The 57,671-nt window shown below is 52.5% G+C and carries 46 protein-coding genes, 1 tRNA gene and 1 pseudogene (1 of these 48 running past the window's edge); 19 read left to right on the forward strand and 29 right to left on the reverse strand.

Going from position 1 to position 57,671, the window contains the following annotated elements:
* Positions 1 to 128: 128 nt before the first annotated feature.
* Positions 129 to 1,079: an ABC transporter substrate-binding protein gene (locus tag AC6I77_RS02345; protein WP_003850981.1), complete on the forward strand. Its 951-nt coding sequence runs from the start codon at positions 129 to 131 to the stop codon at positions 1,077 to 1,079.
* Here AC6I77_RS02345 and AC6I77_RS02350 read toward each other — a convergent pair.
* Complete coding sequence (locus tag AC6I77_RS02350; RefSeq protein ID WP_078804815.1) at positions 1,072 to 1,953, reverse strand: PfkB family carbohydrate kinase; 882 nt, start codon at positions 1,951 to 1,953, stop codon at positions 1,072 to 1,074. The two genes, AC6I77_RS02345 and AC6I77_RS02350, sit on opposite strands and share 8 nt — an antisense overlap.
* Before the next feature lie 29 nt (positions 1,954 to 1,982).
* Between AC6I77_RS02350 and AC6I77_RS02355 the strand changes: the two genes are divergently transcribed.
* Positions 1,983 to 2,828 carry a BtpA/SgcQ family protein gene (locus AC6I77_RS02355; RefSeq protein WP_003850977.1) on the forward strand — a complete coding sequence of 282 codons (846 nt, stop codon included), beginning with the start codon at positions 1,983 to 1,985 and terminating at the stop codon, positions 2,826 to 2,828.
* 315 nt (positions 2,829 to 3,143) lie between these two features.
* On the opposite strand, the gene AC6I77_RS02360 is transcribed toward AC6I77_RS02355, so the two are convergent.
* Positions 3,144 to 3,773 carry an NADPH-dependent F420 reductase gene (locus tag AC6I77_RS02360; RefSeq protein WP_003850975.1) on the reverse strand — a complete coding sequence of 210 codons (630 nt, stop codon included), beginning with the start codon at positions 3,771 to 3,773 and terminating at the stop codon, positions 3,144 to 3,146.
* A gap of 102 nt (positions 3,774 to 3,875) precedes the next feature.
* Between AC6I77_RS02360 and AC6I77_RS02365 the strand changes: the two genes are divergently transcribed.
* Complete coding sequence (locus tag AC6I77_RS02365) at positions 3,876 to 4,784, forward strand: LysR family transcriptional regulator (RefSeq protein WP_140033751.1); 909 nt, start codon at positions 3,876 to 3,878, stop codon at positions 4,782 to 4,784.
* A 9-nt stretch (positions 4,785 to 4,793) separates the two neighbouring features.
* Here the strand turns inward: AC6I77_RS02365 and AC6I77_RS02370 are convergent, their stop codons facing one another.
* The 3 genes from AC6I77_RS02370 to AC6I77_RS02380 all read right to left on the reverse strand — a co-directional run bounded on the left by AC6I77_RS02370 (position 4,794) and on the right by AC6I77_RS02380 (position 9,294).
* Positions 4,794 to 6,074, reverse strand: coding sequence for a DUF445 domain-containing protein (locus AC6I77_RS02370; protein WP_140033752.1), 1,281 nt, complete (start codon positions 6,072 to 6,074; stop codon positions 4,794 to 4,796).
* 26 nt (positions 6,075 to 6,100) lie between these two features.
* Positions 6,101 to 7,603: a helicase HerA-like C-terminal domain-containing protein gene (locus tag AC6I77_RS02375; RefSeq protein ID WP_003850968.1), complete on the reverse strand. Its 1,503-nt coding sequence runs from the start codon at positions 7,601 to 7,603 to the stop codon at positions 6,101 to 6,103.
* Between the two features lie 119 nt (positions 7,604 to 7,722).
* A complete protein-coding gene (locus AC6I77_RS02380; RefSeq protein WP_140033754.1) occupies positions 7,723 to 9,294 on the reverse strand; it encodes an ABC transporter substrate-binding protein in 1,572 nt (523 codons plus the stop codon).
* 689 nt (positions 9,295 to 9,983) lie between these two features.
* Here AC6I77_RS02380 and AC6I77_RS02385 point away from each other — a divergent pair.
* Genes AC6I77_RS02385 through AC6I77_RS02395 form a run of 3 tightly spaced genes read left to right on the forward strand, consistent with a single transcriptional unit; the run spans position 9,984 to position 13,785 of the window.
* The gene (locus AC6I77_RS02385) at positions 9,984 to 10,712 is read left to right on the forward strand and encodes a gluconate 2-dehydrogenase subunit 3 family protein (RefSeq protein ID WP_008925470.1); all 729 of its coding nucleotides are present in this window, start codon (positions 9,984 to 9,986) and stop codon (positions 10,710 to 10,712) included.
* 36 nt (positions 10,713 to 10,748) lie between these two features.
* Positions 10,749 to 12,518 (forward strand): GMC family oxidoreductase, encoded by a 1,770-nt coding sequence (locus tag AC6I77_RS02390; RefSeq protein ID WP_140033755.1) that lies wholly within the window; start codon positions 10,749 to 10,751, stop codon positions 12,516 to 12,518.
* A 4-nt stretch (positions 12,519 to 12,522) separates the two neighbouring features.
* Positions 12,523 to 13,785, forward strand: coding sequence for a c-type cytochrome (locus tag AC6I77_RS02395; RefSeq protein ID WP_140033756.1), 1,263 nt, complete (start codon positions 12,523 to 12,525; stop codon positions 13,783 to 13,785).
* 43 nt (positions 13,786 to 13,828) lie between these two features.
* On the opposite strand, the gene AC6I77_RS02400 is transcribed toward AC6I77_RS02395, so the two are convergent.
* From AC6I77_RS02400 to AC6I77_RS02420, 5 genes are all read right to left on the reverse strand, one after another.
* Positions 13,829 to 14,497 carry a MarC family NAAT transporter gene (locus AC6I77_RS02400; protein ID WP_003850965.1) on the reverse strand — a complete coding sequence of 223 codons (669 nt, stop codon included), beginning with the start codon at positions 14,495 to 14,497 and terminating at the stop codon, positions 13,829 to 13,831.
* A 15-nt stretch (positions 14,498 to 14,512) separates the two neighbouring features.
* On the reverse strand, positions 14,513 to 15,148 hold the full coding sequence (locus AC6I77_RS02405) for a hypothetical protein (protein ID WP_003850964.1): 636 nt from the start codon (positions 15,146 to 15,148) through the stop codon (positions 14,513 to 14,515).
* Between the two features lie 130 nt (positions 15,149 to 15,278).
* Positions 15,279 to 15,788 carry a YjjA family protein gene (locus AC6I77_RS02410; protein WP_105099515.1) on the reverse strand — a complete coding sequence of 170 codons (510 nt, stop codon included), beginning with the start codon at positions 15,786 to 15,788 and terminating at the stop codon, positions 15,279 to 15,281.
* Between the two features lie 549 nt (positions 15,789 to 16,337).
* Entirely contained in the window at positions 16,338 to 16,481 is a 144-nt protein-coding gene (locus AC6I77_RS02415; protein WP_497816689.1) for a hypothetical protein, read from the reverse strand.
* 46 nt (positions 16,482 to 16,527) lie between these two features.
* Positions 16,528 to 17,169, reverse strand: a complete 642-nt coding sequence (locus AC6I77_RS02420; protein WP_497816690.1) for an Ssp6 family T6SS pore-forming effector — start codon at positions 17,167 to 17,169, stop codon at positions 16,528 to 16,530.
* 442 nt (positions 17,170 to 17,611) lie between these two features.
* On the opposite strand from AC6I77_RS02420, the gene AC6I77_RS02425 reads away from it, so the two are divergent.
* The 7 genes and pseudogenes from AC6I77_RS02425 (at position 17,612) to dptH (ending at position 29,032) form a co-directional block, all read left to right on the forward strand.
* Positions 17,612 to 18,073: a hypothetical protein gene (locus tag AC6I77_RS02425; protein WP_497816691.1), complete on the forward strand. Its 462-nt coding sequence runs from the start codon at positions 17,612 to 17,614 to the stop codon at positions 18,071 to 18,073.
* A 109-nt stretch (positions 18,074 to 18,182) separates the two neighbouring features.
* Positions 18,183 to 19,214 carry a DUF1176 domain-containing protein gene (locus AC6I77_RS02430; protein ID WP_485523455.1) on the forward strand — a complete coding sequence of 344 codons (1,032 nt, stop codon included), beginning with the start codon at positions 18,183 to 18,185 and terminating at the stop codon, positions 19,212 to 19,214.
* 134 nt (positions 19,215 to 19,348) lie between these two features.
* Positions 19,349 to 19,433 (forward strand) — tRNA-Leu (locus AC6I77_RS02435).
* Positions 19,434 to 19,619: 186 nt separating this feature from the next.
* Positions 19,620 to 20,923: pseudogene (locus AC6I77_RS02440) on the forward strand (tyrosine-type recombinase/integrase).
* Between the two features lie 126 nt (positions 20,924 to 21,049).
* On the forward strand, positions 21,050 to 22,648 hold the full coding sequence (gene dptF / locus AC6I77_RS02445; RefSeq protein WP_485523406.1) for a DNA phosphorothioation-dependent restriction protein DptF: 1,599 nt from the start codon (positions 21,050 to 21,052) through the stop codon (positions 22,646 to 22,648).
* A complete protein-coding gene (gene dptG / locus AC6I77_RS02450; RefSeq protein WP_485523407.1) occupies positions 22,648 to 24,003 on the forward strand; it encodes a DNA phosphorothioation-dependent restriction protein DptG in 1,356 nt (451 codons plus the stop codon). Before dptF ends, dptG begins: the two co-directional genes overlap by 1 nt.
* A complete protein-coding gene (gene dptH / locus AC6I77_RS02455; RefSeq protein ID WP_485523408.1) occupies positions 23,984 to 29,032 on the forward strand; it encodes a DNA phosphorothioation-dependent restriction protein DptH in 5,049 nt (1,682 codons plus the stop codon). The genes dptG and dptH overlap by 20 nt, the downstream gene beginning before the upstream one ends.
* Before the next feature lie 283 nt (positions 29,033 to 29,315).
* Here dptH and dndE read toward each other — a convergent pair whose 3' ends face one another.
* Genes dndE through dndB form a run of 4 tightly spaced genes read right to left on the reverse strand, consistent with a single transcriptional unit; the run spans position 29,316 to position 34,381 of the window.
* Positions 29,316 to 29,675 (reverse strand): DNA sulfur modification protein DndE, encoded by a 360-nt coding sequence (gene dndE / locus AC6I77_RS02460; protein ID WP_485523409.1) that lies wholly within the window; start codon positions 29,673 to 29,675, stop codon positions 29,316 to 29,318.
* A complete protein-coding gene (dndD, locus tag AC6I77_RS02465; RefSeq protein WP_485523410.1) occupies positions 29,675 to 31,675 on the reverse strand; it encodes a DNA sulfur modification protein DndD in 2,001 nt (666 codons plus the stop codon). The genes dndE and dndD overlap by 1 nt, the downstream gene beginning before the upstream one ends.
* A complete protein-coding gene (gene dndC / locus AC6I77_RS02470) occupies positions 31,665 to 33,299 on the reverse strand; it encodes a DNA phosphorothioation system sulfurtransferase DndC (protein WP_485523411.1) in 1,635 nt (544 codons plus the stop codon). The genes dndD and dndC overlap by 11 nt, the downstream gene beginning before the upstream one ends.
* The gene (gene dndB, locus AC6I77_RS02475) at positions 33,296 to 34,381 is read right to left on the reverse strand and encodes a DNA sulfur modification protein DndB (RefSeq protein WP_312041437.1); all 1,086 of its coding nucleotides are present in this window, start codon (positions 34,379 to 34,381) and stop codon (positions 33,296 to 33,298) included. The genes dndC and dndB overlap by 4 nt, the downstream gene beginning before the upstream one ends.
* Before the next feature lie 514 nt (positions 34,382 to 34,895).
* Between dndB and AC6I77_RS02480 the strand changes: the two genes are divergently transcribed.
* Both AC6I77_RS02480 and AC6I77_RS02485 read left to right on the forward strand, forming a co-directional pair.
* Complete coding sequence (locus AC6I77_RS02480) at positions 34,896 to 35,687, forward strand: CDP-diacylglycerol diphosphatase (protein ID WP_485523456.1); 792 nt, start codon at positions 34,896 to 34,898, stop codon at positions 35,685 to 35,687.
* A gap of 282 nt (positions 35,688 to 35,969) precedes the next feature.
* Complete coding sequence (locus tag AC6I77_RS02485) at positions 35,970 to 36,554, forward strand: DJ-1/PfpI family protein (RefSeq protein ID WP_497816692.1); 585 nt, start codon at positions 35,970 to 35,972, stop codon at positions 36,552 to 36,554.
* Positions 36,555 to 36,676: 122 nt separating this feature from the next.
* On the opposite strand, the gene AC6I77_RS02490 is transcribed toward AC6I77_RS02485, so the two are convergent.
* The 9 genes from AC6I77_RS02490 to AC6I77_RS02530 form a co-directional block, all read right to left on the reverse strand.
* Positions 36,677 to 37,537 carry a ketose-bisphosphate aldolase gene (locus tag AC6I77_RS02490; protein ID WP_078804788.1) on the reverse strand — a complete coding sequence of 287 codons (861 nt, stop codon included), beginning with the start codon at positions 37,535 to 37,537 and terminating at the stop codon, positions 36,677 to 36,679.
* A 5-nt stretch (positions 37,538 to 37,542) separates the two neighbouring features.
* Positions 37,543 to 38,967, reverse strand: coding sequence for a PTS fructose transporter subunit IIC (locus AC6I77_RS02495; protein ID WP_497816693.1), 1,425 nt, complete (start codon positions 38,965 to 38,967; stop codon positions 37,543 to 37,545).
* Positions 38,968 to 39,075: 108 nt separating this feature from the next.
* Entirely contained in the window at positions 39,076 to 39,549 is a 474-nt protein-coding gene (locus AC6I77_RS02500) for a PTS sugar transporter subunit IIA (RefSeq protein ID WP_078804786.1), read from the reverse strand.
* A 15-nt stretch (positions 39,550 to 39,564) separates the two neighbouring features.
* The gene (locus tag AC6I77_RS02505; protein WP_497816694.1) at positions 39,565 to 41,082 is read right to left on the reverse strand and encodes a BglG family transcription antiterminator; all 1,518 of its coding nucleotides are present in this window, start codon (positions 41,080 to 41,082) and stop codon (positions 39,565 to 39,567) included.
* Positions 41,083 to 41,335: 253 nt separating this feature from the next.
* Positions 41,336 to 42,727 (reverse strand): hexose-6-phosphate:phosphate antiporter UhpT, encoded by a 1,392-nt coding sequence (uhpT, locus tag AC6I77_RS02510; protein ID WP_140033768.1) that lies wholly within the window; start codon positions 42,725 to 42,727, stop codon positions 41,336 to 41,338.
* Positions 42,728 to 42,879: 152 nt separating this feature from the next.
* Positions 42,880 to 44,208 (reverse strand): MFS transporter, encoded by a 1,329-nt coding sequence (locus AC6I77_RS02515; RefSeq protein ID WP_003850910.1) that lies wholly within the window; start codon positions 44,206 to 44,208, stop codon positions 42,880 to 42,882.
* A gap of 9 nt (positions 44,209 to 44,217) precedes the next feature.
* The gene (gene uhpB, locus AC6I77_RS02520; RefSeq protein ID WP_286865924.1) at positions 44,218 to 45,717 is read right to left on the reverse strand and encodes a signal transduction histidine-protein kinase/phosphatase UhpB; all 1,500 of its coding nucleotides are present in this window, start codon (positions 45,715 to 45,717) and stop codon (positions 44,218 to 44,220) included.
* Positions 45,714 to 46,307, reverse strand: coding sequence for a response regulator transcription factor UhpA (gene uhpA, locus AC6I77_RS02525; RefSeq protein ID WP_078804775.1), 594 nt, complete (start codon positions 46,305 to 46,307; stop codon positions 45,714 to 45,716). Before uhpA ends, uhpB begins: the two co-directional genes overlap by 4 nt.
* Positions 46,308 to 46,488: 181 nt before the next feature.
* Positions 46,489 to 47,157 carry a YecA/YgfB family protein gene (locus tag AC6I77_RS02530; RefSeq protein WP_003850904.1) on the reverse strand — a complete coding sequence of 223 codons (669 nt, stop codon included), beginning with the start codon at positions 47,155 to 47,157 and terminating at the stop codon, positions 46,489 to 46,491.
* Between the two features lie 241 nt (positions 47,158 to 47,398).
* Here AC6I77_RS02530 and AC6I77_RS02535 point away from each other — a divergent pair, with 241 nt between their 5' ends.
* Both AC6I77_RS02535 and AC6I77_RS02540 read left to right on the forward strand, forming a co-directional pair.
* Entirely contained in the window at positions 47,399 to 48,652 is a 1,254-nt protein-coding gene (locus tag AC6I77_RS02535; RefSeq protein WP_140033770.1) for a serine hydrolase domain-containing protein, read from the forward strand.
* A 126-nt stretch (positions 48,653 to 48,778) separates the two neighbouring features.
* Positions 48,779 to 49,294: an RcnB family protein gene (locus AC6I77_RS02540; RefSeq protein ID WP_078804773.1), complete on the forward strand. Its 516-nt coding sequence runs from the start codon at positions 48,779 to 48,781 to the stop codon at positions 49,292 to 49,294.
* A gap of 33 nt (positions 49,295 to 49,327) precedes the next feature.
* Here AC6I77_RS02540 and AC6I77_RS02545 read toward each other — a convergent pair whose 3' ends face one another.
* The 4 genes from AC6I77_RS02545 to AC6I77_RS02560 form a co-directional block, all read right to left on the reverse strand.
* Positions 49,328 to 50,440 carry an NAD(P)/FAD-dependent oxidoreductase gene (locus AC6I77_RS02545; protein WP_039658850.1) on the reverse strand — a complete coding sequence of 371 codons (1,113 nt, stop codon included), beginning with the start codon at positions 50,438 to 50,440 and terminating at the stop codon, positions 49,328 to 49,330.
* Positions 50,441 to 50,459: 19 nt separating this feature from the next.
* Positions 50,460 to 51,221: an amino acid ABC transporter ATP-binding protein gene (locus AC6I77_RS02550; protein ID WP_105099530.1), complete on the reverse strand. Its 762-nt coding sequence runs from the start codon at positions 51,219 to 51,221 to the stop codon at positions 50,460 to 50,462.
* Positions 51,214 to 52,020: an amino acid ABC transporter permease gene (locus tag AC6I77_RS02555; protein ID WP_497816695.1), complete on the reverse strand. Its 807-nt coding sequence runs from the start codon at positions 52,018 to 52,020 to the stop codon at positions 51,214 to 51,216. The genes AC6I77_RS02550 and AC6I77_RS02555 overlap by 8 nt, the downstream gene beginning before the upstream one ends.
* Positions 52,021 to 52,081: 61 nt before the next feature.
* Positions 52,082 to 52,894 (reverse strand): ABC transporter substrate-binding protein, encoded by an 813-nt coding sequence (locus AC6I77_RS02560; RefSeq protein WP_497816696.1) that lies wholly within the window; start codon positions 52,892 to 52,894, stop codon positions 52,082 to 52,084.
* A gap of 193 nt (positions 52,895 to 53,087) precedes the next feature.
* Here AC6I77_RS02560 and AC6I77_RS02565 point away from each other — a divergent pair, with 193 nt between their 5' ends.
* On the forward strand, positions 53,088 to 54,173 hold the full coding sequence (locus AC6I77_RS02565; RefSeq protein ID WP_039658844.1) for a LacI family DNA-binding transcriptional regulator: 1,086 nt from the start codon (positions 53,088 to 53,090) through the stop codon (positions 54,171 to 54,173).
* A 5-nt stretch (positions 54,174 to 54,178) separates the two neighbouring features.
* On the opposite strand, the gene pdxR is transcribed toward AC6I77_RS02565, so the two are convergent.
* Entirely contained in the window at positions 54,179 to 55,627 is a 1,449-nt protein-coding gene (pdxR, locus tag AC6I77_RS02570; protein WP_497817211.1) for a MocR-like pyridoxine biosynthesis transcription factor PdxR, read from the reverse strand.
* Positions 55,628 to 55,727: 100 nt separating this feature from the next.
* Between pdxR and AC6I77_RS02575 the strand changes: the two genes are divergently transcribed.
* On the forward strand, positions 55,728 to 56,429 hold the full coding sequence (locus AC6I77_RS02575) for a GNAT family N-acetyltransferase (protein WP_497816697.1): 702 nt from the start codon (positions 55,728 to 55,730) through the stop codon (positions 56,427 to 56,429).
* Between the two features lie 88 nt (positions 56,430 to 56,517).
* Here AC6I77_RS02575 and opgB read toward each other — a convergent pair whose 3' ends face one another.
* Positions 56,518 to 57,671, reverse strand: partial view of a phosphatidylglycerol--membrane-oligosaccharide glycerophosphotransferase gene (gene opgB, locus AC6I77_RS02580; protein WP_497816698.1) — the 3' portion only. Its footprint extends 1,138 nt past the window's final position; 1,154 of the gene's 2,292 nt are visible here — the last part of the coding sequence; the start codon falls outside the window, past its right edge — the gene reads right to left on this strand; its stop codon occupies positions 56,518 to 56,520.

The raw sequence follows: 57,671 nt of genomic DNA on the forward strand, positions 1-57,671 counted from the left end.
GAAAGTCGATTATTCAGGTCCTGGCTGAAGCAGCCATTCAGACGATATTTGCCCGCCAACAATAATCCCTCTGCATTTCGATGCGGAGATCGACTGGTTATCTCTCATTCCCGACGAGGAATTTTAAGATGATGGCATTTAACACCAGAAAACTGCGCGCTGTTGCACTGGCAACCGGCTTACTGTCTGCGGGTTCGTTATTTTCATTGGCGCAAGCCGCTTCCACATATGCGCTGGTTCAGATTAATCAGCAGGCCCTGTTTTTTAATCAGATGAACAAGGGCGCCCAGGAAGCAGCGAAAGCAAGTGGTAAAAATTTAGTGATCTTCAATGCCAACGATAATCCTGTGTCGCAGAACGATGCGATAGAAAATTATATTCAGCAGGGCGTGAAGGGCATTATGGTGGATGCAATTGACGTCAACGGCATTATGCCAGCCATAAAAGAAGCAGCGGCAGCTAAAATACCGGTGATTGCCATTGATGCGGTATTACCAGCGGGGCCGCAGGCAGCACAGGTGGGCGTGGATAACCTGGAAGGCGGCAAAATTATTGGTAAATATTTTGTCGACTACGTGGCGAAAGATATGGGCGGCAAAGCGCGGCTGGGCATTGTGGGCGCACTGAATTCGGCCGTACAGAACCAGCGTCAGAAAGGGTTTGAAGAAACCATCAAGAGCAATCCGGGTATCACCGTGGCGGATGTGGTTGATGGTCAGAACGTGCAGGATACTGCGATGACAGCAGCAGAAAACCTGATTACCGGTAACCCGGATTTAACGGCTATCTACGCGACCGGTGAACCCGCTCTGCTGGGTGCGATTGCTGCCGTTGAAAATCAGGGGCGCCAGAAGGAAATCAAAGTCTTTGGCTGGGATCTGACCTCAAAAGCCATCAGCGGCATTGATGGCGGTTATGTCACGGCCGTGCTGCAGCAGGATCCGAAAAAGATGGGTGAAGAGGCAGTAAAAGCGCTGAACGCGCTTACGTCGGGCAAAACGGTGGCAAAAACCATTCTGGTGCCGGCCACAGTGGTAACCAAAGCTAACGTGGACAGCTACCGCGCGATGTTTAAGTAATCGCTGACTCGCCGCCTGACTGGAGCAGTGCGGCGAGCTCTTCTGCAGTGGGAAAGGCCTGACGTGTGCCATAACGGCTGACGGTCAGCGCAGCAGCCTGACTGGCATGCGCGAGTGCTAATGCATCAATGTCACCCTCGCGCAGGATCGCGGAAGCCAGCATCACGGCCAGAAAAGTATCGCCTGCGCCGGTGGTATCTACTGCATCGGCGGGGTGCGCCGGGCAGAATATTCGCTGGTCGCCCTGAGTGAGCCAGACACCTGCACTTCCGAGCGTAGTCACCACTGTGTTTACTGCGTCGGGCTGTAACTGTTGCGCTTCGTGCTGATTGACCACGGCGATATCCACCAGCGACCAGCATGCGGCAAAACCGGCGTGCACTGGCGAGGGGTTAAAGACGGTAATCAGTCCCTGGGACTTAGCCAGACTGAACAGCGCATGGGTTTTCTCAGGGGAGAAATTGCCCTGCTGCACCAGCAGATCGCCTGGACGCGCGCTGGCAAGATGGTGGCGAAGCGTATCAATATCCAGCGCCTCGGCCGCCGTCTTACTGGTAATAATGGCGTTATCGCCATCGGCGCTGTGCAGAATAAGTGAGGTGTCGCTCAACGCGGTAATGGACTGCGTGGGCAATAACGTCACGGGCTCGTTCATGAGCTGCTGACGGATCCATTTTCCATTGCTGTCATGACCGGTCGCGGCAAGTAAACAGGTCTCGATGCCGCAGCGGGATAATACGATCGCCTGGTTCGCGCCTTTGCCGCCGATATCCTGCGAACGTTGATAACCGTGAACAGAGGCGCCCTTAGCTGGAATATCGGTAACAGACCAGGTTTCATCGACAGTAATATTACCAGCCACATAAACACGCATAGTGTTTCCCTGAACAGGATTAAGAAGCGATGGTTGCTATATCAGCAGAAAAAATTGATGCAATACAAGCGATATTTTCCCGTCCTAAAGCTGTTATTGGTGTTATTCACTGTGACCCTTTTCCGGGTTCGCCTAAATATCGCGGTAAACCCGTCAGCGCGATAATTGATCGAGCATTACGTGATGCGGAAAACTATATTCTGGGCGGCGTTCACGGCCTGATTGTGGAAAATCATGGCGATATTCCTTTTTCCAAACCTGAGGATATCGGCCCGGAAACGCCGGCGCTGATGGCGGTGATTACGGAAAAAGTACGCGAACGTTTCGGCGTGCCGCTGGGTATTAACGTGCTGGCGAACGCTGCATTACCTGCTTTTGCCACCGCGCTGGCGGGCGGGGCGGATTTTATCCGCGTCAATCAGTGGGCCAATGCTTATATCGCCAACGAAGGTTTTATTGAAGGGGCTGCCGCGAAAGCGCTGCGCTACCGCAGCCAGCTGCGCGCCGAACATATTCGGGTGTTTGCCGACAGTCACGTTAAACACGGCAGCCATGCGATAGTGGCCGATCGCTCCATTCAGGAACTGACACGCGATGTTGATTTCTTTGAAGCAGATGCAGTTATCGCCACCGGACAGCGCACCGGTGACAGCGCCACACTGGAGGAAATCGACGAGATCCGCGCCGCCACCACCTTACCCCTGCTGGTGGGGTCGGGCGTCACACCCGCTAACGTCTGCCAGATTCTGGGCCGCACGCAGGCCGTAATTGTGGCCAGTGCACTTAAGGTGGATGGTGTCTGGTGGAACGATGTGGATCGCGAGAGGGTAAAACACTTTATGGCGATCGCACAGGCTGCGCTGGATCCGGCTTAACCACCGTTTATCACCTGGCGCAGACCACAAAAAACCCTGCTGATGAGGCGTAATGCTTGTCAGTTAAGCTTTTAAGAACGCCGCAGCGGGTAACGCTGCGGTTTCTTTTTTACCGCCCGCGGATAATGCTTCTTTAAGGATTTTCACTCAGCCACTGGATCGTTCAACCGATCATTTCTGTCTTAACTGATCGGCATTACGCGAAAGCGGCCTTTTTAGTTGGCTAACCGTGCCAGCTCAGGGAGCATACGTTTATTAGCCGTCTGCGAATGACTGTTTCAGCCGCTTTTCTCTATACCCACAGGCTGTTTATGCTTAGCGCCGGGTGGTCTCCAAAAGTGTCCTGATAAGTTGTTCTCTGCTGAGTGCGACACAATAGGCGGGTGTCGCACGCTCGAAACGCCAGCCTTCCGCTAACGCGCCCGCATCCACCGCATCAAACCCAAAGGCATCATAAAGCGCCGTGACGATAGCCTTTCCTTCGCTGTCATCTCCCGCCAGCGGTAGCGCCTGACGGTTCGCATCGCCCGGGGGCAGGCCCTGGGTTTCCAGATCGGTCATGCGGATGGCATTAAATGCCTTGGTGATCCGGCTGCCGGGAAACTGGCGGGCAAGCCGTTCACTGGTGCTGATGCCACCACTAAGTAGCTCTTCGATGTCGCCATCGCGGTCGGGATAGTAATTGACCGCATCAAGCACGATTTTTCCCCGTAACTCCGCTGCCGGAAGTTGCTCAGTTGCCGTGAGCGGCACAGCGATCACGACCACTTCGCCGAAGTTTGCAGCCTCGGTGGCAGTACCGGTTTCGCAACCAATCATCGGTTTCAGACTGAACAGCGTTCGTGGATCACGCGAGTTGCTGAGCATCACCTCATGTCCCGCTTTAATTGCCAGTTTTGCTATCGCCCGGCCAACAAAACCTGCGCCAATAATGCCTATTTTCATGGGTTGTTCCTCGATGAGTTTTCACGTCCTGACCTTAATTAAAAACAGGAGGTGAATAAACCGACAAACGGACGCAATATAAACAACCAACAGGAGGGAATCATGGATCGACTTACCAGCATGAACGTATTTGTTACCGTCGCGGAATCAGGTTCGTTTGCCGCCGCCGCCGGGAAATTGCTCATCTCACCGCAAATGGTGGCGAAGCATATCGCGGCGCTGGAGAGGCATCTCGGCACGCTACTTCTGCATCGCACCACGCGACGACAAAGCCTGACGGATGTGGGCCGCAATTATTACGAACGCTGCAAAATCGTGCTGGCTGAAGTGCATGAAGCGGATGCAATTGCGCTGGATATGCAGCAGCGTCCATCCGGTACGCTGAAGGTCAGCGCGCCGGTCACCTTTGGTTCTTTCAGCCTGGCGCCGTTTGTGACCCGCTATCTTGATCGGTTTCCTGATACGCAGGTTGATCTTGAACTCAGCGATCGGCTGGTTGATCCGTTTGAAGAGGGATATGAGGTGGTGATCCGGATTGGTGCGCTGGCGGACAGTTCGATCATCGCCCATCCGTTGCAGCCCTATGAGCTGATAGCCTGTGCGTCACCCGCCTATCTGGCACGGCACGGTTTTCCAGCCACGCCAGCAGATCTGGAGAACCACGCCTGTCTCGTTTATGGCATCTGGTCGCCTTCAAAACCCTGCCGCTGGGTGTTTACTCAGGCCGGGAAAGTCGAAGAAGTGCATCCGCAGGGAAGAATGCGATCGAATGACTGGAAAGCGCTCCTGCACGCAGCGCTGGAGGGCTACGGCATTACCCTGGGACCCGCCACCATTCTGTCTGAAGAGATCAGGCAGGGCAGGCTGGTCCAGGTGCTGCCCGATTATGCCGGGCCAGCACGTCCCATGCATGTGCTAATCCCAGCGGGCCGTCGCCAGACGGTGAAAATCCGCAGCTTTGTTAAGGCCATCATCACCGGGTTTGGCCTCTATCCACCTGCATCCGGCTAAACCAGGCGGTTAGCGGCTCAGCAGCGGGATTAACTGGGGTAGCTGCGACAGCAGATAGAGAATCAACCCGATGGTGCCGCCCACCAGCGTGCCGTTGATGCGGATGAACTGCAGGTCTTTGCCAATGTTCAGCTCGATCTGCTGCGACATGTCGCGTGCATCCCAGCTCTTGACGGTGTCGCTGATGTGACGCGTCAGGAAGCTGGCAAACTCCGGCGCCACGCTGCGCGCCGCCTGCTCCAGATGCTGATTCATTGAGTCCCGCAGCGCCGGGTCGGCTGCCAGGGTTTCACCCAGCCACAGCGCGGCACCGCGTACTTTCTCCTGCACCCGCGAATCATCACTGCTGAGATCGGCTTTGAGCCAGTTGCGCATGTCATTCCACAGCTCGCCGATGTAGCGGTTGAATGAGGCATCCTCTTTCAGCCAGCCTTTGATCTCTTCGGCGCGCTGGGCCATTTCCGGATCGTTCTGCAACTTAACGATCAGCTTGTCTACCGCCCGGTTAAAGCCGAGACGCAGCTCATGGCCCTGATCCAGAGCCACATCATCCAGCAGCGAATCGACCGCGTTTGCCACCAGCTCGGCGCTGTGTTCACCCAGCCATTCGGTCGGCAGCATTTTGGCTTTGATCGGATGCTCGCGTTTCAGCCAGCGCACCAGCTGCATGGCAATAAACTCGCGGGTCGCGGGTTTATGCAATAACTTCAGCAGCTGTTCGATGGCCGCGTCCAGCAGCGCCTGATGACGGTTATTTTTGGTCAGGCTCTCCAGCACCATGGCGCTGGTCTGGCTGAGGTCGACCTTGTCAATCGCACGATGCACGGCGCGGCGCATAAAGGTCTGGATCCGCGCGTCATCGGTCAGATCGAGGAAACCACGCATCACCTGCAGCAGATGGCGGCCGATGCGGTCCGCGTTGCCCGGCGCATTCAGCCACTGCGCCAGCAGGTTTGAAGGATCGTGACGGCGAATGAGATTCAGCAGTGAATCGGTATCAAGAAACTTCTCCTGCACAAAGCGCCCGAGGTTCTCGCCGATACGATCTTTGTTGCGCGGGATGATGGCGGTATGGCGTGAGATAAAGGGCACCGGCACGCGCCGGAACAGCGCCACCACCGCAAACCAGTCCGCCAGTGCGCCGACCATTGCGGCCTCCGTAATCGCTTTGACGCCGCTGACCCAAAAGCCAGGAGGCAGAAAAAGGGTGACGATAAAAGTGGCTGCGGCGAGCAGTAACAGCAACAGTGCCAGACGTTTCGTCCGTTTCAGTTCGTATTGTTTATCCATAACCTGATCTTAGCAGAGAGCCGGGTTCATCGGCGACGGCCACCCAGCAGGCTGCCGAGTACCCCACGAATGATCTGACTGGTGATCTGGCGGGTGGCGCTTTTCGCCATGGTTTGCACCACACCGTCGTGCTTACCGCCGCGCGGACCGGTTCGGCCAAACAGGATCTCTTTCAGACCACCGATAATGCCATCGTCTGCCGCAACCTCGTCGCCTTTGGCGGGTGGTGCACCGGCTTCATCGCTGGCGGCCTGGACGCCTTTTTGCAGCTTTTCAAATGCCGATTCGCGATCGATTTCAGTATCATATTTGCCATACAGCGGCGAATGGTTGATTAAGCCGTTGCGTTCATCGCCGGTAACCGGACCCATGCGCGAGCCGGGCGCAATCACCATGGCGCGTTCCACTACCGACGGGCTGCCTTTGGCATCCAGGAAGGATATCAGCGCTTCGCCGGTGCCCAGTGCCTGAATCGCCTCAACACTGTTAAATGACGGGTTGGCACGCAGGGTGTCGGCGGCGGTTTTTACTGCTTTCTGATCTTTGGGGGTGAAAGCACGCAGGGCATGCTGCACCCGGTTGCCGAGCTGCCCCAGCACCCGATCCGGAATATCTCCTGGGTTCTGGGTGACAAACCAGACGCCGACGCCTTTGGAGCGGATGAGCCGCATCACCTGTTCGATTTTCTCCAGCAGCACCGCGGGTGCATCGGTAAACAGCAGATGGGCCTCATCAAAGAAGAACACCAGCTTTGGCTTATCGAGATCGCCCGCTTCCGGCAGATGCTCATAAAGCTCCGACAGCAGCCACAGCAGGCTGGTGGCATAGAGTTTTGGCATTTGATAAAGCTTCTCGGCGGAAAGGATGTTGATCACCCCTTTGCCATTGCTGTCGACGCGCATCCAGTCGGCGATATCCAGCATCGGTTCACCAAAGAAGTGTTCCGCGCCCTGTTGCTCCAGCGTCAGTAATCCGCGCTGGATCGCGCCGACCGAGGCGCTGTTGATGTTGCCGTAATGCGTCTGGAAACTTTTGGCGTTGTCACCAATGTACTGAGTCATGGCGCGCAGATCTTTGAAATCCAGCAGCAGCAAACCCTGGTCATCGGCGATGCGGAAAATAATCTGCAGCACGCCGCTCTGTACTTCATTGAGGTTCAGCAGACGCGCCAGCAGCAGTGGCCCGAGATCGGAGACAGTGGCACGCACCGGATGACCTTTCTCGCCGAAGATATCCCATAGCACCACCGGACTGCTTTGCGGCTGCCAGTCGGTGACGCCGATTTTCGCCAGCCTCTCCTGCAGCTTTTCGCTGGACTGGCCCGCCATTGCCACGCCGGTCAGGTCGCCTTTGACGTCGGCCATAAAGACCGGCACGCCACTGGCAGAGAACGATTCGGCCAGCTTCTGCAGCGTGACGGTTTTACCGGTACCGGTTGCGCCGGTGATCAGGCCATGGCGGTTGGCCATTTGCGGTAACAGATGAAGTTCGACATCTGGCGTACGGGCAATCAGTAGCGGGGAAGTCATGATTTTCCACTCTCAGGCTGAAGGTTATGCCTGAAGGATAGCAAGCCAGAGCGGCACAGGAGGAGAACTATTCACCAAAAAAGCCGTTGCTGCGTGAAGCAACGGCCTCAAACCAGGACTTACTTCTGCACCTCTTCAAAATTCAGCAGGCTGACACCGATGCCCTGCTGCAGGTGATTAAGGTTGCTGCGTACCGCCACCTGGACGGCACCCTGTAGCAGCACAACAAAGGGTGAATCCTGCTGAATGCGGGTTTGCAATCCGGTATAGAGGTTGCGGCGTTTCACAGCATCGCTCTCTCCGGCGGCGGCGCGGGTCTGGGCACTGAGTTCCGGAATGGACCAGCCGACGCGCCAAGCCAGGGTTTTACCGCCGCCTGGCACGTTAGAGGCAAAGGTGCTGGCATTACTGTTAGGGTCGATGTAGTCCGCGCCCCAGTAGGTGAAGATTGCCTGAAAGTCGCGGCTGCGCATTTTGCTCCACAGCTCTGATTCCGCCACCGGCTGGATATCGAGATTCACATCCGCTTTGGCAAAACTCGCCTGCAGCGCCTGCGCCACATCAATATAAGGCGGCTGGTTCACTACCGTGAGCGCGATATGCGTGCCGGGTTTAATGCCGCCTTTTTGCAGTATCGCCTGCGCCTTTTTCAGATCGTAATGGAACGGCGTGCTGTTCAGCGCACCGTCAAAGCCGTCCGGCAGGAAGCTCTGATGGATGCGGTACTGACCTTTCAGCAACTGGTTTGCCAGGCTGTCATAGTCAACCAGCCAGCGTGCCGCCTGCCACAGCGCCGGGTTCCCCAGCGCCGGTTGCTGCGGACTTTGGGTGTTAAAGCCAAGGTAATAGATCAGGCTGGACGGAAAAGCATCGACCCGCACATTGGCAGTATTTTTCAGTGCGGCAATTTGATCCGGGCCGAGCTGACAGGCGACATCCACGTCACCCTGCTGGATCAGCAGACGCCGGGAGCCGGGATCGGCCACACCTTTCAGTAATACGCGCTTCAGATGCGGCTTCTGCGTGCTGTGGGGGTTGGCCTCCAGCACCAGCGCCTGCAGCGGCACGAACTGTTTTATGGCATAAGCCGCACTGCCAGCGGAGTGGTTCTTCAGCCAGGCATTGCCGTAATCGTTGCTGCTGGCGTGTTCCTGCGCCAGTTTACTGTCGACGATGGAGGCGACCGGCGCGGTAAGCAGGCGCAGCGCCAGATCGCTGCCGATCTCCGCGGGCCAGCGCAGCTCAAGCTGGTGGTCATTGATCGCCGTGAATTGCTGATCGATATTTTCCGGCGTCCAGCCAAACTCGCCCAGGATAAAAGAGGGTGCTTTATTGAGTCTGACTGCGCGGGTTAAGGAGAAAACAACATCCTGCGCGGTGAGCGGATGACCGCTGGCGAAATGAGCCTGCGGGTTGAGGTCAAACACCAGGCTGTGGGGCGTTTTCCCGGCCTGCCAGCGTGTGGCGGCCAGTGGCGAGAGCTTCTGCGGGTTCTGATGATCCGGCTCCAGCAGCGTCTGGTAGATATTGCGCAGGCTGCTGGTACTGACGGTTTCAAAACTTTCCGCCGGATCGAAACTGATGATGCCATCGAGTGGCACAGCGACCACCAGAGTGTCAGCAGGCGTGGCGGCATGTGCCGGGTGAACCAGTGCCAGAGCAGTAACCAGTGACAAGAGTGTTTTGCGCATTGAGCATTATCCTGAGCCGTTGATTGCTCTACTGTATCGGGCGCCTGATAATCTCAAAATGCCGGTTTGTTATGAGCTTTGCACAAATATTTGCGTAGCGATTCGGGCAAAGAGACAAAATAAGATAGTGTCTGTCAGTAATTATTTCGTCGTTACTTTAAAATGCACAAAATTAATACGCTTTTACTCATACGATCACAAATTGCGCACTGTCTGATTGTGCGGCTGATAAAGCCACTATAGTGTTAGCGATAAGAAACGCTTTTCTTGTATGGAAGTATGATTTTTTTTTATCGGTTAGCAGACGTGATGATGACAGAGCGAAAATAACACCCTCCATTCTGCGTCGTAACAGCCAAATGCCCGATGTTTATGCGGTTTTATCCCCGATTTCAGCGATGTAAATCTTTTACCTCTCGATAACCCTTCTGCAACACCATGATAAACTTTCACTTCGACATCTTTTTAATTCAATTTTTACATTCAGAAATATTTATATCCCTAATATTGCCAGGTTATTAACCGATAAGTTCCGTTAGTCACCGAACCATAATTTTACCCGCCCTTGTCTGTTTTGCCGTCGTCAGTGCTGTTTGCATTTATCTCTGCGTGGAGTTTCCTGACTCTATTCAGCCTTTCAGCGACATAACAAATTAAACGGGTATTTAGCAGATGAGAGTCGTGCGGATATGCTTTTAGAAAAACCCACCACCAGGCGTAAATTTTTGCTCGGTTCACTGCTGGCGTTGCCATTAAGTGAGCTCGTCCTGAAAGGCATGACTGCGGCACAGGCTGCAGAGATGGCTGCACCCGAGTTAACCGATTACAAACCGATCTTTTTCAGCGCCGATGAGTGGCAATTCATTCTGGCTGCTACCGACCGCCTGATTCCGGCGGGCGGCAAAGGCAAAGCGCCGGGCGCGCTGGAAACCAACGTGCCAATCTTTATCGATCAGCAGCTGCACAGCGAGGCGTTTGGCAGCGAAATCTATCTGCAGGGGCCTTTTAATACCCAGGCGCCGGCCACCATGGGTTATCAGATTCCGTTCCGCCCACAGCAGATGTATCAGACCGGTATTCGGCTGATTAATCAGTGGTCGCAGAACACCCATCAGAAAGCGTTTCATGCACTGACGCTGGAAGAGAAAGATGCGGTGCTGACCCAGGTCAACAAAAACGAGATCGATTTTGCCGCGCTGGGCGAAGCCGATCTTAAACCTTCCCATTTCTTCAGCCAGCTGCTTTCAGATACCAAGCATGGCTACCTGGCCGACCCGATGTACGGCGGTAATAAAGGCATGAAAGCCTGGATCGCCATCGGATTCCCGGGCGCGCGTGCCAGCTTCACCGAATGGGTGAAACAGCACAACGTGCCTTATCCGCTGGGCCCGGTCAGCATCAAAGGTGAACGCGCATAACGCGCTTCCACATCAGGTATTTGAAACAGGATTATCATGGCACAGGTTACTAAAAAAGAAGTCGACGTCGTGGTCTGCGGCCTCGGCTGGGCAGGCTCGCTGATGAGCATCGAGCTGGCGCTGGCCGGTCTGGACGTGCGCGCGCTGGAGCGTGGCGGCGATCGTGATTACGACGAGTTCGCCTATCCAAAACCGGCGGATGAATACGCCTATGCGGTGCGCAACAAAGTGTTTGCGACGCCCGCCGAAGTGGCGGTCACCGTGCGCTACAACAGCAGCCAGACCGCATTACCCACCCGTAAATGGGGCGCGTTTGCACCGGGCACCGGCGTAGGTGGTTCTGGTCTGCACTGGACAGCGGTACTGATCCGTCCGACGCCAACCGATATCAAACTGAAGACCTATGTCGACGAGGCGTATAAGCCGGGCATTCTGCAGGATGATATGCGGGTAATGGACTTCCCGTTCAGCTGGGAAGAGATCGAACCTTATTACTACAAATTCGAACTGATTTGCGGCCAGTCGGGCAACACCGGCAACCTGCGCGGCAAAATCATGGAAGGCGGCGATCCGTTTGAAGGCCCGCGCTCTGAGCCTTATCCGCTGCCTGCACTGGATGACACGTTAAACAACGTAATGTTCAAAGAGGTGGCGACCAGACTCGGTTACCATCCGTTCCCGAACCCGTCAGCCTGTGTGTCGCGTGCATGGAAAAACCCGTACGGCAACCAGATCGCCCCGTGCAACTACTGCGGCTACTGCAGTAAATATCCTTGCCTGAACTACTCCAAGGCGTCGCCGCAGACCGCAGTCATGGATTCGCTGAAGCGCATGCCGAACTTCTCGTATGAAGTGAATGCAGAAGTGATCAAGGTGGTGCTGAACGATGATAAGAAAACCGCGAAAGGCGTGATCTACATCGATGCGCAGGGCAACGAGTGCTTCCAGCCCGCGAAAATCGTGGTGCTGAGCAGCTTCCAGCTCTACAACGTGCGTCTGATGCTGCTCTCCGGCATCGGCAAGCCTTACAACCCGATTACCGAAGAGGGCGTGGTAGGGCGTAACTACGCGTTCCTGTCGAACGGCGGCGCGACGCTGTTCTTCAAAGATAAAAACTTCAATCCGTACGCCACGGCGGGCGCGACCGGCCAGATGTTTAACGATATCTCGCCAGGCAACTTCGACGGTCCTTCGCTCGGCTTCCTGGGCGGTGCGAAGATCCACAGCTCACAGGCGACCGGTACGCCAATCAGCACCGCGCTGCCAAAAGGCACGCCATCCTGGGGCATGGGTTACAAGGAAGGCCTGGAAGAGTGGTACGGTCATTCGATGAAGATCAGCATCACCACCACCTGCCAGTCTTACCGCGATATCTATCTGGATCTCGATCCGAACTACAACGATCACCGTGGTCTGCCACTGCTGCGCATGACGTTTAACTGGAAAGAGAACGAGCTGAAGCTGCAGCAGCACCTGAAAGGCATCGTCGGCAATATCGCGAAAGAGCTGAACCCGGACAGCATGAGCATGAGCTTCCTGCCGATGGGCGCGGACTTCGATCTCACTAAATATGTCTCTACCCACAACGTGGGCGGCGCAGTGATGGGCGATAACCCGAGAACTTCTGCACTCAACAAGTATCTGCAGAGCTGGGATGTGCATAACGTCTTTGTGCCGGGCGGCAACGCCTTCCCGCAGAACTTCCAGGCGAACCCGACCGATACCATCGGTGCAATTACCCTGATGGCGGCGCAGGCGATCAAAGATCACTACCTGAAAAATCCCGGCCCACTGGTACAGGCATAAGCGCATGAATAAGCTGAAACTGAAGTCTTTTATTTTTGCCAACGCGGTGCTGCTGGCCAGTGGATTTGCGCTGCCGGCTCACGCCGAAGATGAAGCGCAACTGATTAAGCAGGGCGAATATCTCTCCCGGCTGGGCGACTGCATGGCGTGCCACTCACTGCCCGGCAAGCCTGCTTATTCAGGCGGACTGGCGATTGAGTCGAACCTCGGCACCATCTTCTCCACCAACATCACGCCCGATAAGCAGCACGGTATCGGCAACTACAGCGAGCAGCAGTTCGCTGACGCGGTACGCAAGGGAGTGCTACCGGATGGATCGCATCTCTATCCGGCGATGCCATACCCTGATTACGCCAAAATCAGCGATGCTGATATCCATGCGCTCTACGCCTATTTCATGAAAGGCGTGCAGCCAAGCGCAGAACAGCCGCCGGAAACCGATCTGAGCTTCCCGTTCAGCCAGCGCTGGGGCATGCGCTTCTGGAACTGGGCGTTCGCGTCAGATAAGCCGTTCCAGCCGATTGGTGGCGCATCAGCCGAGGTTAATCGCGGTGCCTATATCGTGGAGAGTCTGGGCCACTGCGGCAGTTGCCATACGCCGCGCGGTCTGGGCATGAACGAGAAAGCGCTGGACAGTGGTGATGATAAATTCCTGGCAGGCGGCAGCCTGAACAACTGGGATGTGCCGTCACTGCGCGGTTTGCCGCACTGGAGCGAGCAGGAGATCGTGGATTACCTGCAGACCGGCCGTAACGATAAAGCGGCAGTGGGCGGTGAGATGACCTCGGTGGTTGAGCACAGCAGCTCACACATGACTGATGCCGATCTGAAAGCCATCGCGGCCTACCTGAAGTTCCTGGGCGGCAATCCGCCATTGCAGGCGTTCAGTGTGCAGGCGCAGCAGGCAACGGAAGCGAAGCTCACGGCGGCGAAGAACCTCAGCGAAGGGGAGCGTCTCTATCTGGATAACTGCGGTGCCTGCCATTTCGTGACCGGCAAAGGCGCACCCGCGATCTTCCCGGAGCTGGATGGGGCAACCATCGTGAATGCGAAGGATCCAACCGGTCTGATCCATACCATTCTGGCCGGTGCGCAGCAGCCTTCTACGGCGAAAGCACCATCTAAGCTGGCGATGCCGGGCTTTGCCCAGCGTCTGAGCGATGATGAAGTCGCGCAGCTGGCGACTTTTATTCGCCAGGGCTGGAGCAACACCGCGCCAGCGGTGAGTAAAGATCAGGTTGCTGAGGTGCGTAAAACGCTGAAGTAATCAGGCAGTCCCCTCTGCCAGTCAGGAGAGGGGACATTCCGGATCAGTGAAAGGTGCGCACCACTTCCAGCACGCCGTTAATGATGAACTGCACGCCCATGCAGACCAGCAAAAATCCCATCAGGCGCGAGATCGCCTCAATGCCGCTTTTGCCCACCAGCTTCATGATGGCTCCCGAACTGCGCAGAGAGATCCAGAGGATCAGGCTTACCAGCAGGAAGGTCAGCACCGGCGCCACACTAATCACCCAGGCGGGAAAATCAACGCCACTTCTTACCGTCGAGGCGGACGAGATTATCATCGCAATGGTCCCGGGTCCCGCGGTGCTCGGCATCGCCAGTGGCACAAAGGCGATATTCACCGGCTCTTTGGCTTCATCCAGCTCATCCAGTTTCTGCTTAGCTTCAACCGAATGACCCGCAGGCTTGGCCGGAAACAGCATCCGAAAACCGATAAAGGCAACGATCAGCCCACCGGCCATACGCAGACCCGGTATCGAGATGCCAAAGGTATGCAGCACCGCGCTGCCTGCGTACCACGCCACCACCATGATGGCAAAAACATAAATTGACGCCTGGCGCGCCTGCCGGTTCCGCTGCTGGTAATTCATATCACCCGCCAGCCCCAAAAACAGCGCCACGGTGGTGAGTGGATTGGCGAGCGGCAGGATCACGACAAGCCCCAGACTAACGGCTTTAATCAGCTCCAGCATGTCTGCACTCCCTGATTAGTGTTTCGGGCGCTCCAGCGCCTCAAGCAGCTCCGGGAAGAAGTCCTGCAGGATTTCTGGCGTCATCAGTTCGGGATACTGCATCAGATGTTCGCGGATACGCTCGTTGACGTCCGGCAACAGACGCTGAGCCGCAGCACTGGCGGTGATTTTGTGCTTCTTCATGGCGCGCAGCAGATCGCCTGGCAGCGTGTCTTCGTCGTCGGCGTCATCGACCATCTCCAGTGCATCGAGCTCGTCGAACATCTCCATCAGTGCTTCAGTCTGCGGCGTGCGCGACTCATATTCACGCGGATGTTCATCTTCCAGGAAGCGCAGCATGGCGCGCATAGGCGTGCCGTCTGGCGTGGACGGCGGCTCGGTGGCGAACCAGCTCAACAGCTGATGCATGGTGACCTGATGGACGCGGAATCCACTGTCGACCAGCTCATCGGCCAGCAGTTCGGCCGTTTCGTTCTCAATCAGGCAGATGTGCGTGCGTTTGGGTTCATACTGCTCCAGCCACTGGTAGATCTCTTCTATCACGCCATCGTCATACTCGAATTTTTTGCTGAGATAGCTGTCATCCTGTTCGTGAACGCAGGCCTGAATCTGATCGGGGTCGAAGTAAAGTGCGATGTTGATGCCTTTCATGCGTGCTGTCCTGTAGAAACCAAAACAACACTATAGCGCTCAACCCCAGGTTATGGGAATGTCAGGCATCACAGCATGGCGGGGTTTAATGCTCCCCTCAGTGCTGCGAGGGGAGAGATGAATAGGGGGATCAGGAGATAAAGTTTTTACCCTGCTTCAGTACCACGTCGCAGGCTTTGGTTTTGAGCTTCTCACCCATGGGTGAGTTGCTCAGGCTTTGCAGATTCAGCTGCTGGCCATTTCCGGTATTCAGCAGGCCTGCCACGCCCTGGGTGTAATCGGTTTTCTGTTCCTGCGCGGTGGTGGTGTTCAGACCGAGCTTGCTCAGCACCTGATCTTTCACCGACTGCACATTGTTTTTCACCACGTTGTGTTCGACGCAATACTGCATCACACCGGCCGCGTTGGTCATGCTGTTGGCGCTGACCGCTTTGTCGCCGCCGCCCAGCATGCTGGTTATAGAAGAGAGCGACAGACCGCCATTCTGCTGCGTGGTGCTGGTGGTGCTACCATTGTTCTGCTGGCTGAGCTGCGACGCTGCACTGCTCAGCTGATCCTGCCAGCTTGCCGCTGATGCACTGCCTGCCACCAGAAGTGCCGCCACGCCCAAAACCCATGCACTGCGTTGTGCCTGCTTCATCTTAACCTCAGTATCTTCTTATTCAGTTTTGTTAAGAGAGGCTGACGAGCAGAAAGTTCCTGAAATTCTGGTTTAAATAGCGCTTTGAGAATGTTCTGTAAATGAGCGGGAGGCATTTGGATGAGTCAGGATAATATTGTTTCGTGATGAGATTTTGTTGTTGGGTAATAAGCGCGGTACTGCTGAGAAATTAATTGATATTTTTTTGGAGTTTTTCAGGCGTCGTGTTGGTTGAATGAATTTATCATATCTCTTATTTGAGAGTTCCAGTAGTCGATGCTTAAAGTTTGTTAGTGTTTACATGTGAAATTATTTTTTTATACCGGGTTGTATTGTGTTTATTTATCACGGTGTAAATAACAGGCGCATGAGTGAAATTTAATTCAGAGAGTAAAATTCGGCTAAAAATTTCTTTATCCTGTCTGGCGAACATCACCATATTCACGTTTTATCGACCCTGTTCCGCAAGAGGCAGGCAGGGGGTCATAAAATATCTGGTCTGAGCTCACGACGACTTAAGCTGGTTGTCCGGGCTTAAGTCAGTGCAGGTTAACGGCGGTCTGGCTTTTCAGCAATCAGATGAGTCAGGCCATAAACAACCAGTCCTGCGACAAGAACCAGCAGCGGAGCAATGATGCGCATGGCACCTTCGTTCAGCGTGGCAGCCAGAAATATGCCCACGACCATAGCCATTAATACCAGGCCGCCGGACAATTCGGCGATGAGCTTACGAAGAAGTCTAATAATTTTCGATAGCATTAATAAATTCTCTGGAGGCCGAGGGGTTTTTACGTAGCATTTCACCCATTCTGATGAAGTTCTGCAGGGGTTCTTCAAACATGAAATAGAGCATGTCGTCGTCGTTGACCCGCAGTTTCCGCCACAGTTCAGGGCTTTGCATCTGAAGTCGCCTGTAGGCTTCACAGGCGCGGGAAATGACGCCCTGAGCGATAACGCCACCAGTCAGGCCACCGGTCAGGCCCCGGAGTGCCACGCGGGAAATGAATGACAGCATAACGCCACTGATGACCTTTGATCCCAGGTAAGAAGACAATGTTAGTTGCGTAGCCGTCCGGCTGGTCATTGACGTTGCATTGCCTATAAGCTTGTCATAAACCTTACGCAGTGCGGGTTCGGGAAGATACTGCAGCGAATCATCAATGATGATATTAACGATTTTCGCTATCTTATTTCTGTCCCTGAAAGTCTGGTAGACAGCCCGGCCAACGCGGACGTCGTCATGCATATTGCGTGACTGAATGCGTCTGCCACCATCAGAAAGGTTTAAATCCTGAAAGGTTCGCTCCAGTCCCAGATAAAAATCCATTGGTACTGAAACCACGCCCGATAAGACTGAACTGGCGAGCATTTTTGCGTCCATTGCTTTTCCCCGGAAGCCGTGTCCTCTGATACGTAAACATTAAAATATTGTAACTACCATGGCAATCTTTTGACGGTCAGGGCCGCGCCAAAATGACAATTATTAAAGATTTTATGTAAAAAATTTCTGTAAAGTTTCTACGGATAACCGGCGTGCAAAACCGTGACCACAAAGAGAGCCTGACTGAGAAGGTGAAGGATAAAGCCAGCGAAGTGAAGGATAAGGTCGAAAATAAACTGCATCATGACCATACGCATTGAGGCGACGGACCTGACAACAGGCGATGATGGGCAGATTTGATGCTCGATGCTGATCATGCAAGATGCAAGAAGGAGCCAACCGACAGGTTGAATCTTTGCGTTGGTGGGCGGTAAAAACTGATAACGGCATCATATCTTCTTCGATATAATCAGGAGCTATCCGTACAGGTCGGGTCATTTAAATGCATCAGTTTGTTTATTTTATTTTCTCACTTCTGTCGTTAGCTTTCTTCATTTTGCTCATCTGGTATTGCTTCAAGCCTTTGCCCCTTAAAAAAGGGCTCCCTCCTTCTCCAGGAATGATGAAAAAGATCTCGGCTAACACCCCGATATTGAAAAGATTGGGCATGAACACGGAAGATTATTACTATGACTGCGACTTCCTGTATCAGCAGCGCGAAGGCGAAACGCTTTGCAAAGTTCCGCTGAAGAATATTATCAGGATAAAAGTCAGCGGAACTGAAGTCAGTAATCGCCGGGTATGGCTTGTTCGTTACGTCACCGGATCTTATAGCACCGAAAGGGAGTTCAGAGTCCTGAACAACTACACCCTTTTTAATCGGGAGTTTGTTGGTTTTCTTGCCGCCGTGAAAGAGGCCAATCCAGCGGCTGAGGTGCAGGAAATGACCCTGACGCGACTGTAAAACGGCAGGGAGGTGTGGCACTTCTGCGCCTGTTTTGACCCGTGGTGAGAGCGATATCAGCACTGATATCAGAAATAAAACATAAGGGAATAAAGTGAACTGTAAACCGATGCTTTTCATGCTGGCGATGCTCTCCCTCTCGGCTCAGGCCGCGCAGAGCGCAAGAACCCTTGAGCACAAAGACTGGGAAGTTGCCTGTGATAACACGTTGACCTGCCGCATTGCCGGTTATGGCAAAGAAGAGGATCCCTCCGGCTCCATCCTGCTCACCCGTGATGCGGGTCCTGGAATCGAGCCAACAGGAGAAGTGACGCTGGGCGACACCGAAGATGACAGCGAACCGGCGGAAAAGCTGACGCTCTGGATCGACGGTAAACCAGCGGGCGATCTTCTGGCTGCTGATGACAACTGGCAAATGTCGGCCAGCCAGACCTCTGCGGTAATTAAGGCAGTGAAAGGCAGCGGTAAAGTAGAATTTAAAGGCGGCTCCAAACCTTTCATGCTTTCCAATGAAGGCGCTTATGCCGTGCTGCTAAAAGCGGACGACGTGCAGGGCCGTATCGGCACGTCAGGCGCGCTCACCAAAAAGGGCAATAAACCGGAAAGCAGTGTGGCTAAGGCTGTGCCCGCACCCGTAATACAGGCGGCAAAAACTCTCAGCGGTGAACCCCGTTTGTTGACCGATCCAGAAATCGCTGCGCTGAAAACCCGACTGCTTTCGACGGTTAATCGTAATGACGATGACACGTGCGACAGCCTGTTTACATCGGCAGAGAACATCGACCCGGAAACCGACGGACCCACGCTTACGCCACTGGATGACAGCCACGCGTTACTTTCGGCGCTCTGCTGGCGAGCTGCGTATAACGAAGGCTATGGCTACTGGGTTATTGATAACCAGCTTAAAGGTCAGCCGGTGCTGGTGACCGTTTCCGGGTCCGATTACGACAAGGGCGAGATCACCAGTGTGCAGAAAGGCCGGGGCATCGGCGACTGCATGAGCCAGGAAAGCTGGGTATGGGACGGTCAGGCATTCCGCAAAAGCTATGACGGCGGGACCGGCATGTGTCGTTATATCCACGCGGGCGGCACCTGGGATCTACCTGTGTTCGTAACGGATGTGAAGCCTGTTTCAGGTTAGATGGTTTGTAATGTGAGTAGAACCTGAGAGCCAAAAGACGTTTTTTTCAGCAGTTGCACCGTCGCCTGCGGATAAGGGTTGCGGAAACAGGGGGTAACGGTATAATCCTCAACGTTTTCCGCATACCCTTCAGTGCCGAAGTGGCGAAATCGGTAGACGCAGTTGATTCAAAATCAACCGCCGCGAGGCGTGCCGGTTCGATTCCGGCCTTCGGCACCAGTATGCAAATTAAAGTCGCTTAAGGGCGGCTTTTTTTGTGTCTGAACTCCAGTATTTACCCATCATTCCCGCTATATTTACTCTCTCAAGGTCAACCGACTTCAATGTACATCTACCAACACATGTTGGTACAGATGATGGTATTTCCGGTTCGATAATGCTTGTACCAACAGGGAGGGGATAAGCATGGCTCTAACTGATATCAAAGTCAGAACAGCCAAGCCAATGGATAAGCAATACAAACTGACCGATGGCAGCGGTATGCACCTGCTTGTCCATCCTAATGGTTCTAAGTACTGGCGTTTGCAGTACCGCTTTGGTGGAAAGCAAAAGATGCTGGCACTTGGGGTATATCCTGAAATCACATTGGCGGATGCTAGATCACGCCACGACGAAACGCGTAAGCTGTTGGCGAATGGCGTCGATCCAGGAGACAAAAAGAAAAGTGATAAGGTTGAGCAGAGAAAAGCCCATACTTTTAAAGAGGTGGCGATTGAGTGGCATAGCACCAATAAAAAGTGGTCTGAAGATCATGCCCATCGTGTGCTAAAAAGCCTGGAAGATAATCTCTTCGCAGAGCTCGGGGAGCGTAATATCACGGAATTAAAGACTCGCGATTTATTAGCACCTATTAAAGCCGTGGAGATGTCTGGACGTCTTGAGGTTGCTGCCCGTCTTCAACAGCGAACCACAGCAATCATGCGTTATGCTGTGCAGAGTGGATTGATTGATTATAACCCCGCTCAGGAGATGGCTGGGGCAGTTGCTTCTGGAAACAGGCAACATTGTCCGGCACTGGAGTTAAAGCGCATCCCTGAGTTACTTGAGAAAATAGATGGCTATACCGGCAGGCCGCTAACCCGCTGGGCAACAGAACTTACTTTGCTTATCTTTATTCGCTCCAGTGAGCTGCGTTTTGCTCGCTGGTCAGAGATAGATTTTAAAACGTCAATGTGGACAATCCCGCCGGAACGAGAGCCTATTCCTGGAGTGAAACATTCTCATCGCGGTTCAAAAATGCGCACACCGCATCTGGTTCCGCTTTCTAAGCAGGCATTGGCGATCCTGAAATAGATAAAAAACAGTTTTGTGGGGAGCACGAGCTGATTTTCATTGGCGATCACGACCCGCGTAAACCCATGAGCGAAAACACGGTTAACAGTGCCCTACGGGTTATGGGTTACGACACTAAAGCTGAGGTTTGCGGTCACGGCTTTCGTACAATGGCCTGTAGTTCGTTAATTGAGTCAGGGCTATGGTCGAAGGATGCGGTTGAAAGGCAGATGAGCCATATGGAACGCAATTCGGTGCGGGCGGCGTATATCCATAAAGCGGAACATCTGGATGAGCGCAAGTTGATGTTGCAGTGGTGGGCTGATTTTCTGGATGCGAACCGGGAGAAAGGGATTACGCCGTTTGACTATGCGAAGATCAACCGGGGAGCAGGTCACAGGAGGAACATATCAAAAACAGGCAGATACACAATTTAAATTACAGTCTCTTTCATCGATTTTTGTCCATTATGATGACACTCTATATTCGTATTGAAATCACAGTAATACAGTGCATTTTTTAGTAATATTAAACCTATTGATTATTTTAAGGAATAATGACCGTTGAAATTTGCACAAGCTCTCAGCATTCTCTCAAAGTCTTCACCGTATGCGGTCAGTACCGAGAGAGAGCACTATCAAGATCACCTCGTTGGATTCAAGAGATACATATACATCACGACAGATATAGAAGCGGATTTTAATAAAGCACTCCTATCTGCTAAGTCCAATCAAGTCATCTTCCTATGCGGAAGTAGTGGTGATGGCAAGTCTGAGATCTTGACGCAGTACAGCCAAAAGCACAAAGTGACTCATGACTTCCATTTGGATGCGACTCACAGCTTCAATCCAAGCCAGACAGCAATTCAAGCTCTTGATCAAAGATTCACCCAGTTCAAGCAAAGTCATAAACCACTTGTTGTGGGTATTAACGTTGGTATGCTCGGCAATTATGCAGAAGAAGGTTCCGAAGAGCATAGCGACATCAAAAAGGTGCTCAGAGACTTTCTCTCTCGTAAGCGATCAGCAATTCCAAAGCAGTACGTATTCTTGGATTTTGAAGACTATCCAAAATTCACCTTCAATGCTGAGGGCTGTGCATCAGACTTTGCAGAAAAATTTCTAAAAAGATTGACAGCACAAACGCTTGAGAATCCTTTCTATGCGCTTTATGACAAAGAGCTCAAATCTCTAGGTCATACTCGCCTGACGGCAAACTATGCGCTGCTGAGTCGCCCTTCAGTTCAGGAATCTCTGATCGGCTTATTACTCAAAGCCCGTCTTATCAAAGATCAGTTCCTCACGGCCCGAGCGTTACTGGATTTCATTTTCCAGTTGCTCGCGGCGGATGGCTACTTGTTCGACAACTTGTTTGCAGGCAGTGATAACGAGCTGTTATCCCGTATACAGGGTTTTGACCCAAGTAATCTGCACACGCGCACCGTCGATGAGTTTGTGCTTCAGCATGAGCTGGGCATTGAAGATGAGTGTTTCAATGCGTTTAGATCTAAAATTAACGAGCTTGGTTTTTACGAGGTAACCAAAGCAACGTCTTTTCTTCGCCTTTTCTATTTGCTTCGGGGTGACAAAGAGCTCAGCAATGAGTTTGTAACGCCTATCCAAAACGAGTTCACAAACAATCTGGTAGAAACCTATGCATCTGTCTGGATGCGACATCGTGATTTCGATGGTTCAGGAAAGATGCGCAAACTGCTTGGCAGTTTCTACAAAGAAACGCTGATCGCAGCGCTTCACCGCTATTGTAATCGTCATGCCCCAACACTCGACAAAGACGAGTATTTAGTTTCTGAGCTTAATGGCTACAAAACGGCGGTGTCTCTTGAAGTTAAGGCCGATTTTTCAGCAATACAAAACAGTACACTCGAAAAAATAGGCACCTTCAATGTGTATCTGAAAGTCGATGAACAATCGCTTAAGCCAATGCCAATTAGCGTCAAACTACTTGAGCTTTTGGTCAAGATTGGGCAGGGATATCGCCCTAACAAGCACGACAAAAATGCTGTTTTGTTACTTGATGAAGCATTGGAACAGATGCTGACAGTAGCTAAGCTAAAAGAGACCTTTTTTATTCTCAAGGGTGATAAGCGCTACAAAATCGTGAAAGAAGAAAGTGACTATTTTGAAGTGAGTGGTATGCACTAATGACGACCGATAATTTCACATTACTGATAAAGGCCGGTTTGCCACAAACGGTAGCTGATAAGTTCCAAAATAAGAATACGTTGAGCAGTTACATTCCCATTCGTACGCAAGGCAATGATTTTGACTGGTCATCAGTCGTGGGCTTAGTCCTGCGTGGATTACTTTGTAAAAAAATAGAAAAGTACAATTACCAAGATTTTACTGCGGATTGCAAAAACAACTTACAAAAAAAATTGGGTGAAGAGGAATTTTGGAGTGTAATTGAAGATATGTATTTCACTAATGAAAATATATTCTCAGTAACCCCTGAGTTTCTGTTGTTTAAGAGCCAGAAGAGTCAAGATAACAAGTACACGCGCGACATGCGAATGGCATCCTTGTTTATTAACTTACTTCAAGGACAGCAAATTGAACGATTTGAATCTAACTTAAACTTCCTCGAAGAGGAGTTTCTTAAAACGCTTTTAGACAAAACAAAGTCAGATAGTGACAAGGACTTCCAAGTGACCGAGTCACCATATTTGCCCTATATAGCAGAGGCGTTTAAACGTGACCTCGAGTTTTTAACTGGTTATCCGAAATACCTGTTGGATGAGTTCGAGCGTTTCTTGGCATTCTATGGCTTTGCTTACACGGCTCAATTAAGCCTATCGTTGTCGGATTGGAAAACAGGTGAAGCCCCAACCGCGAAACCGCTGTATTTCATCATGGATCATGAGCGCGCCAGCAGTGAACGTATCCATATCAAAAAGCACGGTTACAAGCTTTTTAGCGAATCGTCTTTCAAGCTGTTTCCCTTCCTCTCTATGCTGGAAAATCTTCAACCAAACCCAGAAAAATTAAAAAAACCTTTGTGGCAATTGGCAAAGGATATTAAGAGTTCAGAGCGGAGTGATCTGGCTGGGTATATTGAAAATTACGCAAAAATGTTTCGCCATAACAGAAAACTTGAAACAGCAATACCTGAAAAAGCAGAAACCGCAATTGATTGGTTGGAATATGCTTTGAAGCTTGCTGAAGAACAGTTCAGAGACCCTAAAACCGACCGTCCGGGGACTATCAAAAAATATATTAAAGCGGTTGAAGAAAACATGGCTACTGGCTTCGTGCAAGCTCGTGGTCGCTCTGGTCGGGTGTTAGTACTCACTCAAGACCACATTATTTTGCTTACTAACCTGGTGGTGGGTAAGGAAGAAAAGCTTCGCTTCCATGAGCTGATAATTGGCTTACAGCAACGGGGGATTTTTGTTGATAAGCAGACAGAACAAGAGCTTATTAAGTTCTATGAGCGAATTGGCAACGTTGAACGCATGAGTGATAGTGGAGATGCAGTGTATGTGCGCAAAACAATTTGAATCGTTTCTGGTTGAGCAGTTTTTACTGCACGCGAAAGGAAACATTCGCGCAGGCTATCGCTACCAGTTTAACTCTCCTGACCATGCTAATAGTCAGCGACTTTTCGATGCGCTCTTAGCGCGAAAAGGAGGAGAGAGCGAAGCTCGCAATGGTGTAGCGCTGAGCTATTTAGACTTAGAAGACTGCAAAGTGGTGCCAGTGCTTCATAGCGAAGATGCGTGTGAAACGGGCTTTACCGAAAACTACATCTCTAATTTGCGTGACGAAATAGCAAGCCAGGAAGGTCCGTTGAAGGGCTGTGCACTGGTGGTGATTCACAATAGTCGCCTAGATACTCTCATCAACTCGGCGGAAGATCTTGGCCAGTCTGGCCAGGTGTGGAGTCCAGGGAAAATCAAATTCGCTCTTAGTGGCTTTATTGAGCAATCTGACAAATCTCGAGACGTTTCGCTTTGCCTTTTGGACGACCAATTTGACGCGATTTTGGAAGATGGTGCGACCATGTTCGGTTTCGAGTCTTTATACAAGGCAGTTGAGGATGGCGAGCTGTGTTTCAGCGAGCTAGGCATGTTTGAGGATCCTTTTGTTGCTGAGTTATCGGGCAATAAAAAACAGATCAAACAGCGCCTAGAAGAAAACCGTACGCTTTACCAAGAGTTGTCGTTTGAAGTAGAGCATTTTGGTCAGCAACTCGAAGAAAGGCTGAAAGGCTTTAGTAGTAGGTTTATCAAAGAACATTTTTCTGACGATGGTTGGAAAGATGTGGAGTTTGAAACTTATCGAGAAGAGATCAAAAGGAATAAGATTCAGAACCTTAAGCATGAAGGTGAAGACGAGACCAATAATGCGCAAGTGATTGGTCGCTACCCAAAAGAAACTAAAGCAGGATTGCGTGACCGTCACTTGATTATTGCACTGGAAGAAGGGCAAAGTGAGTTTGAACTTAAACTGAGCTTTTCTGGCATCAGCGATTTAAGAAAAGAGCAGTTTAAAGTCTTGCCAGCGAATGCACTTGGCAAACAAGAAGTCATCAGCACGCGCCAAACTAGTAAAGGGGCAAACGCTACTCTAGCAGCTAGTTATGCCAATGAGCCTTTGTTTTTCACGCTAGCATTGAAGCGTGACAATACCTCTGAACACCATAACTTCCGTTGCTTGGTTGTCAGAAAAGGCGAGTTTCACCTCGAGGCATTCAAAAACATTTTCGCCGTTGAGCCTTCAAAAAAACGCCTTACCTTGAAAACGGTAGACAACAGCTTGGTTATTAACCCGGCGCTAACTGCAAACCGAAGCCTAGATGATGTCGGTGAAGTGATTGACCGCGCAGAATTTGGTGTTGTCGATTTTGAATCTTTGGCCAACGAGTCAGAAGAAATCAGCTTTGTGGTGAAATCAGGTGATAATTCCCTGACATTTTATATTGAGGGTGAACAGGTAGAAAGCAGCCTGTCCTTCCCATTGCTGCTTAACCAATCTCGCTTCCACAAATTGTTTGACGATCACGTGTTTGGCGAGCTTTATCCGAGTAAAGACGTTGTCGCGATCGATCATAGTGAATTTCGCGTCATGGAGCCGCGCATTAGCCTACTTCGTTGGGAAGAGTGTTTCGTTCAGCAAAAGCAAGTCTACCTAGCGGAATCCAGCAGCATGGCGTTGGAACAGTTAAGGTCTATTGATGACGGTCTTCACTCAGCATATCAAGCACTGTTTGACTATCTAGCGAGCCGACGAACAACTATTTCGTTGGTTTCGTGGGGGCCTATATTTACGGCACTCGTGAAAGCGACCGTGGATGCATTCCTTGATTATTTCAACGCGATCCCAACTGGTGGCATGCTTACCAAAGAGCAAAAGCTTGTGATGCAAATCGGTTTGGTTCGCGAGAATGGTGAAGAATATTACTCGCCATTCCACCCAATGGTGTTGGCTTACTACTTAAATCTTTGTAATGAAATGCAAAAAGATGACAGCTTTGCTGACTTGCCAACTGTCACGTTCAATCGCTTGGGGCCAAGTGGACTGCTTCCGTATGTCTATCATCCCAAGCATGGATTTGCCTACAACCAGCAAGTAACAGAAAACGGGTTTTGGGTTAAAAGTGTCCCTCACCAGAAAAGTTGTCTGAAGTTCGTTCGCAAGCTGGTTAAAGAAAAGATCAACGAGTTCCAAAAAGCGTTTCGCCACTTGTTTACCGGCTCAGAGAAGAGTGTGTTGGTGAATGCCGTGAATCAAGATCGTGCAGAAGAGTTATTCCTCGGTTTGGTTGACTATGTAAAAGATAACCTCGATAAAGCGGCATCAATTCATGTCAACCTCTACGATGATGAGCTGGTTTTCAATGCATTTGACCAGTTTGCAGAAACGTTCAATTACGAAAAATTAAAGTCTTGGTTGGAATTGGACCGAGAGAAAGTGCGAGAAAATGCCGACACCATTATCGATATTCTGCGAACCCGGCTAACTTACAGCAAGTTTACCAATGCTCAAAGTGAACGCGAAGGGCAAGCCTACTCGCACCTGTCTTTTTTCAGAAACAACGACAACGTGAAGTTAACGACCTTGAGCGTTGACGACATGCCTAGTGGTATTGCGTGTGATGGTCTGCTGACGGGCGACGCTTCTAAAAGTGATGAAGGCTCATACTTCACTGCATTTGGTTTGCAAAACGTTCAATATAGTAACCAACCACACTTGGAAATAGCGAAGTATGTTGGCTCGTTAATAGAACCAGCATTTAAGTCCAGCACACAATACACGGGGGCCAATGCTCCTGCTCTTGCGGTCAGTGAAGACTTTAAATCTCTGCTAGCGCGCTCTTATGACAGCTCGATTTGGACCACCATCATCGACCCGAAAGTGACGCTAGACTTCTTCCACGCCAATCAATGTATCGTGCTTATTCATTATTCTGATCAGTACACCAGCTCAGCCAGCTACGATGCGATAACCGTGACGGCACAACGTGGTTTGTTCGAAAGGGTGGTTGCACAAAGTGGCGGCAAGCAGATTAACGAGTTCAATGCCTTCAATGGTGATTGGCTACTGAAGATGTTGACTTGCAACGACACCATTCGCAAAGAGCGAACTGGCATTATCGGCGCCTATAAATTTGCGACGTGTCTGGTGCACCAATCTGATATCACCTGGGTTCCGCTCTCAGTTGGTGAAATGATCCGCGTGTCGGGTAACATCGGCCTGAAAATGACCGACAGTGACTTCTCACGCAATGTGCAGAGATATAAAAAAGGCGCGATTTCAGATGATATACTGCTGGTGGGCTTTAAAGAGGGTAACCTTTATTTGCTTCCTGTCGAAGTGAAAGCAGGCTCCACGCCAGACTACAAAAAAGCAGTACAGCAAGCGAATGAGCTTCGCCGCTATCTCACAGAGCTTTTGAGCGACGAGACACTGGCGTCGAAGCTATACCGAGGCTTGTTTATCCGCCAAGTGTTGATGCAAATCGACAAATACCGTCTGTACAACGTATTCAGCAATGACTATTTCGAAGCCCTGCTGGCAGAGAAAGAAGAGTGGCTACGCGGTAACTACGCGATTGCGGAGCTTGATAACTATCCAGCAGGTCTAGTGGTTAGCCACCTTGAAAGCGGAAGCTGTTTCGAACCTGGCTATAACATGCAGGATGGCGTGTTGAAGGTTGACCTTCCTATGTCTTTGCTGCCTTCACTGGTGCAACACCCGCTTCAAGTATTAATGAACGAAAAGGACATCGCACAGATCTGCCATGTGCCGGCGGAGTATATGTTGGTGGGGCAGACAGCTTTGAAAAAAAGAGAGTCGCTCGTTCCATTAGACGTTGTGGTCGATAAGCCAGAGGATTTAAAACCGAACCTCCAAACAGAGGAGCCGTCAAAGTTAGCTGCAGAGCCAACCCCAGATTATGCGAGTGAATGCCGAGTTGAAATTGGTCAGAATACGCTTACCGGCGAAAAAGTTTTCTGGGAATACGGGCACAAGGATTTAGCAAACCGTCACCTGATCATTTTTGGTAGCTCAGGGCAGGGTAAGACCTACTGTATACAAGGTTTGTTGATGAGCTTGGCCGATGCTCAAATTCGGTCGCTGGTTATTGATTATACAAACGGATTCTTGCCGAATCACCTTGAGCCGGAGTTTATTGAACGAACAAATCCTAAATCCAATATTCTTTGTAATGAGCCATTTGGTATGTCGCCATTTAGAGCTCAAAAGCAAGATTTTGGCGGGATTTTTCTCGAAGAGAAGCCTCATATGGTTGCTGGAAGGGTAGCCTCTGTTTTTAACAAGGTATATTCGACAATTGGCGAGCGCCAGATCGCAGTGCTCAATGAAGTGATTGAATCTGGTGTCCAACGATATGGTAGTGCTTATAGCTTACAGAATATGTTAGATGACCTAAACGAGGAAGAAACTGCAGGACCAGCACTTGCAAGCAAGCTGGCTCCTCTTGTTAAGTCTAACTTGTTTTCATCTGACAGTGATAAAAGTTGGAATGATGTGTTTGAGAGTGAACATCACCGCTCAACAATTATGCAACTTGCGTCGCTTAACCACGATATTTCAATGCTTTGTACTGAGTTTTTACTTTGGGATCTATACTCCTACGCATGTAGTTACGGTAGTAAGGAAAAACCGATTCCTATTGTATTGGATGAAGTGCAGAACCTCGATCATCGCCTGGAGAGCCCATTGGGCAAAATGTTAACGGAAGGACGCAAGTTTGGGGTATCCCTGATTCTGGCGACTCAAACGCTAAGTATGCTGCGTAAAGATGAGCAAGATCGTTTATTCCAGGCGTGTCACAAGCTGATTTTTGCACCAGCAAAAACAGAGACAAAGACGTACGCGAAAATTCTTGAACTGAGCATGCCAGGTACAAAGCAGGCTGAGTGGGAAAAGCAACTAGGAGACCTATCCAAAGGACAGTGTTTATCAGTTGGCTACCATTTGGATAACGGTCAGTTGAAGATGAGTGTTAAGAAAGTGAAGGTTTCCTCCATGTTATCCCGCCTGAACAATTCTAAGGGTTGAGCCTGGTAGGTCTATGGATCTTAGCTTTCTGAAAAATTAGTTAATTTCGTGCTGGCGGCGAGGGGACTAAAGGGCCCCTCATAATCCTTTGATGTTGTTATATGCACTGGTAATCCCCCCTGCATTCAGGTTAGGAGAAAATTCTACTTATGCCTGCATCGATTTTTCGGGGGGATTACCATATGTCAGATCAAGTCGCGACTAATACAGATTACCGCTGTTAGTGTGCCATTTTCATGCTTTGTTAGCAAAGATGGGGTGAATATCGACTTATTATTTTCTATTATTTGTATACTCCATATACAAAATCTTTTACCGAGCGATAGTTTCTTAACCCCGCAATCCCATCCTCAACATGTGCTGCCCAGGCTTTAATCATATCCTTCTGCGTCATCTGTGGATAAAGCATCTTCAATACCAATTCTGTAGTCTGTAATGTCTCCCCCAGCCACGTAATTTTATCCAGTACCAGCGAGCCATCCAGCTTCTTGGTATCCCGCTCAGGCGAATAACGGAACTCGCTCTCTACCGAAAGGAAAAATGCCAGTCGAGCAGCGACATTGGGCGTAATCCCTGTATATCCTTTCAATTTTTTAAGCTGCTCTTCAGTCTGACGACTAAGCACCATTCGATTCGGGAGCATCAGATCGCCTCCTTAGTTAATTCCCAGAAATAGCCAGGTTTTAGTGCAGACGATTTGGTATGTGCATTAAACACAATCTCATAAGCATGAGATATGTCATCCCGCAATTGATCAACAAAATATCGCTCATCTACTTCTGTATCTGTAGAAAGCAACACTACCTGATGACTAGCAAACGGGAAGTAATGATTAATCAATTTATCTCTATGCTGTGAATCTAAACGACCCAATGGCGTATCAATAATCACTGGCAAATCACGACCAGAAGTCTTCGCCAGAGCTTCGAGTATTGCAATTGCATAGATCTGTTTTTCACCGGCAGAAAGAAGCTTGCGATTTATTACTGTGCCTTTTTCATCGATCAATTCCACATCAAAGGTTTCGGGATTGATATGTGCATTGAGCTGTAAATCCTCTTTACGGGCTAATTTGCGATAAGCATCGCCAAAATTAACTGACAGCGTTTTCACCCTGGCTTTTGTTAGAAGTTCACTATATCGATCAAGCAGGTTGATCGTTTCCTGCGCATTATTAAATGCACTATCGGAATTGTGCTGATTACGAGCCAGATCATGTGTCTTTTGTATCTGGCGAGCGCATTCAAGCTGCTGTTGTTTAGTTTGCTTTGCTTCTTCCAGAAGCGAGCAATACTCCTGCCGTTTAGTTTCGCGTTGCCGGTCAAGCTCTCGTAGTTTTTCAAAAATATCCATTAGCTGATCATCTTCCGGCGCTCGCGCGATGTTTGCTGCCGCTTGCTCCAGTTGCTCTTCAACCTCTGCTAATTGGATACGATAGAGATCAAAGCGTTCCCAGGATTTTTTACTGTCCTGCTCGATGGACTGTTCAATCATCCCAGCTTCCCGTTCGGAGATGTCAAACAATAGCTCTCCTTTAGGTTTACTAGCCAGGAAATCTTTTAGATTATCTTCAATCGCTTCGGCAGCAATAAGACCTGTAGTACCTGAACGGAATGAGATATCAGTTTTTAACTGTATGAGAAATTGATTCAATTCTTTTTCAAAACTGCTCGCTTGCTTGATTTGCATCTCTTTATTTATTTGTTCCAGCAAACGACTTAACGTTTTGGGTGCTAAAGCATATGGCAATGAGCCATCGCACTCATGACGCAAGGCTTTTTCAAGGCGCTCCTTTTCTTTTAAAAGTGTATCAACTTTTTGTTTTTCTTGTGTTTTAGTTTGGGCAAAAGCACCACCCTCTGCATTGAGAATGGATTCATATCGCATGATTTCTTTCGTCAATAAATCGATGCGCATCTTTATAAAATCAGCTTTTTCTAAAGTCTGCTCAGCTAGGAAAGAAAAATTTTTCGCCTGTTCTTCAAGATCAGAAAGCTTTTGCTGTTTGGAAACCTCTAGCTGGCTTGATTGTTGACGCTTGACAAATATCATCAAATCATTTCTAAGTTTCGAAATGAGATCTAAACCTAATAAGCGTCTAACCGCTGTGCGTAAAATATTTCCTGAATCGTCTTCAGCAAGTTCTGCAATTTTTTCGCCGTCGAAGAAGAACAAATCTGCAATTCCATGTGGAATTAATTCATTCAGAAATCCCTGGCATTGATCATAATCCAGCTCATTCAGAGGTTGGCCATCTTGCTGAAGCGATAGCTGATCTTTTTTACCTTTTTTCCACGTACGTGTAACAGTGAATTCAGCCTCACTACCGCCTTTGTTATAAGTAAAGCTGAGCTCTATAGATGCTTCACTCGGATCTTCGCCAGCAGTGGAACCGTTATGAATTAATGCACTAAGCTCTTCAATATATTGTTGCTGTTGGGTAGAGGAGCCAAACGCAAGTCTGCCGTATAAGGCAATCCTGATAGCCGATAGAATTGATGTTTTCCCAGCACCATTTAGCCCACCAAATAAAACTATCGGGCGCGGATTAGAATTGTTTTGGCGTTTTCTTGGCGCCAATTCAATAACGTGTTCACCTCTAAATACTCTAAAGTTTTGCAAAACCAGCTGTTTAATTAACATGTTCTTTTTCCTCACTGGTAAGCAAAGATGTGTCACTTACGTCGGCAATTCTTCGTTGCAATATCTGGAGTTCGGCTTCTAACTGAGCGACTTCGCCCTGATGTATATCCCGATCGTTTCGTTTCTGTAATGATTCTTGTTGCAGCTTAATTTCTTCAAGACTGCCCCAATCCTGCCTCAGGATGGTGCCTAACTTGTCAAAGATTCCCTGACGTCGGCTCAGGCCTTCCATCGATACTTCCAGTTCGATTAGCTTCATGACCATCTCAGGTTCAACATCAAACCCTTGAGATATCTGCATTAGCAAGTCAGCATCACTGGCATCAAATCTTGACTGGTCGTCTATAACCCAATCCAAATCTTTTTGATAGACCTCCCGATAGATACCTGGCAGGGCATCATACCAATCGGGTTCATTGGGATCTTTTAACCATTCCTGGCGAATAGCATGTAGTTCAGGTTCAGTGATGAGCGTGATGGTGTGACCCTGAGCATTCATATCTCGCTCAATTTCCAGTAAATCTTTCAACCATTGCTGACGGTATTTCATCCAGTAAGGACCTGGAACATGCTTACGTTCAGCGCTTATTTCTTCGCCGTCTTTAGCGTATTGATAGCTGACTTTGCCGCTACGGCGCTTATAGTTGCGGTAAGTATCTTTATTCACTGGATCGGTGGTGAACGCCAGAAGATCGCGATATTTGAGTAATGGAGACATCCAGACTTCACCATTCTGGATCAGGCTTTCCATCGCTTTATCTTTTGTAATCACGGTACAAGTCCAGCATCCAAAGCGTGAGCTACCGCAAGATGGCGTACTGTCATCGATAACCAGCGGACATTCGCCTTGCGCCGAAGAGTCCATATACAGCGTCCACAGGGGACGGTTATTACCACCCCATGGGTTTTCCCACTCATCCACATCATCTGGAGAATAACGGAATGCACCCCTGAGTAACTTCCAGACGTCTTCAGTGTCCCAAGTATCGATAGGAGTATAGATAAAAGCATTTGCAAGTGTGGTATGCCGCGCCAGACGGGTACCATCAATTTTGTGCTTAGCAATAACCTGGGCGCGGGATGCGCTTTCGCTACTACGTGATCCAAGTACAACGATGACTTCATCAAACTGGCTGACTTTATCTTTGATAAAGTCGCTTACCGGGTTTATTTTCATGCGCTCGGTACACCAGCGGAAACTTCGGGTAGGGGCCGGATAGCCTTTACCTAGCAGATTGACCCAGAAGGTTTCGTGAGTCTTTGGCATGACAGCATGTTGAGTGATTGGAAGCCCAGCGCGTTTAGCACCGGCTTCAATTCGTTGCATGGTCTTCTTGATCAAATCCACTACGACTGGTGTCTCTACCAATGTGTCGGACGAAACAAGAAACACGTCCTTCTGCCGCATAGCGGGCGGTAGCCCCAGTAATGCGAGGTATACCAAAGTAATGACAGCGCTGGAATCTTTACCCCCGCTGTAACCAATCACCCATGGACGCTTATCAGCACAATAGATACGCTGTACTTCAGATACGTATTCTGCCAGGGGCCGCCCGGCAAAATATTCCTGGTTGATGAAATCTTCATAATCGGCCAGATCGTGGGCCTGAATCAGTTTACTCATGAGATAACCATTTGAGCTTCTAGCTCTTTTTCTTCATTTGAAAGGGGGAGCGATAAGGCGATTTTAAGAGCATTGCAGGTAAGCTGAATAGATACTGTAGTCTTACTGAGTTTACCATGTTGCATCGCACGTTTGGTCAGCTCTGGGCTACTTTTACGCCAGTCGAAATCTCTAAGTGCACAAATTATTTTCTGCCATGAATCTGGGTGCTCTGAGAGCAAGCAATGACCCAGTAAACCCAGAGCCTGAAGTCCTATGCCGTGTGCATGAACATACTCCTGACGCAGTTGAGCAGGAGAGACTTCTTTCTTTGCAGCCAATTGCCAGTCTGGCATGACCTGGAATATCGCTTGCCAATAGAGGGCTGCAAGATCAGAGCACTGTTCAACATCATTGGCTTTAGGTTCTTTTCCCAGCAAAGAACGCGTCGCTTGCTTGATGCTGCTTAAAGTGAACAATTTGTTTGAAAACTTACTGATGCTGGATTTTTCCATTTCAGTCAGTCCGATAAAAGGCTCGATATTCATAGCCAGATACCGTGATAAGTTCGAACTGATATCCCTATGATCGTAAAGCGTGGCGAGAGAGGGACTTGGCCTGATGGCATATTTATTCAGGTCAGCAAACATTTGCTGACTGCGTTTAAGTCCTTCATCAACAAAGAATAAAACAGGAATATTGTCTTGCCCCAACTCTGGTCTTGCATCCAGTGCGTCTTCTATCGCTTTCCTGCGATGCTGCCCATCATTGATTAAAATTTGTGCTTCCATGGGCACGCGCAAAGTGCCTAAGTTATTAGAACCCGAATACTCATCAAACTGCACATCAACTGCAATGGAAGCAGTTAGAGCTGAAAAGACATAATTATCCGGATTTTCAAGCAAATATCGGACCATTTCAGGTATGCGGGCTTTATTCAGTGTTCTTTGTGCTCGCAACTCAGGCGGTACTTCATTTTCGTCAAAACTAAAAATTTTGGGGATTATGCGCATAGGGCAGGTAGCGATATAAAATGGTCGGCCTGCCTGGATTCCTCTGACAGCGGGGAAAGAATAGCAGTAGTCAGTATCAAAATTAGCCATACAGCAGTTACCTGGAAGTAATATTCATCTTACGTAAAAATAAACGTTTTATAGGCTTGTGTCATCCTTTTTCACGTAGGGATTATACTTTTTTAGGTGCTTTTTCTAGTTTTCAGTATATGATTAAAATTTTTTATTACAACACGTTACCTAAATATCTAAATTGCAAGCTCCAGGTTTTGGGAGCATTTTACATGCTTATTCAGGCACCTAATCCAGACCTATTCTTAACGCTGTTTTCTCTTGTCCTCACGAGAATTGCAAACTCAAACCAAGCTCTACCCAAACTCAAAAAAACACTCACCATCAGTAACTTTACCTGCCCTCCCAGCCCCATCCACTAATTCCTTACCGAAACAACACAGCTTTACCCATCGAAACTAATCAGCGCCAGAGTAACCAACCTGAGCAAATCACTACCGGCTCCATGCTAAACTGGCTAAACATTCCTCCAATATGAACTCTTATAAATGAGGTTATACCTGCATTGAGTCGCCTGAGCGGATGGAATCCACTGAACGGAAAATGGTTATGGCGATGCCGGCCTCTGCCGCTGGTCATCGCGCTGCTGCTGACAGGATGCGCCCGCTCTGACGCATTGTGGACGGTCACGCATGATCTCTGCATGAATAACTATCACTACCGTCGCGATCCGGCTCCCTGCCAGCAAGTCTATCTTCCGCAGGACGCCACCCAGGGCTACAGCATCATCCAGAATCCCCGCCACAAGCTGCACTTTATTCTGGTGCCGACAATGGCGATGTCTGGCATTGAGAGTATTGCGCTGACGCGGCCTGGACGTCCCGATTATTTCGGCGACGCCTGGTTAATGCGTTATCGTCTGATGGCGGCCTATGGTGCTGAAGTGCCTGAGGATCGGCTCGGCATGGCACTGAATTCCGCTTATGGCCGCAGCCAGAATCAACTGCATATTCATCTGACCTGCCTGCGGGAGGATGTCTATCGCCAGCTTCAGGCCGAGCGCCCCTATATTGGTGATGACTGGCGACCCTTGTCCGACCGTTTGCTGAATCACACCTACTATGCCCGACGCGTTATACAGCCCACGGCGATGGGGATCTATCCTGTCTCCTCCGTGGCAGACCATTTCCATCTGTCGCCGCCGCAGCTTGCGGAGTATGGTGTGGCGCTCATCCCCACAACGTTCTCGGGAGAGAAAGGGTTTATCCTGCTCACCACCCGGCGCGGCTGGGATAAGGGCAATCGGGCGTCCGTTGAGTCGCTACTGGATAAACGCTGCACTATTCTTTCAACGCCGCCGGCTGACGTTTCAGCTGCTCAGTAACCAAACCTCATCACCTTCAACCAACCCAACCACACTGCTGTAATTAAAACCTCTGATAGCACGAACCCAACTGGCAATAACGATTACCCGCGCAGAAAAACCAGCTTATGGCTTATGCCGTAATCAAGGAACAGCGCCCCGTCGCGCTGCCAGTGGCATCCCGTCTCGCACTTGTTATAAAACCCCGCTCTATAAACGAAGTCATCGACAGCGGAAAACTTCTGGTAGAATGCCCATTAAAATGAAACAGTGTTTCATTTATTGAAAATCATCGGAGGCAATATGTCCAAAAATGCAGCATTACTCCTGGCCACAGGATTTGAAGAAGCAGAAGCGTTTATTACTCTCGATATCCTCAGCCGGCTGGGCATCAAAGTCACCACCGTTGCCTGTCAGCCTCAGCGCGAGATCGTCAGCTACCACGGTGCCGTCATTAAAGCAGATACGCTGATTGAAGAATTAGCGGACGCACATTTATTCGATGCGCTGATCATGCCAGGCGGGCCTGAGGGTTCTAAGAATCTGGCCGCCAGCTCTGCTGTTACTGCTTTAATTCAGCGACATGATGACGCCGGCATGTTGATTGCCCCTATCTGCTCTGCCGCCGCCCGGGTGCTGGGTGGCAATAACCTTCTGAAAGGTCGTCGCTATACATGTTCAGGCGAGCTGGGGCTGGAGGTCAAAGATGGCGAGTATGTAATGGAGGATGTGGTGGAGGATGGCAATCTGCTCAGTGGCCGGGGGCTGGGTGTCGCCTTCGATTTTGCATTAACGCTGGCTCAGCGTCTCACCGGTAATAAAGGCGCGGTCGATTTCCAGGCTGAACACATTTATTACCGTCCGTGGCTGAACAGGTCGTCTCGCTAAACGCCCCTGAATTTTAGTCAGCCGCACAGAGCGCTGAGTGTTGTGATAGCAGCAAAAGAGACACCGAATCCTCAGTGTCTCTTTGAATCGCAGCCGTGTTCCACTAGTCATTGGCGACTGGCTTACCGATACAGCGCCGCTTTCCCCACCGAACTAAACAGCGCCATCTTCGCTGCGACCACTTCACCTGCCGCCTGCATCGGTTTAACGAAGAGTGAATTAGGCTCGTGTCCGCCCTGTTTCAGTTCCTGTTCCAGCGCCACGAAGAAGGCCTTCTTCATATCGCTGGAGATATTGATTTTACCGACGCCATAAAGAATGGATTCCGCGACCTCGCTGTCTTTGTTGCCTGACCCGCCATGCAGCACCAGCGGGATATCCACCACCTTACGGATCTGCTGCAGGCGCTCGATATCCAGCTTCGGCTGCTTCCCTTTGGGATAGAGGCCATGCGAGGTGCCGATGGCGACGGCCAGCGTATCGGTGCCGGTCTCGCGCACAAAGGTCTCCGCCTGCTGCGGATCGGTATAGAGAATCTCGTTACTGCCGCCTTCACCGCTGCCTTCCGCCACACCGATGGTGCCCAGCTCCGCTTCCACGGAAACATTAATCGTGTGCGCTATCTCGACAATCTTCTTCGTCAGCGCAATGTTCTGCTCAAAAGGATGAGACGAGGCGTCAATCATTACAGAGGTAAAACCGGCGTAGATCGCTTTCATCACCTCTTCCAGCGAGCGGCCATGGTCCAGATGGATTACCACCGGCACCCGCGCCTGAATCGCCAGCGTCCGCAGATAACCGATAAACTCCGGGCCGGTGAAGGCCATCTCCTCAGGATGGATCTCCAGAATCAGCGGTGAATCCAGTCGCTCGGCAGTCTCAACCGCCACCCGTCCAAACTCCGCACTGGCGATGTTGAATGCACCGACACCAAACTGATGCTGTTGTGCAACGCTGAGCAAGTCTTTCATGTTGTAAAGCATAGGTTTTATCCTTGTTGTTCAGGAACGGAGATATCTTTTTTCAGAAACAGCAGGATCAGCGCTGTCAGCAGACTGCCTGCAGCGATCGCAAACAGATAAGCCATGACATGGCTGATCACGTTAGGAATGAAGATGACGAAAATGCCGCCGTGCGGGGCGCGGGAAGCACAGCCCAGCATCATCGACAGGGCACCTGCGAGGCCGGAACCCGCCACAATGGCCGGGATGACGCGCAGTGGATCGGCAACCGCGTAAGGGATCGCGCCTTCGGTAATGAATGAAAGGCCGAGTATGTAGGTGACTTTGCCGGTCTCGCGCTCCTGTTCGGTAAACTTACGGCGGAAGAGGGTGGTCGCCAGCGCGATACCCAGCGGCGGCACCATGCCCGCCGCCATACAGGCCGCGATCGGTCCGTAGATCCCGCTCGACATCAGGCCAATCGCAAACATACAGACGGTTTTATTTAGCGGACCGCCCATATCAAAGGCCACCATCATGCCGAACAGCAGGCCGAGGAGGGCGGCGTTAGCGTTACCCAGAGAACTCAGGAAGTCGGTCAGCCAGCCGAGCAGCATTTTGATCGGCTCACCAATCAGCAGCGCCATCAGTGCACCGGTCAGCAGCACACTCAGCAGAGGCACAATCAAAATCGGTTTCAGGCCGGCGACGGCTTTAGGCAGGTGAATATGGTTATTGATCAACAGCGTGATATATCCGCCCAGGAAGCCGGCAATCAGCGCGCCGAGGAAGCCGGAGCCGGTGTGGATCGCCATCATCCCGCCCACGGCACCCGCCACGATGCCTGCTTTGCCGCTGATAGACTGGCTGATGCCCAGTGCCAGAATCGGCAGCATCAGGGCAAAGGCCGAACCGCCGCCAATATCAGAGAGCATCTTCGCTATCGGGCTGAAATTCGCGTCCCCTGGTGTGGCCGCAGTAATCCCGAATGAAAAGCTCAGGGCGATCAGGATGCCGCCCGCCACGACAAACGGAATCATCAGGTTCACACCGGTGATGAGGTGCACATAAATCTCAGACATCCAGGAGCGGGAACCTGACGTTTCACGGGCACTGTTAGCCGGTTCAGACGCATTCGTCGGCGATGCTGAATCCACCAGGCGAGGAGCCAGCTCGCCGTTCACGATGGCGTTTAACAGGCCTTCGGCATCTTTTGCGGCTCGGGTAACGGGCACCTCAATCACGTTTTTGTGCTGGAAGCGCGCCATCTCTACTTTCTTATCCGCGGCAATTAGCACCACGTCGGCCCGATGAATATCGTCTTCGCTGAAAATATATTCGCTTTCAATCGCGCCCTGAGTTTCAACTAATACATTCAGGCCCAGTTTTTTAGCCGCTTTTTTCAAATTACTTTCGGCCAGGTAGGTGTGGGCGACACCTGTAGGACAGGCGGTAATGGCAATAATGTTCATAAACGTTCTCCAGTGAAAATTTTATATTTATGTTTTTCGGTCTGAAGGAATGGCTACAACCTGGAATACCTCCTTAAGCTTTTTATCTCATTACATTCTCTGATTTATTCAGGCTCCCGAGCGGGATAACAGTAAATGAAACATCTCTTCACGATGCGCGACAGTCAGTAACTGTTCAACGACATCTTCATCGCCCAGCGCAATGGATATTCTGGCGAGCATTTTGATATGGCCGACATCTTTATCAGACTCTTTTACCGCGAAAAGAATCACTAAACGAACACTGGTGCCGTCAATGGTTTCCCATGGAATATCGCGGCGTAAACGGCCCACGGCAATCCGGGTTTTGGCTACGGCAGCAGATTTACCGTGCGGAATCGCAATATGATTTTCAAATCCGGTAGAGCCCAATTCTTCACGCAGATAAACATCCTTCAGGAATGCTGCTTTATCAGTGACCGCGCCGGTCTGGCAGAGCAGGTCAGTCAACTGAGAAATAATCTGCTCTTTCGTCTGGCAATCGACATCGAGAATAATGCACTCTTCTTTCAGCACTTCATTAATCGCCACGGCTGTTGTCATGTTACTTCTCCATTATTAATTAATTGAATTCGATACCAGACACTCTGTGACTCTTGCGATATCTTTCGCCGAAAACAGGGCTGAAACATAAACCACCGGTTTTTCCAGCGGCTCCAGCCGGATAGTAGAGATCACCACATCACACTCATGGCGTTTCAGGGAGTCCGCGATATTTTTTCCAGGTACGATGTCGATGATCTTCCAGTCGGGAAAGGCGCGGATAATCCGCCCGTAAAGCAGCTGCGACGTGCCCAGACCGCTGGAGCAGACCAGCAGTACCCGCTTAACTTTGATGCTGTTTTCGATGGCCGCCTGGATATGCACCGTCAGGTACGCCACCTCATCGTCACTGATTTCATCCAGGCTGTACTCCTGCGTCAGTTGGTTGATCACCGCTTTGACGGCGGCAAACACTGTTCCCAGCTCGGTCTGGATATCATGCAGCAGCGGATTTTTAATCCGGATGTGATATCTCAGACGGTTCAGCATCGGCTTGATATGCGAGGACAACGACGCCTGCAGGTTCTGGTCGGTCGTGATTTCAATGTTGATGCGCTGCGCCACCCGGCGAATCAACTCCTGCGCAAAGCGGGTTTCACGTTCCGAAATTAACGACTCATCCTGCAGTGGTACTTCACCGCCCGCTTTACCGGAGGAGACAAGATATTGATAGATAGAGTGAGACTCCTCAGCCACCAGCACCGTGTTACAGGCGGTCTCGATGCGCTCTACCACCGCCAGCGAAACCTGCCAGGCGTGATGATCGCTGACCCTGTTCATGGTCACTGCGCGCGCGTCGGTCCTGGGCATCGGCGAGTGACTGCGGTGAATCAGCACCAGAATGTGGGTAAACAAATTAATGTAGTAAGGATCGCTAATCGTATAGTGCAGTTGCTGTTCAATAAAATTGATGAGTTGCAAGGTAAAATGGACAGCCTGCTGACCAAATTTCTCTGAAAGCTCCTGCAGCGTGCTTTCATCCAGGCGGCTTTCCATCATGTCCTGACGGTTATAAATCGATTTTAATACCAGCGCTTTCATCGCCATGCGAATATTCTGGTCACTGCCTTTAATACTGGTGCCGACGCGATTTTTCAATAACGTTAAATTAAACTGATGCAACCAGACTTCCAGTGTTTTTAAATCATTCACTATCGACGCACGGCTGATAAAGTATTTATCCGCGAGCTCGCTAATGGATGAACTTTTTGGTGAAAGCATTAATAAATCCGATGCTATTTTTAGCATTCTGAAGTTGCTGCTGAAATCATCCACCTCGGTTGAAAAAATCCGGCGCGCAGCTATTTCTGCCTGGGCATCAGAGAATTTAATTGTGATCCCTCTCCCACTTTTTCCGCTGATATTGATCCCCAGGTCAGCCAGTTTTTCATTAATGTCAGCGATGTCGCGGCGTAAGGTTCGGCTGGTGATGGCTGTTTTTTCAGAAATAAATTGCAGGCTCACGTAACTGTTATGAGAAATAAGCTGTCGCATAATCGTCAGTTGCCGCTCAGTCAGCGCCTTCATCATCATCAGGTTCCGCTTAATTTGTTATTCGAGGTGTCAGTTATCATCTAAACAAAGGCCCTCAGCCATGTAAATATTAAAACATGGCCACAACAGAGTGAGCAGGCTGACCACCTGAAGGGGTATTTTTGAAATAATTCGGGTGGGGTGAAAAATGTGAGGGAAGAGATTGGGAGGGTTTTGCAGGCTAATCGGCAGCCAGTCTGGGACATACCAGTTGCCAAAAAAAGCCCGGCTTACGCCGGGCCAGAGTTTATCTTTACACCATCTTCAAACGCTGTAGTCGTTTCTCGCGGCGAATCTTGCGTTCTTCCATCACCGCAACCAACGACATCAGGCAGATACAGGCGATAGCGGCGATATCCAGTGCGGCGAACGTGCCAGCCCAGCCGGTCAGGCCAAATATCGGTGTGCCGTCAGCGATCATCCCAAGACCTAACTTAGCAAAGCTGTCACCAATCAGGTAAGCGAAAGTGCCTTTGATCCCATCCGCTGCGCCAATCGCTTTTTTCGGCACAAAGCCGACCGCGGCAACGCCGATTAACAACTGTGGGCCAAAGACCAGAAAGCCCAGTGCGAACAGCGAGGCCAGATAGACATACTGGTTGCTGGCATGCTGATAGATCCCGAGCGTGGCGATAATCAACGCCAGTGCGACGCAGGCCACCAGCGCACGACGGCCATTGGCCAGATCGGATAGCCAGCCCCACATCAGCGTACCCACCAGTGCACCCACTTCAAACAGGGTAAAGCCCTGAATCGCCACCTCTTTAGAGAGCTTCAGCTCCTGGAAGGCGTAAACCGTTGACCACTGATCGATCCCGATGCGCACCACATAGAGGAAGATGTTGGCGAAGCAGAGCAGCCAGATCACCTTGTTCTTCAGTACGTACTCGACAAAGATCTGCCATTTGGTCATCGACTCATCTTCAGCTTCTTTATCCTCATCGCTTAGCTCTTCGTCAAACAGCTCTTCGGCCTTGCCCAGGCCATAAGACTCCGGGGAATCGCTGCCGTAGCGCAGGCCGATAAAACCAACAATCAGCGCGATAATAGACGGGAAGATAAACATCCCAATCACATGGCCGTTGAACAGCACATTGGCACCAAACAGCGCCACGCCTGCCGCACCGGCACCGCCGAGGTTGTGGGAGATATTCCACATCCCCAGATAGGTGCCACGCTTGCGGCGCGGCGTCCACTTCGTGATGGTGGAGTAGCTACAGGAGCCGCCGGTACTCTGGAAGAATCCGCTTAAAGCATAAAAGGCGATCATCAGGAACAGGCTGACGGAACCTATGCCCATGCTGGCGCTGAAACCCAGCATACAGATGGCCGAAAGAATCAGCATAAACGGCAGGAACTGCTTGGTGTTTTTGCCGTCAGCATAATAAGAAACCAGGGTTTTCCCGACGCCATAGGTGATGGAGAAACCCAGACCGATCATCCCCAGCTGCGTCATGCTCAGTCCGTAGGTGGTGATCATATCGTTCTGCGCGATATTGAAGTTTTTGCGGATTAGATACATGGTCAGGTAGCCGATAAAGACCACCAGATAGGACTGCATAAACGGCTTGAACCACATCTTGCGCCGCAGTTCGATTGGCAGATCCAGCGTTGGTCTGCGCACCTGTTTGAGGAATGCCAGCATGTAAGGGGATTCTCCTGGTTGGAATAGCTGCAATGGGCAGCTAATGGCTGGCATTGTAAAAACTTGCCGCCAGACTGGCCTGAGACAGCATCCAGGCGAAACCAGGAAAATTTCTTAGTTTTGCCCCACCTTGGGCAAAAAGGAGAGGCGTATCACGCTTCAGGCAGGGATCTCGGCGCCTGAGCATTTAAAAACGGCAACAGCAGCAGGGCGGATATCCCCGCCGCCGTGGCAATCACCGCAAAGAAGCCGCTCCAGTGCCAGACGTCGATTACCCACGCCAGCGGCCAGCCGGAGAGTGACGCGCCGAGATAGGCGAAAAGACCGACGAAGCCGGTTGCCGCGCCCGCCGCCTCTTTATGCGAACACTCGGCAGCCGCCATGCCGATCAGCATCTGCGGGCCGAAGACAAAGAAACCGGTAGTAAAAAAGCAGGCGGCCTGCATCACGTAACTGGTAAAGGGCATCAGCCACAGTGAGCCGACGGAAAGCAAAATCCCGGCTGCAAAAATCAGGTTCATGGGGCCACGGTTGCCATTAAACAGCTTGTCCGAGCCCCATCCCGCGACCAGCGCGCCTATCACACCGCCCAGCTCAAACAGGGTGACTACCGAGTTGGCCGTCACCAGATCCACCCCCAGCGTGTCGGAGATGTAAAGATTCCCCCAGTCATTGAGCGCGGCGCGAACCACATAGACCAGCACGTAACACAATGACAGCAGCCAGATATAGGGATTGAAAAGCACGTAGCGGGTCAGGATCGCTTTGCGACTCAGACCTGCGCCTTCCTGCTGCTGCGCCATCTCCATCTCATCCTGTCGCCAGTCGCCTACAGTGGGCAGGCCGACAGTCTGAGGCCGGTCGCGCAGACGCCAGCAGAGAAACAGTCCGGCGAGTATCGCTAAACTGCCCGCAATCATCATCCCGGTTCGCCAGCCATAGTGCAGTGCCACCGCACCGATAACGATCGGGATAACCGCACCGCCAACGTTGTGCGCGGTGTTCCATAATGCCCACCAGCCGCCGCGCTCGTTACGCGAATACCAGTTGGTCAGCAGGCGCGCGCAGACCGGCGCGCCCCAGCCCTGGAAAAAGGCGTTGATGGTCCACAGCAGCGCAAAAGCCCATAGCGAGGTGGAGAAGCCAAACAGGATATTGACCACGCCGGTAGCGATCAGCCCCAGTCCCATAAAATAGCGGGCATTGGAGCGGTCACTGACGATACCGGAGAAGAACTTCGACAGGCCATAAGTGATGTAAAACAGCGTCGCCAGCAGGCCGATATCGGTTCGCATCATCACACCGCTGGCGATCACTTCAGGTGCTGCCGCGTTGAAGCTTTTGCGGGTAAAGTAGAACAGGGCATAGCCGATCCAGATGGTTGACATGATGTGCCGTCGCCAGTAGCGATAGCGGCTATCAATCTCACCTTTGTCCTGCAGCGGGGCGGCGTTAGCGGGCGTTTTCAGGAAGTTAAACACGGTGATTCCTCAGGCCGAACGCAGCGGCAGATGCACGCTGACGCGGGTTCCATGGGTGCAGGAGATCGTCAGGGAGCCGCCCAGCGCACTCACGCGTTCGCGCATCCCGACCAGACCAAAGCTTTGCTGACCAGAACCTGGCGGCAGACCGCAGCCATCATCTTCAATCACCAGCAAAACGCGACAATCCTGTTGCCAGCCTTTCAGCATCACGGCGCTGGCGCTGGCGTGTTTTACAATGTTGTTCAGCCCCTCCTGACAGACGCGAAACAGCGTGACGCGCTGCGCTTCGCTCAGCAGCGTCTCATCAATACGCCACTCAAGGTGACTGACGATGCCGCAATCCTCCAGCTCCATCTCACGCATCAGGGAGCGGACTGCCTGTTCAAGTGACAGGTCATCTAACTGGCGGGGTCGCAGACGTCCCAGCAGTCGCCGCACTGAATCGTAGACACCGAGTGAGAGCTGCTCAATATGGACGCCGCTCTGGATCACCCGGCCATTATCCGGCGCAAGGCGCTGCACAATGCCCGCCTGGGTGCGGATTGCCGTAATCGTCTGACCGATATCATCGTGCAGTTCGCGCGCCACCTCCTGGCGTACGTTCTCTTCTGTTTCGACCAGCCGTTCCGCCAGCAGCCGGTTGCGCGCCAGCTCGCTCTGCAGCGACTGATTCAACTCGCGCAGCCGCTGGATACCCGCACCCAGCAGCAGTCCGGTCAGACTTTGGGCCAGTAGTGAGAGGAGAAGATCGACCGGATGATCGTGCCAGGTCTGGCTGGCGATCAGCGCGATTGCATTCATCAGCGTCGCGATCAGCGCACCCTGCCAGCCGTAGTGCCAGGCCAGAGCAATAATCGGCAGTGCCAGACAGAATGGCGTAAAGCGCGACAGTTCAGCGGGCAGGCCAAGCTGCAACCAGAGACTGATGACAAACAGCAGCAGATACCAGATAAGATGCCGGGCGCGCCAGTTGACCGGGTGTGAGACCAGCGACGGCCCCAGCGGCTGCCAGCGGGTGCTGGTGAGATAGTGCCAGATGACCAGGCAGGTCGGGGCCAGCGTCAGACCACCGGTGAGCGTCAGTAGCAGGGCGTTCAGCATCTCCTGCTGTCCCGCCCACGCCAGAGATTGCAGCAGCGCCGCGGCGATCAGTGCCGCACCCTGGCTCAGCAGCGTGCGCCAGTCACGCTGATGGCGGTAATGGGAGATCAGCGCCACTGGCAGCAGCGTCAGTACACTGCCCGCCATTAACAGCGGCAGATGCGCCAGCGCGACCACCTTCGCCAGCCAGACCAGCATGATCCACTCACCTGCCAGCAGCACCGGCCAGTAAGCGCGTGGACATTGCAGCATCAGCCCCAGACGCAGGCCAAACGGGAATAGCAGCACCGCCAGTTCCGGGCGTTCCACCAGATGCAGGCTGATACTCCACAGGCAGAACCAGGCCGCCGAAAAGATAAAAAAGCTGGCGACAACGGAGATCAGCCGCGAAACAAAAGGACTCATTGCCAGCCATCAAACATGCGGCGCGCCAGCTCCACATCATTGCTGACGCCGAGCTTCTCCATCAGATTCGCGCGATGAACATGTACGGTTTTCGGTGACAGCGCCAGCTCAACGGCAATTTCCTTAACCGCCATGCCCTGTGAGAGTTTTTCTGCCACCTGACGTTCACGTCGGGTAAGCGGGTCCTGCCGACCAGCGGCCAGCTTGATCGCAATCTCTGGCGTCAGATAACAGCCGCCTGTGGAGACCGTGCGCACCGCCGCGATCAGCTCATCGGGACGACAGCGTTTAGAGAGAAATCCGCGCGCACCGGCATTAAGTGCCTGTTCCACCAGAGCCGGACTGTCATGGACTGAAAGCATGATGGTGGCCAGGCCCGCCGGCAGCTTGCTCAGCAGCGCCAGCCCGGAGAGATCTGGCATCGAAATATCGCAAATACAGACCTGAACGCCACAGCCCGGTAAACCTGCCAGTGCCTCACGGCCAGAACCAAATTCCGCCACCACCTGGAAATCAGATTCCAGGCTCAGCAGCTGGGCAAAGCCGGAGCGGACGATGAGGTGATCGTCAATCAGCGCGATGGTGATCATGGTTATTCCTGACGGGTAAAATCGCGCTTACCTTAGCGATAAGCGTGAAGCTGTTCAAGTCGTGAGCAGTCTATTCAGGTAAGAAGATGGGTAGAGTGATGCAGGTCAAACTGTCGTGGATCGTGAGAGAAGCATGCCGGGCCAAATAGCCGCCCGGCAGATCGTGAGGCTAAGCAGTCAATCAATGGAGACAGCACTGCTTATATTTTTTGCCGCTGCCGCACGGGCAGGGATCGTTGCGGCCAGGCAGTTTCTCTGCCGCGACCGGTTTCTGAGGCACGGGAATCGCTTCCGGCTGAGAGATCCAGTGATCGTGCAGCGCCAGGGCGGCAGGGCGGATCGCCTCAATGCTGGCTTCCATTTCGTCTGGCGTCATGGCGTCGATCTTTTCGAGATTCTCTTCCACGCCGTGCAGAGCGATAGCGTCCAGCGCAGGCTGCAGATCCGCAGGCAGGGCAGACCAGTCGGTCAGCGCGACACCGCGCATGTAACCGAAGCACCACTCTTCCACCACGGTAAATTCCAGACCTTCCATCTCGCGGATGCCAAACAGCGGTTCAAACTGCTCCGGGAACTCAGATAAACGATCAGCCACATCATTCATATGCTGGAAGCACAGCGACATAAAGCGCGTCATTTCACGCTCGTTGCTCCATTTTGGAATCTGCTTCTCGCCGCCCCAAAGGGCCACCAGCCACTGGCTGGGTTCAACGGTAGTGGGGCCGGAGAGAACGGCAGTCAGCAGACCATCCAGCTCGGAGACATCAATAATCGACGCTTCGCTGCCATATTTTTCCAGCATATCTTCCAGCCATTGCAGCTCTTTCTCGGACAGTGGGCCTTCTTTCATGCGGTTGCCTCCCGGGCATGTGAAAATTTCAGCGCGGCGTTGAGCCTTAAAACCGCAGCAGTGTACACCCTTGTGGGCGTTCAACACAGCTAACCCTGTCCGGCGCTGGCATGAGGTTAAACCGCGTTTAACACCATTTTGACCCCATTATGCAGGCGATAGCCTGCTGCACTTTGTGGTACATTTTTGCGCTGCAGAGAGGCTGCTGCGTAGTAAATAAAATTAACCTGATGATTATTAAATGAAAAATGGATTTTCCGGCAGCCAGGCTTTAGCTGTATATCTCGCACGGCTGGCCGATAGCAGCCACGGGATCGGCAGAGTCATAATGCGATTTATGCCCGTCATGATCTTCCTGCTGGCGGGCTGTGGAACCCTGTCGCAAACCTCCGCGCCGGTAGGCGACCGCGTTTATCTGACGCACGCCACCTTTCACGAAAATGTCGATGACATCGTGCATCACTACATGCAGCAGAAGCAGGTTCCCGGCATCAGCATTGCCGTTATTCATCACGGCGGCCCGACCCGCTATTACCCGTTTGGCGTTACTGATGGGGCGCATCGCTATCCGATCACGCCCGATACCCTGTTTGCGCTGGGCTCGCTGAGTAAAGGCGTGACGGCTGAAGTGATTATCCAGCTGGTTGAACAGGGTAAGCTGCGCTGGAGTGATACGCTGGCCGACCTGCTACCGAAAGAGGTTCATCTTAGTGCTGATGCGCAGCGCATCACCCTGCTGCAACTGGTGACGCATACCTCAGGCCTGCCGCGTCAGGATATGGACCTGCCGATGCTGTTGCAGTTCGTGGGTTATCTGGGCACTGGCGAGAATTTCTATGGCAATCTCGACAGTGACAGACTGCTGACTTATCTGGCGGACTTCTCTGCACCTGCGGTACGCATGCCACACTACTCCAATCTCGGCTATGCGCTGCTCGGTTTTATCATACGCACCCGTTTTCATCAGGAGATTCAGACGCTGGCGTCACAGCTTATCTTTACCCCGCTAAAGATGAGTCAAAGCAGTTTTGTCCCGGAAACGCTGCCAGGCTATCCGCTGCGTGCGCTGGGCCATGCAGGCGATCAGCCAAAATTTATCCGCCGTGGCTCGCTGACGCCCGACTGGCATTTTCGCGGCAATATGGTGGCGGCGGCCAGTCTCTACAGTAATGCGCGTGACCTGAGTGCTTATTTGCGCGCACATCTTGATGCCACCGATGATACGGCGCGGGGTCGGGCGTTTATGGCGGTGAACTGCGCATGGTATCAGCAGGGGACGCAGGCGCAGAACATCGCCTGGGTTACCGACACGATTGAAGGTCAGCAGATCACCTATCAGGTGGGGTATATCGGCGGTTACGCCAGTTTTATCGGCTACGATAAACGTAACGGCAATGCGATCGTGGTGCTGCAGAACGGCTTTAACTGGAGCAACTATTTAGGCATTGCGTTGTTGGTCGATTTGGCAACTCAGGATAAAGTGGTCGTACAGTGATCCGTTACCTGAGCTGTGCGCAGTAAAGTGAATCGCGCTGTTTTGCCTTACACATAGCATTAGCGTACCGGAACTGAAGTGCGATAAATTTTAGCCTGACTGTCAAAATTCAACGTGGAAATCATTATGCGCAGGACTCAACGTGTACTTTTATCAATGGGATTACTGGTTGGCTCACTGAGCCTGATCCCCGCTGTACAGGCTGCTGGCGAAGCAACGGATAGCGTTCCGCCACCACCGCAGATTCAGCCTGCAAACCCGGGTGCCCAGCCCGCTACGCCTGATACGGGCAGCGTTCAGCCGGACGCTGGTGCCGCACAAAACCAGCCACAGACCAGCTCACAATCTAATGATGGCATTACGCCGACGACGCCGACTTCTCCGGCACCGTCCAACGGCGCACGCCCTAATTACGAACTCAGCACCATCATCATCGACTACAAAGAGTACAAAATCGGTGACATCGTGCCAGAGAAGTACACCGATAAAACGTACACCATCACCGAGTGGCAAAAGCGTAATCTGCCCGCCCCGCAGGCAAATACCCACTGGGCCTATATCAACGCCAACTACATTCTTATTACCAATGACACCGGCAAAATCGTCATGGGTAAATCAGGCGATATCTTCTTCCGTGGCTAAATAAAATCAGCCGGTCGCAATGACCGGCTTTTTTTAGCTGAAACGCTCCGCACCAAAGCTCGCCAGCATCGGATGCTTCTCACCGCTTACGATCTCTTCCGCCAGTAATTCTCCGACAATCAGCGCCAGCGTTGCGCCCGAATGCGTGAACGCGACAAAACAGCCCGGCACCTTCTGCAGTTGGCCCAGCACCGGATCGCCATCACCGGGAATCGGCTTCAGGCCAATTTTCCAGCTCTGGACGCTGAGCGACTCGCTGCCACGTAATAGCCTGCTCGCTTCGTCCGCCAGCTTCGCCACCACCTGCTTATCAATATGGTAATCGCCTCCGGCCAGTGGCTGGATATCTTCCTCATACCAGTCATGATCCAGAGCGTAACGGTTGCCAGGGTTGGGCCGGATAGCGGCGCGTGGCGTGTTCAGCACCGCTTTGAGTTCATGTTGGCTTGGTTCAGTGATCACCAGCATTGAGACGGGCGATCCGTTGGGGATCGATACGCCCAGTGGTGCAACCACATCCGGTGTCCAGGGGCCGCAGGCGACTACCACCGCATCAGCCCGCAGTTCTCCCAGATCATTGCGGATGCCGCAGGCACGGCCATGCCCGGTGATCACACTGGTTTTACCGGCGTGCTCTATCACTTCACCCCCGCGCGCCCGGAACTGATTCACCAGATAATCGGTCAGGTGTGGCAGGCTGACCCAGCCTTCACCGGGATTGAATATCGCCTGTGACGGCAGCGCATCGGGATCGATCGTCGCATCTGCCTGCGCCACGGTATCCGCGGTTATTAGCTGTGAGTCGTAGCCGTGTGCTTTTTCATAGGCATGCCGCGCCTGCGTTCCGGCCTCATCGTCGCTAAACCAACAGACCCCGCCATCAAAACGCAGCCAGTCGAGGTCAGGATGCTGAGCAAATAAGGTGCGATAGCGATCAATGCCCGCCATACGCAGCGCGTGATAGGGCAAGGAGCGTTCACCCGCCGAGTTAAGCCACGACAGCGAGCGTCCCGATGCCCCGGAACAGAGCGCGGCTTCGGTCACCAGTGTGACGGTGGCACCGCGTTTTGTCAGCTCCAGCGCCGTCGACACACCGATGACGCCACCACCCAGTACCACCACGTTCATTTCAGTTTTTACTGCCATTATCAGGTTCCTTACTCAGTTACAGCACTTCAGAGAGAAAACGTTGCAGACGCGGTGACTGCGGTGCATCAAAAATGGCGCCCGGCGGCCCGGCTTCAACAATCTCGCCTTCATCCATAAACACCACCTGATCCGCCACTTTGCGCGCAAAGCCCATTTCATGTGTCACCACTACCATCGTCATGCCGCGACGACAGAGATCCGCCATCAGCGTCAGGACACCTTTCACCAGTTCGGGATCGAGCGCGGAGGTCGCCTCGTCAAACAGCATGACTTCGGGATCCATCGCCAGCGCACGGGCAATCGCGACACGCTGCTGCTGGCCGCCGGAGAGATCGCGTGGCCGGTGGTCTGCGCGCTGACCCAGCCCGACCTCTTCCAGCCGCTGACGCGCTATCGCCATCGCCTGCGCTTTGGGCAGGCCTTTGACCCGCCACGGGGCCAGCGCCACGTTCTCCAGCGCGCTGTGATCGGGGAAGAGATTGAAGTGTTGAAACACCATGCCAATCCGCAGCCGCAGCGTATCGGGCTTGTCGTGCAGCACGGATCGGTCAGCCAGCAGGACATCTCCCGATTGCGGCTCATGCAGTCGGTTGATGCCGCGCAGCAGTGTCGATTTACCTGAGCCGGATGGCCCGATGATGCAGGTGGTGCTGCCAGGCGCAACCCGCAGCGAGACCTTACGCAGCACCTCAATCGGGCCATAGGCCAGCGTCAGCTCGCGCAGCTCCAGGCTGGCACCGTGCCAGGTCGCGTCCGTTGTGCTGCTCAGGTTATTCATGGTTGCCTCCGATGCGGGGATGCGTGATCAGTGCGCCGCTGGGCGGCCTGACTTCATCCACCTCTTTTAAGCCGCTTTGCGGAACCGTCAGGCGACGGCGACCAGTGCGATAACGCACATCGACATAGTTGACCATGTGCGTCAGCGGTACGGTGATGATCAGATAGAACAGTCCGGCCAGCATCAGGGGCGAGAGATTGCCGGTGAGTACCGCCGCATCCTGACCCACGCGGAACAGCTCGCGCTGCTGGGTCATCAGGCCCAGTAGATAGACCAGCGAGGAATCTTTGATGATGGCGATAAACTGGTTAACGATGGCGGGCAGCACGCGGCGGATCCCCTGCGGGATCACCACCAGTCGCATTGCCCGTCCATAACTCATCCCCAGCGCGCGGCAGGCTTCCATCTGGCCGCGTTCAACACTCTGAATACCGGCGCGGAAAATCTCGCCCATATAGGCGCTGGCGATCATGCTAAGCGCGAAGATCCCCAGTGGGTAGGGTGTCGGACCGAACAGCTGATAGCTGAATCGCGCCAGGCCCTGACCAATCAGAAGAATAGTTAGAATAGAGGGCAGACCTCGAAACAGATCGGTATAGAGCCGGGCAGGCAGTCGCAGCCAGCGTGAAGGCGAGATGCCCATCAGCGCCAGCAGAAGACCAAACAGCGTGCCGAGCAGCGTTGCCGCCAGCGAGATAATCACCGTGTTGACCAGTCCGGTGGCCAGCATCTGCGGCAGCACTTCCATCATTGATGGAAAATCAAAGAAGGTGCGGGAAAGAATGGTGAGCAAGTCCATCGCCGTCTCCATGCAGGGCGGGGGTTCCCCCGGTTAACTCAGGACGCGAACGTCCGCCTCTTTACTGGCCGCCAGGCAGATACTGTTTTGGCATCGGCGATCCGGGAAACCATTTCTCATAGAGCCGTTGCCAGGTGCCATCCTGCATGGCGGCTTTGATGGCCTTGTCCAGTGCGGCCTTGAAGGCGGGCTTGCCTTTGGCAATGGCAATGCCGGCCGGTGCATCAAACGAGGGGATGTCGGCGGCAGAGACCAGCCTGAAGCGTTCGGCATAGCTTTTTGCCGCCTCATAGTCGAGGAAGATGGCGTCTAACGTGCCGTTGTTGAGTGCGGAAACGGCGCTGTTGTTATCCGGGAAGCGGACAAGATCGGTCTGGGTGAAGTGTTCGACGGCATAGCTCTCCTGCAGCGTGCCCTGAACGACGCCAAGCCGGTGTTTCGCCAGGCCGGCGACATTCTTCACGCCGCTGTCAGCGCGGGTGAGAACGGTGAGAAATCCCGCCAGATAGCCGGTTGAAAAGTCGACCGTCTTTTCCCGCGCCGGGGTGATGCCGATAGCCGCCACCGCCGCGTCATACTGACCATTGGCCACTGCTGGCATAATCGCCGAGAAGTCTTGACCAATAAAATCGACCTTATCGATTCCGATTCGGTGGGCGACATTTCTGAAGAATTCGACGTCGAAGCCGGTGAACTGACCGCTGGCATCCGTGAAGGTATAGGGTTTGGAGTCGCCGACGCTGGCGATGCGTAGCTGGTCGGGTTCGATCAGCCCATAAGGATTGTTATCGCTGGCAGCCAGCGTACAGAACGAAAGTGGACAGAGTGCGAGCAGTGTGCCCAGCAGTTTGCCCCGGGGGGTTTGCGATTTCATAGCTCATCCGTTTTTGCAGGTTTAAACATCAGAGACTGTTGAGCCAGCGATTATAATTGAGACCGGTCTCAACACAGGTGGCACCTTAAGACATGGGCATTGTGAGACCGGTCTCAAGGGGTTACAATGAGTTTAAGCACAGCCTTTTTTCGGCGTCAATATTCCTGTCATCAACCTGTGATTCAAAATAATTATGACGAGTCAGAAACGGCAATCGAAAGCGCCTACCGTGGCGGATGTGGCACGCGCAGCAAAAGTCTCTAAAGCTCAGGCGGCGCGCGCGCTGGGAGGCTATGGGGCAGTCAGTGATGAAGTGCAGGAGCGGGTCAACAGCGCCGCCACCGCGCTGGGCTACCGTCTGAATGCTCTGGCCCGCAGCATGAACACAGGACGTTCCAATACCATTGGAGTGATTGTCGGCGATATCGAAAATCCCCACTTTGGCCTGGCGCTGCGCGGCATGGCCGATGTGGCGCGCACGGCCGGTTACCATCTGCTGCTCAGTAACAGCGATGAAAAGCTGCAGGCTGAGCAGGATGCGGTGCGGGTGATGCTGGAAAAGCGGGTTGACGGCATTATCGTTGCGCCCTGCTGTTCAGAGCACCATCTCAACAGTCACCTGACTCAGGTTCTGGAGGAGGGCAGAGCAGTGAAATTGTTTGATCGCGCTGTGAATGGCCTTAAAGTAGAGGCGATCTGCTGCGAATTTACTGATGTCGCCGCAGACGCCACCGCCCGGTTACTGGAGGCAGGCCACCGTTATATCGCCTATATCACCAGCATGGCATTGGCAACCGACTACAGCACGCCAGGCGATTTTGGCCTGACGCCAGTCGCCCAGCGCGTCGGCGGCATGATGCAGGCCTTTGCCGCCGCGGGTGTGGAATTTGATCCGACGCTGGTGAAAGTGAACGCGCTGGATGAAGTGGAAATCGCCCGTATCGTGGCCGAGCTGTGGCAGCGTCCGCAGCCGCCCACGGCGCTGGTGGCCTCTGACAGCGTGGTCGCGATGTGGCTGCTGCGTGAAGTGACGCAGCGCGGACTGCGAATCCCTGCCGATCTCTCATTTGTTATGTATGACAATTTTCCGTGGAGTGAGATTGTCACCCCGCCGCTGACGGTGGTGGCGCAGCCAGTCTATGAGATGGGCCGTGAAGCGGCACGACGCCTGATTGCAGAGATACGCGGCGAAGCCGTCGGGCCGATGCCGCGCTTTGATGCCCGTCTGATGATTCGCCAGTCGATTGCCGCACCGGCCAGCCTCATCAGCGCGAAATGATCACGTTAGCCGGGCCAGCCAAGTAATCGACTTAGCTGGCCTGTGGCTGCGGTAATCTGTGTGTCGCTACAGTTACCGTATCCAATAACCAGCCCCTGCTGCACCGGTTCAGTCAGATAGAAAGTCGAAAGAGCACCAGGCGCGTAGCCAGCCTGGTGCAGCTTGCGGGTAATGGCGACGTCATCCCGATGAGGCTCGAGTGGCAGCACCAGATGCATACCGCTGTTACCGCCCAGCAACGAAATCGCCTGACCCGCAGCGCGCTGTAGTCCGGTTCGCAGCAGTGCCTGTCGCTGACGATAGAGACGACGCATTTTGCCCAGATGGCGACGATAATCACCATTGAGAATAAAACGGGTCAGCGCCTGCTGCTCCAGACGGTTTCCGCCGCGCAGGATCTGATGCAGTGCCGGTCGAAGACGCTTGACCAGCGGCGCGGGCAGCACCATAAAACCGATACGCAGCGCAGGGAACAGGGTCTTGCTGAATGAGCCGAGGTAGATAACCGGGGCATTATCTGTCATGCCCTGCATCGCCATAATGGGCTCACCGTGGTAATGGAAGTCGCCATCATAATCATCTTCAATAATCCACGCCTGGTGCTGCCGGGCGGCGGCAATCAGCGCCAGACGCCGGGCCGCGCTCATCACTACGCCGGTAGGATACTGATGAGTAGGCGTCGTATAAATCAGGCGGGGTGGTGCCGCAGTCCAGTGTTCCGGCTCGGGCGCCATTCCCTGTTCATCGGTGGGGATCGGGACAAGGTTAAGCTGCCCGGCCTGCAGAGCCGCTTTGGCATTGCGGTAGCCCGGCTCTTCAATCCAGCCCTGATCGCCCGGATTACTCAGCAGGGTGACACACAGCGCAAGCGCCTGCTGCACGCCTTCAGTAATCACGATCTGTCCGGCATCACAACGTACACCGCGCGTGATACGCAACTGCTGCGCCAGTACGGAACGCAATTCTGCTTCGCCAAACGGATCGCCATAACCGAGCAGATGCGGCGGCGTGTGGCTCATGACCTGACTAAGCGCCCGGCGCCATGCCGCCATCGGGAAATGGTTCAGGGCAGGTATGCCAGGACGCAGGGGCAATGAGCCGGTGTCGATCCACTGACCTGGGTGAAAGGCATCAATCCGTTTTGCCAGCGGCCAGCTGGCTAACGTGTCGTCATCCGCCTGCCGGGCCGGCAAAGCCAGTGAGCTGATGCGGCTGCCTTGCCGATCGCTCATCAGATAGCCCTCTGCCTGCAGCTGTGTCCAGACGTTCAGCACGGTATTCCGCGAAACCTGCAGCTCATGTGCCAGCTGCCGTGTCGCCGGTAACACCGTGCCGGCAGCCAGCTGGCCTTGCAGAATGCCCTGTTTTATCCGCTGATAGAGTTGCTGTTGCAGCGTCGTACCGGCTGCCGATCGTAAGGGAGCCAGCAGTAATGGCGGGATCACCGATTTCATTGTCTCTTCTCGTGGATCTATCATTCTTCATGATAGTGGACCTTTTTAACCCACCAGGATAGTGGCAATCTGCGGCTATTATCTGCAGCCGGGAGGCGATATGTCACAACACCTGAATCAATACGGTCAGCCTTTACCAGACTGGCAAACCCGTCCATTGCCGAAGCATCAGAGTTTCACTGGCCAGGCGTGTCGGCTGGAGCCTTACAGCGTGGCACGACATAGCGATGCCCTGTTTGAGGCGTGGTCGCTGGCGGAGGATGAGCGTGACTGGACTTATCTGTTTATGGGGCCGTTTAGTGACAGGCAGGCATTTCAGAATTATGCAAAGCAACTGGAGCCCAGCCGCGACCCGCTGCATTTCGCTGTGATCGATCTCGCTACAGAGCAGGCAGTGGGCACCCTGTCGTTAATGCGCATTCAGCCTGAACATGGCGTGATGGAGGTCGGGCATGTCACCTTTTCGCCGCTGCTGAAGCAGACCCGCATGGCAACGGAAGCGCACTTTTTGCTAATGCGTTACGCGTTTGAAACGCTGGGTTATCGCCGTTATGAATGGAAGTGCGACAGCTGTAATGCCCCTTCACGAAAAGCGGCGGCAAGGCTTGGTTTCCGTTTTGAAGGCGAGTTCCGTCAGGCCATCGTCTATAAAGGGCGTTCGCGTGACACCAGCTGGTTCTCGATTATCGACAGCGAATGGCCACAGGTGAAAAAGGGGATGCAGCGCTGGCTGGCCGCGGATAACTTTACCGCCGACGGTCAGCAGCGCGAGAAGCTGGAAGCGCTGCGCGACAGGCCCTGAGCAGGGAGCTGACCCGGTTAAGTCAGACAGGATTTGAGGTGATGGGCCTCTGCGGTAATCCGCAGAGGCGTGACCAGAAAAACGGGCGTTATGACTGTGGTACGATTTTAATTTCAACCATACCAATGCCTAATTTGCGCGGATCCTGACCGGTGATATTGCCGGTGTTACTCAGTTGTGGCTCCGGTGGTGCAATCACCAGACGATGGCTGGCAGTTGGATTGTCAAAATGCAGGGTATGCGTCGATATCTCTTCACCCAGCGACAGCAACTGCTGCTGGTCGCCGACCCGAACCGGAATGGCGCGGTGTGCATTGGGGCCATATGCGCGCGCGGTGATCACCAGATCGAACTTTGCGGGCAGCGCATCGACATAGTCGATATGCACTTCTGGTGCGAGATTGGCGTTAGACCAGCGTCCCCAGATTTCTGGTCGTGAGATGCCGCTAAAGCTTTTAACACTCTCCGGTGCGCCGGGCACGTCGAGCCGGAAGCTGTCGGCGATGTAGCGAATATTGTTATCTTCAATACGAAGCTGCGCCAGGTTCTGCTGGTAACGCGCATCGCTGACGGCGCCGTCCGGGAACTTCACGTTGCCTTTCCACTGCGCTTTATCGACGTGCGTCACCGACGGCGTGCCACCGAGCTGCCCCATTGCGACACAGAGATCGCTGGAGAGGGCCAGCGAAGGCTGCCAGAGCCGCGCCATTTTAAAACAGCGATCGACCCAGAGGAATTTATCAGCGGCGGCAAAATCGGCCAGCTGATAGCGCAGCGGAGCCGAATATTCTCCTTCCGGCATCGGCTCTACATGCTTGTCACTGATACGGAACAGAATCGGCAATTTAAAGGTGGTACCTGAGAAGCTGAATGTATTCTTCGCCTGATCCACCGTGAAGTCGTCTATTTTTTTCGGGAAGTTCCACAACTGGATGATGTCGGGTTTCCAGCTCGTCACCTTACTTTTCATATCGTCGAACTGGGTGGAGAGCGAAATCGAGGAGAGGCTGCTGCGGCCCAGACCAATCGCATTGTCACCACCAAGAATATCCAGCAGCGTGGCGCCATTATCCAGCGTGCTGCGCCTCGCCTCCATCAGCTCCGCCTGCGGTTTATCGCCGCGAATCACCATGAACAGATTGCGACGAGGCTGTTTAACCAGCCATGCATGCGCCGTGTTGTTCATCGCCAGATGATCGGAACTCACCACAATCACGGTATTTTTGAACCACGGTGATGCCT

The sequence above is a fragment of the Pantoea sp. X-Soil-ISGK-259 genome (assembly GCF_059730705.1).

Excerpts from the sequence above, each read along its gene's own strand:
- AC6I77_RS02345 (WP_003850981.1), top strand. The coding sequence starts at position 129 with ATGATGGCATTTAACACCAGAAAACTGCGCGCTGTTGCACTGGCAACC.
- AC6I77_RS02350 (WP_078804815.1), bottom strand. The coding sequence starts at position 1,953 with ATGCGTGTTTATGTGGCTGGTAATATTACTGTCGATGAAACCTGGTCT.
- AC6I77_RS02355 (WP_003850977.1), top strand. The coding sequence starts at position 1,983 with ATGGTTGCTATATCAGCAGAAAAAATTGATGCAATACAAGCGATATTT.
- AC6I77_RS02360 (WP_003850975.1), bottom strand. The coding sequence starts at position 3,773 with ATGAAAATAGGCATTATTGGCGCAGGTTTTGTTGGCCGGGCGATAGCA.
- AC6I77_RS02365 (WP_140033751.1), top strand. The coding sequence starts at position 3,876 with ATGGATCGACTTACCAGCATGAACGTATTTGTTACCGTCGCGGAATCA.
- AC6I77_RS02370 (WP_140033752.1), bottom strand. The coding sequence starts at position 6,074 with ATGGATAAACAATACGAACTGAAACGGACGAAACGTCTGGCACTGTTG.
- AC6I77_RS02375 (WP_003850968.1), bottom strand. The coding sequence starts at position 7,603 with ATGACTTCCCCGCTACTGATTGCCCGTACGCCAGATGTCGAACTTCAT.
- AC6I77_RS02380 (WP_140033754.1), bottom strand. The coding sequence starts at position 9,294 with ATGCGCAAAACACTCTTGTCACTGGTTACTGCTCTGGCACTGGTTCAC.
- AC6I77_RS02385 (WP_008925470.1), top strand. The coding sequence starts at position 9,984 with ATGCTTTTAGAAAAACCCACCACCAGGCGTAAATTTTTGCTCGGTTCA.
- AC6I77_RS02390 (WP_140033755.1), top strand. The coding sequence starts at position 10,749 with ATGGCACAGGTTACTAAAAAAGAAGTCGACGTCGTGGTCTGCGGCCTC.
- AC6I77_RS02395 (WP_140033756.1), top strand. The coding sequence starts at position 12,523 with ATGAATAAGCTGAAACTGAAGTCTTTTATTTTTGCCAACGCGGTGCTG.
- AC6I77_RS02400 (WP_003850965.1), bottom strand. The coding sequence starts at position 14,497 with ATGCTGGAGCTGATTAAAGCCGTTAGTCTGGGGCTTGTCGTGATCCTG.
- AC6I77_RS02405 (WP_003850964.1), bottom strand. The coding sequence starts at position 15,148 with ATGAAAGGCATCAACATCGCACTTTACTTCGACCCCGATCAGATTCAG.
- AC6I77_RS02410 (WP_105099515.1), bottom strand. The coding sequence starts at position 15,788 with ATGAAGCAGGCACAACGCAGTGCATGGGTTTTGGGCGTGGCGGCACTT.
- AC6I77_RS02415 (WP_497816689.1), bottom strand. The coding sequence starts at position 16,481 with ATGGCTATGGTCGTGGGCATATTTCTGGCTGCCACGCTGAACGAAGGT.
- AC6I77_RS02420 (WP_497816690.1), bottom strand. The coding sequence starts at position 17,169 with ATGGACGCAAAAATGCTCGCCAGTTCAGTCTTATCGGGCGTGGTTTCA.
- AC6I77_RS02425 (WP_497816691.1), top strand. The coding sequence starts at position 17,612 with ATGCATCAGTTTGTTTATTTTATTTTCTCACTTCTGTCGTTAGCTTTC.
- AC6I77_RS02430 (WP_485523455.1), top strand. The coding sequence starts at position 18,183 with ATGCTTTTCATGCTGGCGATGCTCTCCCTCTCGGCTCAGGCCGCGCAG.
- dptG (WP_485523407.1), top strand. The coding sequence starts at position 22,648 with ATGACGACCGATAATTTCACATTACTGATAAAGGCCGGTTTGCCACAA.
- dptH (WP_485523408.1), top strand. The coding sequence starts at position 23,984 with ATGTGCGCAAAACAATTTGAATCGTTTCTGGTTGAGCAGTTTTTACTG.
- dndE (WP_485523409.1), bottom strand. The coding sequence starts at position 29,675 with ATGCTCCCGAATCGAATGGTGCTTAGTCGTCAGACTGAAGAGCAGCTT.
- dndD (WP_485523410.1), bottom strand. The coding sequence starts at position 31,675 with ATGTTAATTAAACAGCTGGTTTTGCAAAACTTTAGAGTATTTAGAGGT.
- dndC (WP_485523411.1), bottom strand. The coding sequence starts at position 33,299 with ATGAGTAAACTGATTCAGGCCCACGATCTGGCCGATTATGAAGATTTC.
- dndB (WP_312041437.1), bottom strand. The coding sequence starts at position 34,381 with ATGGCTAATTTTGATACTGACTACTGCTATTCTTTCCCCGCTGTCAGA.
- AC6I77_RS02485 (WP_497816692.1), top strand. The coding sequence starts at position 35,970 with ATGTCCAAAAATGCAGCATTACTCCTGGCCACAGGATTTGAAGAAGCA.
- AC6I77_RS02490 (WP_078804788.1), bottom strand. The coding sequence starts at position 37,537 with ATGCTTTACAACATGAAAGACTTGCTCAGCGTTGCACAACAGCATCAG.
- AC6I77_RS02495 (WP_497816693.1), bottom strand. The coding sequence starts at position 38,967 with ATGAACATTATTGCCATTACCGCCTGTCCTACAGGTGTCGCCCACACC.
- AC6I77_RS02500 (WP_078804786.1), bottom strand. The coding sequence starts at position 39,549 with ATGACAACAGCCGTGGCGATTAATGAAGTGCTGAAAGAAGAGTGCATT.
- AC6I77_RS02505 (WP_497816694.1), bottom strand. The coding sequence starts at position 41,082 with ATGATGATGAAGGCGCTGACTGAGCGGCAACTGACGATTATGCGACAG.
- uhpT (WP_140033768.1), bottom strand. The coding sequence starts at position 42,727 with ATGCTGGCATTCCTCAAACAGGTGCGCAGACCAACGCTGGATCTGCCA.
- uhpB (WP_286865924.1), bottom strand. The coding sequence starts at position 45,717 with ATGAGTCCTTTTGTTTCGCGGCTGATCTCCGTTGTCGCCAGCTTTTTT.
- uhpA (WP_078804775.1), bottom strand. The coding sequence starts at position 46,307 with ATGATCACCATCGCGCTGATTGACGATCACCTCATCGTCCGCTCCGGC.
- AC6I77_RS02530 (WP_003850904.1), bottom strand. The coding sequence starts at position 47,157 with ATGAAAGAAGGCCCACTGTCCGAGAAAGAGCTGCAATGGCTGGAAGAT.
- AC6I77_RS02535 (WP_140033770.1), top strand. The coding sequence starts at position 47,399 with ATGAAAAATGGATTTTCCGGCAGCCAGGCTTTAGCTGTATATCTCGCA.
- AC6I77_RS02540 (WP_078804773.1), top strand. The coding sequence starts at position 48,779 with ATGCGCAGGACTCAACGTGTACTTTTATCAATGGGATTACTGGTTGGC.
- AC6I77_RS02545 (WP_039658850.1), bottom strand. The coding sequence starts at position 50,440 with ATGGCAGTAAAAACTGAAATGAACGTGGTGGTACTGGGTGGTGGCGTC.
- AC6I77_RS02550 (WP_105099530.1), bottom strand. The coding sequence starts at position 51,221 with ATGAATAACCTGAGCAGCACAACGGACGCGACCTGGCACGGTGCCAGC.
- AC6I77_RS02555 (WP_497816695.1), bottom strand. The coding sequence starts at position 52,020 with ATGGACTTGCTCACCATTCTTTCCCGCACCTTCTTTGATTTTCCATCA.
- AC6I77_RS02560 (WP_497816696.1), bottom strand. The coding sequence starts at position 52,894 with ATGAAATCGCAAACCCCCCGGGGCAAACTGCTGGGCACACTGCTCGCA.
- AC6I77_RS02565 (WP_039658844.1), top strand. The coding sequence starts at position 53,088 with ATGACGAGTCAGAAACGGCAATCGAAAGCGCCTACCGTGGCGGATGTG.
- pdxR (WP_497817211.1), bottom strand. The coding sequence starts at position 55,627 with ATGAAATCGGTGATCCCGCCATTACTGCTGGCTCCCTTACGATCGGCA.
- AC6I77_RS02575 (WP_497816697.1), top strand. The coding sequence starts at position 55,728 with ATGTCACAACACCTGAATCAATACGGTCAGCCTTTACCAGACTGGCAA.